This window comes from Halorubrum trueperi, from assembly GCF_042662525.1.
Taxonomy (GTDB): Archaea; Halobacteriota; Halobacteria; order Halobacteriales; family Haloferacaceae; genus Halorubrum; species Halorubrum trueperi.
The window spans coordinates 51,447-107,413 of the sequence record NZ_JBHSXI010000006.1 but is presented as its reverse complement, the minus strand read 5'-3'; the positions used below and the strand labels follow the sequence as shown (position 1 = coordinate 107,413).

49 protein-coding genes and 1 tRNA gene (1 of these 50 only partly in view) are annotated in these 55,967 nt (G+C 68.4%); 27 read left to right on the top strand and 23 right to left on the bottom strand.

Translation table 11 applies throughout. From position 1 onward, the window contains the following. From lysX to argF, 6 genes are all read left to right on the top strand, one after another. Window positions 1-650: the 3' portion of a lysine biosynthesis protein LysX gene (gene lysX / locus ACFQEY_RS06410; protein ID WP_379766080.1), read on the top strand. It extends 253 nt beyond the left edge of the window; only the last 650 of its 903 coding nucleotides appear in the window; the start codon falls outside the window, past its left edge; it ends in the stop codon at window positions 648-650. After that, complete coding sequence (argC, locus tag ACFQEY_RS06405; protein ID WP_379766042.1) at window positions 647-1,747, top strand: N-acetyl-gamma-glutamyl-phosphate reductase; 1,101 nt, start codon at window positions 647-649, stop codon at window positions 1,745-1,747. The genes lysX and argC overlap by 4 nt, the downstream gene beginning before the upstream one ends. Beyond that, entirely contained in the window at window positions 1,744-2,682 is a 939-nt protein-coding gene (locus tag ACFQEY_RS06400) for an acetylglutamate/acetylaminoadipate kinase (protein WP_379766039.1), read from the top strand. Before argC ends, ACFQEY_RS06400 begins: the two co-directional genes overlap by 4 nt. Then, window positions 2,679-3,806: an aspartate aminotransferase family protein gene (locus ACFQEY_RS06395; RefSeq protein ID WP_379766036.1), complete on the top strand. Its 1,128-nt coding sequence runs from the start codon at window positions 2,679-2,681 to the stop codon at window positions 3,804-3,806. The genes ACFQEY_RS06400 and ACFQEY_RS06395 overlap by 4 nt, the downstream gene beginning before the upstream one ends. After that, the gene (locus tag ACFQEY_RS06390) at window positions 3,806-5,008 is read left to right on the top strand and encodes a [LysW]-lysine hydrolase (protein WP_379766033.1); all 1,203 of its coding nucleotides are present in this window, start codon (window positions 3,806-3,808) and stop codon (window positions 5,006-5,008) included. The genes ACFQEY_RS06395 and ACFQEY_RS06390 overlap by 1 nt, the downstream gene beginning before the upstream one ends. 68 nt (window positions 5,009-5,076) lie before the next feature. Next, on the top strand, window positions 5,077-5,976 hold the full coding sequence (gene argF, locus ACFQEY_RS06385; RefSeq protein WP_379766030.1) for an ornithine carbamoyltransferase: 900 nt from the start codon (window positions 5,077-5,079) through the stop codon (window positions 5,974-5,976). Window positions 5,977-6,528: 552 nt separating this feature from the next. Here the strand turns inward: argF and ACFQEY_RS06380 are convergent. Further along, complete coding sequence (locus ACFQEY_RS06380) at window positions 6,529-7,314, bottom strand: hypothetical protein (RefSeq protein ID WP_379766028.1); 786 nt, start codon at window positions 7,312-7,314, stop codon at window positions 6,529-6,531. Window positions 7,315-7,755: 441 nt separating this feature from the next. On the opposite strand from ACFQEY_RS06380, the gene ACFQEY_RS06375 reads away from it, so the two are divergent. Beyond that, window positions 7,756-8,109, top strand: a complete 354-nt coding sequence (locus ACFQEY_RS06375; RefSeq protein WP_379766025.1) for a response regulator — start codon at window positions 7,756-7,758, stop codon at window positions 8,107-8,109. A 270-nt stretch (window positions 8,110-8,379) separates the two neighbouring features. Here ACFQEY_RS06375 and tatC read toward each other — a convergent pair whose 3' ends face one another. Further along, the gene (gene tatC, locus ACFQEY_RS06370) at window positions 8,380-9,690 is read right to left on the bottom strand and encodes a twin-arginine translocase subunit TatC (protein ID WP_379766022.1); all 1,311 of its coding nucleotides are present in this window, start codon (window positions 9,688-9,690) and stop codon (window positions 8,380-8,382) included. A gap of 122 nt (window positions 9,691-9,812) precedes the next feature. Between tatC and ACFQEY_RS06365 the strand changes: the two genes are divergently transcribed. From ACFQEY_RS06365 to ACFQEY_RS06355, 3 genes are all read left to right on the top strand, one after another. Beyond that, the gene (locus ACFQEY_RS06365) at window positions 9,813-12,074 is read left to right on the top strand and encodes a twin-arginine translocase subunit TatC (RefSeq protein ID WP_379766019.1); all 2,262 of its coding nucleotides are present in this window, start codon (window positions 9,813-9,815) and stop codon (window positions 12,072-12,074) included. 162 nt (window positions 12,075-12,236) lie between these two features. Then, window positions 12,237-15,188, top strand: coding sequence for an excinuclease ABC subunit UvrA (uvrA, locus tag ACFQEY_RS06360; protein WP_379766016.1), 2,952 nt, complete (start codon window positions 12,237-12,239; stop codon window positions 15,186-15,188). An 89-nt stretch (window positions 15,189-15,277) separates the two neighbouring features. After that, entirely contained in the window at window positions 15,278-15,658 is a 381-nt protein-coding gene (locus ACFQEY_RS06355; protein ID WP_379766013.1) for a RidA family protein, read from the top strand. Window positions 15,659-15,696: 38 nt separating this feature from the next. Here the strand turns inward: ACFQEY_RS06355 and ACFQEY_RS06350 are convergent, their stop codons facing one another. Then, a complete protein-coding gene (locus tag ACFQEY_RS06350) occupies window positions 15,697-17,712 on the bottom strand; it encodes a MutS-related protein (RefSeq protein WP_379766010.1) in 2,016 nt (671 codons plus the stop codon). Window positions 17,713-17,820: 108 nt separating this feature from the next. On the opposite strand from ACFQEY_RS06350, the gene larE reads away from it, so the two are divergent. Next, window positions 17,821-18,720 carry an ATP-dependent sacrificial sulfur transferase LarE gene (gene larE / locus ACFQEY_RS06345; protein ID WP_379766007.1) on the top strand — a complete coding sequence of 300 codons (900 nt, stop codon included), beginning with the start codon at window positions 17,821-17,823 and terminating at the stop codon, window positions 18,718-18,720. Window positions 18,721-18,784: 64 nt separating this feature from the next. Continuing rightward, window positions 18,785-18,988: a hypothetical protein gene (locus ACFQEY_RS06340; RefSeq protein WP_379766004.1), complete on the top strand. Its 204-nt coding sequence runs from the start codon at window positions 18,785-18,787 to the stop codon at window positions 18,986-18,988. A 737-nt stretch (window positions 18,989-19,725) separates the two neighbouring features. Here ACFQEY_RS06340 and hisB read toward each other — a convergent pair. From hisB to ACFQEY_RS06325, 3 genes are all read right to left on the bottom strand, one after another. Continuing rightward, a complete protein-coding gene (hisB, locus tag ACFQEY_RS06335) occupies window positions 19,726-20,322 on the bottom strand; it encodes an imidazoleglycerol-phosphate dehydratase HisB (protein WP_379766001.1) in 597 nt (198 codons plus the stop codon). A 111-nt stretch (window positions 20,323-20,433) separates the two neighbouring features. After that, complete coding sequence (gene hisA, locus ACFQEY_RS06330) at window positions 20,434-21,183, bottom strand: 1-(5-phosphoribosyl)-5-[(5-phosphoribosylamino)methylideneamino]imidazole-4-carboxamide isomerase (protein WP_379765998.1); 750 nt, start codon at window positions 21,181-21,183, stop codon at window positions 20,434-20,436. Window positions 21,184-21,293: 110 nt separating this feature from the next. Beyond that, the gene (locus ACFQEY_RS06325; protein WP_379765995.1) at window positions 21,294-22,187 is read right to left on the bottom strand and encodes a DUF6517 family protein; all 894 of its coding nucleotides are present in this window, start codon (window positions 22,185-22,187) and stop codon (window positions 21,294-21,296) included. A 188-nt stretch (window positions 22,188-22,375) separates the two neighbouring features. Here ACFQEY_RS06325 and ACFQEY_RS06320 point away from each other — a divergent pair, with 188 nt between their 5' ends. The 3 genes from ACFQEY_RS06320 to ACFQEY_RS06310 are packed head-to-tail and all read left to right on the top strand — an operon-like array spanning window position 22,376 to window position 26,685. Next, window positions 22,376-23,683 (top strand): thiamine ABC transporter substrate-binding protein, encoded by a 1,308-nt coding sequence (locus ACFQEY_RS06320; protein WP_379765993.1) that lies wholly within the window; start codon window positions 22,376-22,378, stop codon window positions 23,681-23,683. A gap of 10 nt (window positions 23,684-23,693) precedes the next feature. Continuing rightward, window positions 23,694-25,517, top strand: a complete 1,824-nt coding sequence (locus tag ACFQEY_RS06315) for an ABC transporter permease (RefSeq protein ID WP_379766077.1) — start codon at window positions 23,694-23,696, stop codon at window positions 25,515-25,517. Further along, window positions 25,507-26,685 (top strand): ABC transporter ATP-binding protein, encoded by a 1,179-nt coding sequence (locus tag ACFQEY_RS06310; protein ID WP_379765990.1) that lies wholly within the window; start codon window positions 25,507-25,509, stop codon window positions 26,683-26,685. Before ACFQEY_RS06315 ends, ACFQEY_RS06310 begins: the two co-directional genes overlap by 11 nt. A gap of 516 nt (window positions 26,686-27,201) precedes the next feature. Here ACFQEY_RS06310 and ACFQEY_RS06305 read toward each other — a convergent pair. Beyond that, window positions 27,202-27,459 carry a DUF7561 family protein gene (locus ACFQEY_RS06305; RefSeq protein WP_379765987.1) on the bottom strand — a complete coding sequence of 86 codons (258 nt, stop codon included), beginning with the start codon at window positions 27,457-27,459 and terminating at the stop codon, window positions 27,202-27,204. Between the two features lie 705 nt (window positions 27,460-28,164). On the opposite strand from ACFQEY_RS06305, the gene ACFQEY_RS06300 reads away from it, so the two are divergent. After that, window positions 28,165-29,277, top strand: a complete 1,113-nt coding sequence (locus ACFQEY_RS06300; RefSeq protein ID WP_379765985.1) for a pyridoxal-phosphate-dependent aminotransferase family protein — start codon at window positions 28,165-28,167, stop codon at window positions 29,275-29,277. A gap of 30 nt (window positions 29,278-29,307) precedes the next feature. Here the strand turns inward: ACFQEY_RS06300 and ACFQEY_RS06295 are convergent, their stop codons facing one another. Genes ACFQEY_RS06295 through ACFQEY_RS06285 form a run of 3 tightly spaced genes read right to left on the bottom strand, consistent with a single transcriptional unit; the run spans window position 29,308 to window position 30,865 of the window. Beyond that, window positions 29,308-29,634, bottom strand: coding sequence for a hypothetical protein (locus ACFQEY_RS06295; protein WP_379765982.1), 327 nt, complete (start codon window positions 29,632-29,634; stop codon window positions 29,308-29,310). A gap of 10 nt (window positions 29,635-29,644) precedes the next feature. Further along, entirely contained in the window at window positions 29,645-29,944 is a 300-nt protein-coding gene (locus tag ACFQEY_RS06290; protein WP_379765979.1) for a DUF424 domain-containing protein, read from the bottom strand. Further along, a complete protein-coding gene (locus ACFQEY_RS06285) occupies window positions 29,945-30,865 on the bottom strand; it encodes a tetratricopeptide repeat protein (RefSeq protein WP_379765976.1) in 921 nt (306 codons plus the stop codon). 122 nt (window positions 30,866-30,987) lie between these two features. On the opposite strand from ACFQEY_RS06285, the gene ACFQEY_RS06280 reads away from it, so the two are divergent. After that, window positions 30,988-31,653, top strand: coding sequence for an SdpI family protein (locus tag ACFQEY_RS06280; protein WP_379765973.1), 666 nt, complete (start codon window positions 30,988-30,990; stop codon window positions 31,651-31,653). A 161-nt stretch (window positions 31,654-31,814) separates the two neighbouring features. After that, window positions 31,815-32,495, top strand: a complete 681-nt coding sequence (locus tag ACFQEY_RS06275; protein ID WP_379765971.1) for a DUF7119 family protein — start codon at window positions 31,815-31,817, stop codon at window positions 32,493-32,495. Here the strand turns inward: ACFQEY_RS06275 and ACFQEY_RS06270 are convergent. Continuing rightward, window positions 32,456-33,859 (bottom strand): M20/M25/M40 family metallo-hydrolase, encoded by a 1,404-nt coding sequence (locus ACFQEY_RS06270; RefSeq protein ID WP_379765968.1) that lies wholly within the window; start codon window positions 33,857-33,859, stop codon window positions 32,456-32,458. The two genes, ACFQEY_RS06275 and ACFQEY_RS06270, sit on opposite strands and share 40 nt — an antisense overlap. A 120-nt stretch (window positions 33,860-33,979) precedes the next feature. Here ACFQEY_RS06270 and ACFQEY_RS06265 point away from each other — a divergent pair. Then, window positions 33,980-34,053: transfer RNA gene (locus ACFQEY_RS06265), tRNA-Lys, on the top strand. A gap of 390 nt (window positions 34,054-34,443) precedes the next feature. Here the strand turns inward: ACFQEY_RS06265 and ACFQEY_RS06260 are convergent. The 7 genes from ACFQEY_RS06260 to ACFQEY_RS06230 all read right to left on the bottom strand — a co-directional run bounded on the left by ACFQEY_RS06260 (window position 34,444) and on the right by ACFQEY_RS06230 (window position 41,370). Continuing rightward, window positions 34,444-35,262: an alpha/beta fold hydrolase gene (locus ACFQEY_RS06260; RefSeq protein WP_379765965.1), complete on the bottom strand. Its 819-nt coding sequence runs from the start codon at window positions 35,260-35,262 to the stop codon at window positions 34,444-34,446. 140 nt (window positions 35,263-35,402) lie between these two features. Beyond that, complete coding sequence (locus ACFQEY_RS06255) at window positions 35,403-36,059, bottom strand: lactate utilization protein (protein ID WP_379765962.1); 657 nt, start codon at window positions 36,057-36,059, stop codon at window positions 35,403-35,405. Between the two features lie 314 nt (window positions 36,060-36,373). Then, entirely contained in the window at window positions 36,374-38,023 is a 1,650-nt protein-coding gene (gene thsA / locus ACFQEY_RS06250) for a thermosome subunit alpha (RefSeq protein ID WP_379766074.1), read from the bottom strand. Between the two features lie 456 nt (window positions 38,024-38,479). Next, on the bottom strand, window positions 38,480-39,022 hold the full coding sequence (locus ACFQEY_RS06245) for a KH domain-containing protein (RefSeq protein WP_379765959.1): 543 nt from the start codon (window positions 39,020-39,022) through the stop codon (window positions 38,480-38,482). Between the two features lie 104 nt (window positions 39,023-39,126). Beyond that, window positions 39,127-40,071 carry a serine/threonine-protein kinase Rio1 gene (gene rio1, locus ACFQEY_RS06240; protein WP_379765956.1) on the bottom strand — a complete coding sequence of 315 codons (945 nt, stop codon included), beginning with the start codon at window positions 40,069-40,071 and terminating at the stop codon, window positions 39,127-39,129. Window positions 40,072-40,165: 94 nt separating this feature from the next. Next, complete coding sequence (hjc, locus tag ACFQEY_RS06235) at window positions 40,166-40,723, bottom strand: Holliday junction resolvase Hjc (protein ID WP_379765953.1); 558 nt, start codon at window positions 40,721-40,723, stop codon at window positions 40,166-40,168. A gap of 107 nt (window positions 40,724-40,830) precedes the next feature. Further along, on the bottom strand, window positions 40,831-41,370 hold the full coding sequence (locus ACFQEY_RS06230) for an NADPH-dependent FMN reductase (protein WP_379765951.1): 540 nt from the start codon (window positions 41,368-41,370) through the stop codon (window positions 40,831-40,833). Between the two features lie 84 nt (window positions 41,371-41,454). Here ACFQEY_RS06230 and ACFQEY_RS06225 point away from each other — a divergent pair, with 84 nt between their 5' ends. From ACFQEY_RS06225 to ACFQEY_RS06215, 3 genes are all read left to right on the top strand, one after another. After that, a complete protein-coding gene (locus ACFQEY_RS06225) occupies window positions 41,455-42,855 on the top strand; it encodes a phosphoglucomutase/phosphomannomutase family protein (protein ID WP_379765948.1) in 1,401 nt (466 codons plus the stop codon). Between the two features lie 110 nt (window positions 42,856-42,965). Then, window positions 42,966-43,235: a hypothetical protein gene (locus ACFQEY_RS06220; protein ID WP_379765945.1), complete on the top strand. Its 270-nt coding sequence runs from the start codon at window positions 42,966-42,968 to the stop codon at window positions 43,233-43,235. 61 nt (window positions 43,236-43,296) lie between these two features. Then, window positions 43,297-44,040, top strand: a complete 744-nt coding sequence (locus ACFQEY_RS06215; protein WP_379765942.1) for a DNA polymerase sliding clamp — start codon at window positions 43,297-43,299, stop codon at window positions 44,038-44,040. Between the two features lie 54 nt (window positions 44,041-44,094). On the opposite strand, the gene ACFQEY_RS06210 is transcribed toward ACFQEY_RS06215, so the two are convergent. From ACFQEY_RS06210 to ACFQEY_RS06200, 3 genes are all read right to left on the bottom strand, one after another. Beyond that, window positions 44,095-45,987: a histidine kinase N-terminal 7TM domain-containing protein gene (locus ACFQEY_RS06210; protein ID WP_379765939.1), complete on the bottom strand. Its 1,893-nt coding sequence runs from the start codon at window positions 45,985-45,987 to the stop codon at window positions 44,095-44,097. A 41-nt stretch (window positions 45,988-46,028) separates the two neighbouring features. Beyond that, window positions 46,029-47,441, bottom strand: coding sequence for an MFS transporter (locus tag ACFQEY_RS06205; protein ID WP_379765936.1), 1,413 nt, complete (start codon window positions 47,439-47,441; stop codon window positions 46,029-46,031). A gap of 110 nt (window positions 47,442-47,551) precedes the next feature. After that, window positions 47,552-48,145, bottom strand: a complete 594-nt coding sequence (locus ACFQEY_RS06200) for a DUF7474 family protein (RefSeq protein ID WP_379765933.1) — start codon at window positions 48,143-48,145, stop codon at window positions 47,552-47,554. 147 nt (window positions 48,146-48,292) lie between these two features. On the opposite strand from ACFQEY_RS06200, the gene mdh reads away from it, so the two are divergent. Both mdh and ACFQEY_RS06190 read left to right on the top strand, forming a co-directional pair. Further along, window positions 48,293-49,207, top strand: coding sequence for a malate dehydrogenase (mdh, locus tag ACFQEY_RS06195; RefSeq protein WP_379765930.1), 915 nt, complete (start codon window positions 48,293-48,295; stop codon window positions 49,205-49,207). A gap of 149 nt (window positions 49,208-49,356) precedes the next feature. Then, entirely contained in the window at window positions 49,357-50,388 is a 1,032-nt protein-coding gene (locus tag ACFQEY_RS06190; protein ID WP_379765927.1) for a YkgJ family cysteine cluster protein, read from the top strand. A gap of 135 nt (window positions 50,389-50,523) precedes the next feature. Here the strand turns inward: ACFQEY_RS06190 and serB are convergent, their stop codons facing one another. Next, window positions 50,524-51,171 carry a phosphoserine phosphatase SerB gene (gene serB / locus ACFQEY_RS06185; protein ID WP_379765924.1) on the bottom strand — a complete coding sequence of 216 codons (648 nt, stop codon included), beginning with the start codon at window positions 51,169-51,171 and terminating at the stop codon, window positions 50,524-50,526. 125 nt (window positions 51,172-51,296) lie between these two features. On the opposite strand from serB, the gene ACFQEY_RS06180 reads away from it, so the two are divergent. Next, entirely contained in the window at window positions 51,297-51,500 is a 204-nt protein-coding gene (locus tag ACFQEY_RS06180) for a DUF7554 family protein (protein ID WP_379765921.1), read from the top strand. A gap of 3 nt (window positions 51,501-51,503) precedes the next feature. Continuing rightward, window positions 51,504-52,091, top strand: a complete 588-nt coding sequence (locus tag ACFQEY_RS06175; RefSeq protein WP_379765918.1) for a 2'-5' RNA ligase family protein — start codon at window positions 51,504-51,506, stop codon at window positions 52,089-52,091. A gap of 102 nt (window positions 52,092-52,193) precedes the next feature. Here ACFQEY_RS06175 and ACFQEY_RS06170 read toward each other — a convergent pair whose 3' ends face one another. Continuing rightward, window positions 52,194-53,864 (bottom strand): methyl-accepting chemotaxis protein, encoded by a 1,671-nt coding sequence (locus tag ACFQEY_RS06170; RefSeq protein WP_379765915.1) that lies wholly within the window; start codon window positions 53,862-53,864, stop codon window positions 52,194-52,196. A gap of 138 nt (window positions 53,865-54,002) precedes the next feature. Here ACFQEY_RS06170 and ACFQEY_RS06165 point away from each other — a divergent pair, with 138 nt between their 5' ends. Beyond that, complete coding sequence (locus ACFQEY_RS06165) at window positions 54,003-55,844, top strand: excinuclease ABC subunit C (protein WP_379765912.1); 1,842 nt, start codon at window positions 54,003-54,005, stop codon at window positions 55,842-55,844. Window positions 55,845-55,967 lie beyond the last annotated feature (123 nt).

Genomic DNA, 55,967 nt, shown 5'->3' with positions numbered 1-55,967 from the left:
ACATCTGCGCCGATAAAGCGAAGAACTCGCTCGCGCTCGCCGAGGCGGACATTCCGACGCCCGCGACCGAGGTCGCGTTCACGAAGGAGTCCGCGATGGAGGCCATCGAGTCGTTCGGCTACCCCTGCGTGCTCAAGCCCGTCGTCGGGTCGTGGGGGCGGCTGATGGCGAAGATCGACTCGCGGAACGCCGCTGAGGCAATCTTAGAGCACAAGGAGACGCTCGGCCACTACGAGCACAAGGTGTTCTACGTCCAGGAGTTCGTCGACAAGCCCGGCCGCGACATCCGCGCGCTGGCCGTCGACGGCGAGCCCGTGGCCGCGATGACGCGCACGTCCGACCACTGGCTCACGAACGCCGCCAGGGGCGGCGAGACGAAGTCGTTCGACCTGGACGTGGAAGCGCTCGACCTCGTCGAGCGCGCGAGCGACGCGGTCGGCGGCGGGCTGCTCGGCGTCGACCTGATGGAGGTTGGCGGCGAGGGCTCCGGCGAGTACACCGTCCACGAGGTGAACCACACGGTCGAGTTCAAGGCGCTCGACTCGACGACCGAAGTGGACGTGCCCGCGAAGGTCGTCGACTGGCTGGAGGCGAAGGCCGCGAGCGCCAGTAACGCCGCGGACGACGACGCCGCGGAGGCACGCACATGAGTGCCGACGACGCGGCCGACGAGGCGGCTGACGACACCAGCATTGTGACCGGCGACGAAACCTACACCGCGAGCGTCGTCGGTGGCACCGGCTTCACCGGAGGCGAACTGTTGCGGATCCTCTCGGGACATCCCGACTTCGAGGTCGTCCAGGCCACGTCGCGGTCGGCGGACAACATGACTGTCGGTCGGTCGCACCCGAACCTGCGCGGGCTCGACCTGCGCTTCTCGGACCCCGACGACCTCGAATCGGTCGACGTGCTCTTCTCGGCGACGCCGCACGGCGTCTCGATGGGGCAGGTCGACGAGTACTTTGAGGCGGCGGACGCGGTCGTCGACCTCTCGGCGGACTTCCGCCTTCCCGCGGCCGAACTGTACGACGAGTGGTACGACGGGCACACGTCGCCCGAGTACCTGGAGCGCGCGGAGTACGCGCTTCCCGAGATCAACCGCGAGAACCTCCCCGGCGCGGATCTGATCGCCGGCGGCGGCTGTAACGCGACCGCGACGATGCTCGGATTGAAGCCGCTCGTCGACGCGGGCGCGCTCGGTCCCGACAGCGGCGAGGTCGTGGTCGACGTGAAGGTCGGCTCCTCGGAGGGCGGTGCCGGCGGCGGCGCGGCCTCCTCGCACCCGGAGCGCTCGGGCGTCGTCCGCCCGTACGCCCCGACCGGCCACCGCCACGAGGCGGAGATCGAGGCGTACCTCGGGCTCGACGTCTCCTTCACCGTCCATGCGGTCGAGATGGTCCGCGGCGCGAGCGCGACCTGTCACGTCTTCCCCGACGAGCCCGTCTCGAAGGCGGATCTGTGGCAGGCGTACCGCGGTGCGTACGCAGACGAGCCGTTCATGCGGATCGTCTCCGGCGGGGGCGGCGTCTACCGCTACCCCGAGCCGAAGGCGGTCGCCGGGACGAACTACGGCGAGGTCGGCTTCGAGCTCGATCCCGGCAACCGCCGCATCGTCGTCTTCTCGGCGATCGACAACATGATGAAAGGATCCGCCGGGCAGGCCGTCCACGCGGCGAACGTCGCGCTCGGGCTGCCCGAGACCGCGGGTCTCGAGTTCCAGGGGCTCCACCCCGTGGGATCGCCATGAGCGGGGAGCGGACCGACGCCGGCGACGAACCCGCAGACGAGTCACTCGCCGACGACCCACCTGCCGACGAGCCGCCCGTCGTCGTCAAGATCGGCGGCGCGAAGGCGGTCGATCCGGCCGGCGCGGTCGGCGACGCCGCACACCTCACCGCCAACGGGCGGCGAGTCGTCGTCGTCCACGGCGGCTCGACGGTCGTCGACGAGACGATCGAGCGGCTCGGCATGGAGCCCGAGTACGTCGAGTCCGCCTCCGGCGTCACGGGTCGGTTCACCGACGCGGCGACGATGGAAGCGTTCACGATGGCGATGGCCGGCACGCTCAACACCGAGTTGACGGCGCTGTTCCGCGAGGCCGGCGTCGACGCGGTCGGCCTCTCCGGCGTCGACGGCGGGCTCCTCTCGGGGCCCCGTAAGTCCGCGATCCGCGTGGTCGAGGACGGCAAGAAGAAGATCCGCCGCGGCGAGCACTCCGGGCGGATCGAGTCGGTGAACGCCGACCTCCTCTCTGGCCTCCTCGCCGACGGGTACACCCCCGTCGTCTCGCCCCCGATGGAGGGAAAAGAGAGCGACGGCGGCGTCACGCCCGTCAACACGGACGCGGATCGGGCGGCCGCCGCGGTCGCCGGCGCGCTGGGTGCCGACCTCGTCCTGCTGACGGACGTGGCCGGCGTCTACGCGGACCCCGACGACCCCGACACGCTCATCGCGTCGGCGGCGACGCCCGACGAACTCGCGGCGGTCGAGGACGCCGCCGAGGGGTTCATGGGCAAGAAGGTGATGGCCGCGAAGGAGGCGCTGTCGGGCGGCTCCGGGCGCGTGATCGTCGCGGACGCCAACGTCAATGACCCCATCATCGCCGCGCTCGGCGGCGAGGGGACGACGATCGAGCGCGCTGCGATCGCAGAACAGACCGAAACCGAGGGTGAGACCGCATGAGCGGCTTCGTCTTCTCGGAGAAGCCGATCGAGATCGCCTCGGGCGACGGCGTCCACCTCACCGACACGAACGGGACCGAGTACCTCGACTTCGGTGCGAGCTACGCGTGTACCCCGGTCGGGCACTGTCACCCCGAGGTCGTCGACGCCGCGACGAGCCAGCTGAAGGAGCTCATGTACGTACAGGCGTCGTATCCGCACGCGGCGCGGACGGCGCTGTACGAGAAACTTTCAGAGGCGGGACCGAGCGACGTCGACAACGTCTGGCTCTGTAACTCCGGGACGGAGGCCAACGAGGCCGCGCTGAAGTTCGCCCGGCACGCGACGGGCCGCGAGAAGATCGTCGCGACGACGCAGGGCTTTCATGGCCGGACGATGGGCGCGCTCGCGACCACCTGGAAAGAGAAGTACAAACAGGGGTTCGAACCGCTCGCCGGCGGCGTGGAGTTCGTCGAGTACGGCGACGGCGAAGCGATGCGCGAGGCGGTCGACGAAGAGACCGCCGCGGTCATCCTCGAACCCCTGCAGGGCGAGGGCGGGATTAATCCGGCCTCCACCGAGTACCTGCAGGCGGTCCGGGACGCGACGGCGGAGGCGGGGGCCGCGATGGTCCTCGACGAAATCCAGACCGGCCTCGGCCGCACCGGCTCACTGTGGGCCGCGGAGCGTCACGGCGTGGTGCCCGACGTGCTCACGACCGCGAAGGGGCTCGCCAGCGGGCTCCCGATGGGCGCGACGCTGTGTCGCGACTGGATCGCCGAGGACGCCGGAAACCACGGTTCGACGTTCTCCGGCGGCCCGGTCGTGTCGGCCGCGGCGGGAGCGACGCTCGACGTGATCGAGCGCGAGGACCTCCCGGCACACGCCGACGAGATGGGGTCGTACCTCCGCGGCGAGATCCGCGACCGCCTCGGCGACGACGTCCGCGACGTCCGCGGCGACGGACTGTTGATCGGCATTGAGGTGAAACGCGGCTCGAACCGCCTCCTGCGCGATCTGGCGATCGATCACCAGGTGCTCGCGCTGCCGGCGGGTCGTACCGTGTTACGCCTGCTCCCGCCGCTTTCGATCGAGCGCGAGCACGCCGATGCGGTCGTCGACGCGCTCGAAGAGGTGATCGGGTGATGTCGACGGGGAAGGGGCGCGACGCGGACGAGGCGTCAGCGAGCGATGCGGAGGGGACGGTAGAGAGCGAATCGGCCGAGGCCGGGACCGACGTCGTCGCCGGCGGGGGCTACCCCGAGGCCTGCGACACCCCGGCCCGGAAGCTGCTGTACGACATGGTCTCCATCCCCTCCCCCTCCGGCGAGGAGGAGCAGGCCGCGAAGCGACTCGTCGACTTCTTCGAGGCCAACGGCCGCGAAGCGTGGATCGACGAGGCCGGGAACGTCCGCGCGCCCGCAAGCGACGCGGTCCTCCTGACCTCGCACATCGACACGGTCCCGGGCGACATCCCGGTCGAGGTGCGGGCGGCACCGCCGGAAGGAGAGCTGCCGGACCCGTCCGAGATCCGCGTCGGCGAGCCCGGCGAACCCGTGTTGTGGGGCCGCGGGACGGTCGACGCGACGGGACCCCTCGTCGCGATGGCGGTCGCGGCGGTGAAGACGGGCGTCTCCTTCGCGGGCGTCGTCCGCGAGGAGGTCGACTCCGGCGGCGCGCGCCACCTCATCGACGACCGCGACGCGCCGGAGGCGGTGATCAACGGCGAACCCTCCGGCTGGACGGGGATCACGCTGGGGTACCGCGGACTGCTGGAGGGGACGTACGTGAACACGAGCGAGTCGGGCCACTCCTCGCGGCCGGAATCGAACGCGATCCAGCACGCGATCAACTGGTGGCACGGGGTCGAGGAAACGTTCACCCCCGAGGACCCGGAGACCGCGGTGTTCGACCAAGTGACGACCAAGCCCATCTCAATCGACGGCGGGCTGAGCGACGACGGGCTCGCCGTGGAGACGACGATGGAAGTCCAGCTGCGGATCCCACCCTCCCGTCCGGTCGACGAGATCCACGAGCTCGCGGAGACGGAGCTCTCGACCGGGTCGGTCCACTGGGGCGACCCGATGCCGCCCGTGATGGAGAGCCCCCGGACGGAGCTGGCACGGGCGTTCCGCGTCGCGATCCGCGGCGCGGGCGGCGACGTGCGCCTGCTTCGGAAGACCGGCACGAGCGACATGAATCTCTTCGCGGCCGCGTGGGACTGCCCGATGGTCACCTATGGCCCCGGAAACTCCGACTTGGACCACGCGCCGGACGAGCGACTCCCGCTCTCCGAACTGGACCGCGCCGTGACCGTCCTGACCGACGTCTGTCGGAAGCGACTGTAACGCCACGTTACCCGAACACGCGACCGTTTTCGAACGATATCACACGACTCACCTTCACACCACACACAATGCCACTCGCCACCGACGACTTCCTCGACATCGATGACGTGACGCCAGCCGAACTGGACGCCCTGCTCGACCGCGCCGCCGTGATGAAGGCGGGCGAGACGGATCCCCGACTGGAGGACGCGACGCTCGGGATGATCTTCGAGAAGCCCTCGACGCGTACCCGCGTCTCCTTCGAGACGGGGATGACTCGCCTCGGGGGTCACGCGATGTTCCTCGGCCCGGACGACATTCAGCTCGGTCACGGCGAGCCGCTGCGCGACACCGCACGCGTGCTCGGCCGGTACGTCGACGGGGTGATGGCGCGACTGTTCGACCACGGAGACGTCGAGGTGCTCGCCGAGTACGCCGACTGCCCCGTGATCAACGGACTCACCGACGAGGCGCACCCCTGCCAGACGCTCGCCGACCTCCTCACGATCCGCGAGACGGTCGGCGAAGACGCAACGGTCGCGTGGGTCGGCGACGGCAACAACGTCGGGCAGTCGTTCGTCGTCGGCGCGGCGATGGCCGGGATCGACGTCGCGGTCGCGACCCCCGCCGACTACGGGATGGACCCAGCCGTCTTCGACCGCGCGGCCGCGTTCGGCGCGGACGTCGAGTCGACGACGGACCCTGCGGCCGCGATCGACGGCGCGGACGTCGTTTACACCGACGTCTGGATCTCGATGGGGCAGGAAGACGAGCGGCACGAGAAGCTCGCCGCCTTCGACGGCTTCCAGGTGAATCAGGAGCTCCTGGCCGGCACCGACGCGAAGGTGATGCACTGTCTGCCCGCGCACCGCGGCGAGGAGATCACCGACGACGTTCTCGAATCCGACCGCGCCCTCGTCTGGGACCAGGCGGAAAACCGGATGCACGCGCAGAACGCACTGCTCGTCGAACTGCTCGGTGGGGAGTGAGAGCGGATCGGGATTCGTGAGGTTGCGGGACTATTTATAAACAGATATGCGGTGGCGCGCCTCCGAGCGCTCGCTTATAAGCGAGCACGAGTAGGGAGTGACCTTCGGTCCCTCTGACAGCCGGCGGCAAAGCCGCCGGCGAGAGCCCGCGAGGTCGCCGGCGCTGTGCGCCGGCTGTCACCGGACGAAGCCCGGTTGCCCGAGGGACTGTGTCCCTCGCTGCCAGAGAATCTTCGATTCTCGCTGGAGCCGGACCGGCGCTTATAAGCGCCGATCCGCGAGGCTGGGGAGGTGTGAGGCTGCGGTGTGGTGCTGTGCAGGTGGGACTCAAAGGGGCAGTCGGCTCCGGGAAGACGGGAGATGCAAGCACCACAAGGAGCGAGTGGAACGAGCGGCTGAGGAGCGCAGCGAGCCCTTCGACTGGAGCCGATTGGGGCTTTAGCCTGCCATCATCAATATATAAATAACCGGTCTGTTGAAATCCTCATATTGTGATACGTTCTCCTCTACTTCCGCTTAGTAAAGGGAATATAGCGTCACTTCGTCTCGCGATCAAGAGATATATCGATTACTCGCATTATAACTATGGACGGTATAGCCACAGTCTGCACATTTCCAAACGTTCGCTCCCATTTTTGTATACCCCTGTCCAAGCTGGTTGCCGTGATCAACGCTCCAAGTAAGGGAACAATTCGGACATTGGTCCGGGAGGAACTTCGATCTAGCAGGAGATTCTTTGTCGTTCGATGGGCTATTCAGGAACTCTTTGTGTAAACTGAGACTTTTGAGTAACTCTTGAGTATCCTCGTGGTTAATTGTTGACCCGATATGCTGGATGGGGATCTCCACTTTCTGGATGCGAGCTTGGATTGTTTTCTTGAGCTCGTCATCACCATCGTCTGAATCACCTCGTTCAAGCGTAAGCAATCGGGAATTCAACGCGTAGAACTCCTCGATAAGCGCGCTATAAATCCCGTATCGCAGGCGTTTTTCAATCAACGTTGTAAATTCTTGTTTAGAAATGGGTTGTGTGATTGTCGCATCATACTCTTCTTCATAGAACGCCTCGTCTAGTGCTGACGAAGTGATTAACACCATCTGACAGGAAGGGTTCCGTGACAAAATATACCTCTGAATTTCGGACTCCTCGTCGTTAAGCGCCGTTTGGGAGAGGATGACTAAGGCTACGCTTGAATCGAATTCGTGGAAAACATCCTCTGATTCTGCGACTATCTTCGTCGAGACAGTTGGTATCCACTGTGAAAACAAATCTCGTTGGACGTCATCTTCTTCGAGAATGAGAACGCTGACTTTAGAAAGCAGATCCGAGTATTTCATCGTTTGTTCGTTTCCTTTTATCTTCTAAACCAAGTGCGGCGGGGGAGGCATATCCCGACTGTATCCCAATGTGTGTGGCGGCAGAATTCCGGGCGGACAAATGAGTCCCGAATAGTCTGGCGGTGCCCGCTGAGAGTATCGTCTTTGACACACGTTACTCTCTCAAATGAACAGAAATGACTTCCGCTCAAAATATCAACATTGAGTTTTACCAGCAGCCAAGGCGAATACGCCAGGGCGGCTCTGTTGAAATACTCTGTAGGCGACACTTTTCCACAGTGCGGTCAGCACGGTGAGCGGCTTAGTGGAGTCAGAGATACTCCAATCGAAGCGAATGAGTTCTCCAAAGTCAAAGGGAAACAGCTGTATTCCAACATTTTTAATGTATGATATTGAGACACGGTGTCTGAACACCAAGACCATTTGATGGTAATATTCACTATGCCCGAAGAGATAACTCACATCCTCCACGTTGACGATGAGCCTGATTTGAGCGGGCTCGTCAAGGAAGTTCTTGAACGCGAAGATGAGACGTTCGAGATTGTTACAGAGACATCTGTTGAAGACGGACTCAACCAACTACAGAAGAACGGCATCGATTGCGTCGTTAGCGATTACGATATGCCGAAAGCGGACGGATTAGAGTTCTTGGAAGTGGTTCAAGAATCACACTCGGAGACTCCGTTCATCCTCTTCACCGGCAAGGGAAGTGAAGAGGTCGCAAGCACAGCGATCAGTCGCGGCGTCACCGATTACTACGAAAAGATCCCTTCAAGGAGTCGCCAAGGCCGCTGAACCGTCGTTCGGTATAAAGACATACTGTATTGACCGCGACCGGAGCAATATGTATCAGCTACCGAGAGTTTCAATTCAGAGCCAAATAACCGTATTAATTGTTGGATAGATCACAGAAAAGAGATTTCAGATTACTCTGTGGATAATGTTTGATGATCTGACCATATCTAAAACTATTTGTTTTCTATAATGACGGATGTCTCAGTAGCTAACCAGTCGTTGACAGGAATTCTCTTTAACTGATATGGATCTCAAAAACGTCGTATCGATCTAGTTCCCGGTCCAGCGCAGGATCGCCAGCGTCCCCTCGTACAGCACGATCATGGTGAGCGTCACGATGATCGGTGCCATCCCGGTCGGGTCGGGACTGAAGAGGAAGGCGATCCCGAGGAATCCTCCCCAGAAGAGCAGCCGCTTCGCCTCCAGCCACTGGCGGGTGACGATGTTCATCATGATCGCGAGCATGATGAAAAGCGGGATCTGGAAGACGATCGCCATGAACGCGAGCATGATGACGATCAGGTTGAACGTCTCCGCGAGGCCGAACGCGATCGTCGCCGCGTCGGAGGTGTAGGTGGTGAAATACGAGAAGATCGCGGGCAACACGAGGAAGTGTGCGAACGCGATGCCGATCCCGCCGAGCACGAGGCTCGTCGGCACCGCCGCGAGGTAGTACCGCCGCTCGTTGGCGTAGAGCCCCGGTTTCATGAACCGGTACGTCTGGTAGACGAACGCGGGGAGCCCGACGACGACGCCCGCGAGCCCGGCGACCTTCAGCCGCGTGAGGGGGAGTTCGAGGGGGCCGTACAGTCGCGGTCGGTTCTCCATCGGCGCGGGGATGTGGTAGCTCCAGAAGTAGTTGATGAGCTCCGTCGACTCCGTCACGACGACGAGCGTCGCCAGCCCACCGAAGACGAACACGACGGCGAGCCGTCGCATCATCTCCTCGATGTGATCCGCCAGCGGCATCTCCTCGTCCGTCTCCGGCCCGTCGACGCCGGCGAACGGTTCGTCGTCACCGATGTCGGCGTCGCCCTCGGCTACCGGTTTGTCGGCATCGTCATCCTCGTCGGCCTCATCGCTCTCGCCGTCGTCCGCCTCGCCGTCGGCGTCGCCCTGTCCGTCCTCGCCGTCGTCCGCCTCGGTCTGGCCGTCGTCGTCGTCACCATCGCCGTCCTCACCGTCTTCTGACTCGTCGGCCCCGTCGCTCTTGTCGCTCTCGCCGTCGTCCGTGTCAACCTCGCTTTCGATGTGGCTCTCGGTGTACCACGTCGCCGAGGATTCGGTCGAATCGTCCTCGTCACCGCCGTCGTCCCCCTTCGATCCGCTCTTCCCGTGCTCGTCCGCGTCCGAACCGCCGGCCCCGGAGTCAGCGTCGGCCTCGAAGTCAGCGTTGGCCTCGGAGTCAGCGTCGGCCTGGACGTTCCGCGAGCAGTCGTCGTCCCCGGCGCTGTTCTCGGCGTCGGCGCTGTCACCCGCCGCGTCGTCCGCGGCGATGTCGTCGCTGTCGACCGTCCCGTCGTCGACCGAGTCGTCCGCAGGGGCCAAGGGTTCGTCGCGCGACCGGTCCGAGTCGTCCATTCACTTCTTCTAGGAAACCGGGCGACTATAGGCCTTTTCGGATGGCGGCGAGCGTCGCCCGAGCACACGGGACGCGAACTCGGTAGAAAAGGTTGATAACGGGGACGGACCTCGACTCGCGTATGGCGAGTGCCCTCGACGAGGATACCCAGCAGTCGCTCGCGGAGGGGCGCGAGTCGGCGAAGGCGTTCCTTCGGTCGATACAGAAGGACCTCCAGAAGGTGTTCATCGTCTTCCTGTTGGGCTTCCTCGCGACGTTCTGGGCGCTCCGCGTGTACGTCTGGGACTTCCTCTACGGTATCACGAAAGCGAACATGTCGCCCGCGGTCGCCGCGGAGGCCGACGTCATCGCGACGACCCCGTTCGAGGTCATCCTCCTCCAGGCCAAGATCGGACTGATCGTCGGCGCGATCACCGCGATCCCGCCGTTGATCTACGTCTCCCGGGGCGAGCTGCGCGCTCGCGGTATGTGGCCGCAGTCGCCGATCCCGCGGTGGAAGCTCGCCGGGATACTCCTGCTCGGCGGCGGGCTGTTCGGCGTCGGTGTCGCGTACGGCGTCTACGCGTTCTTCCCGATCATGTTCTCCTTTTTGGCCGGATTCGGGCTTGAGGCCGGTATTCAGCCCACCTACTCCATCGTAATGTGGACGGAGTTCATCGTCTTCCTCTCGCTGTCGTTCGGGCTCGCCGGGCAGATGCCGCTTTTGATCACCGGGCTGTCGTACTCCGGAATCGTCCAGTACGAGACGTTCCGCGACAAGTGGCGCTACGCGGTCGTCGCCATCTTCGTCTTCGGGGCGGTGTTCTCGCCGCCGGACCCCTTCACCCAACTGATGTGGGCGTTCCCGCTGATCGCCTTGTACGGCTTCAGCCTCTACCTCGCGAAGCTCGTCGTCACGGCCCAGCGGAGTTCCGACCGCATCGACGTGCTCGGTGCCGCGCGAAACCACTGGAACGTCGTCGGCGGCGCGGCGGTCCTCGGCGGCGGGCTCGTCTACGGCTTCTACGAGTACGGCGGCCGAACCGCCGTCAACAGCCTTCTCCGCCTGGTCAACAGCGACTGGCGGTTCCTCGAACCCGGCGCGGGTCTCGGCGTCGACCCGACCGCCGGTGCCGGGGTCTACGCCGCCGTTTGGGCGCTCGTGTTCGTCGCCGTCGCAACGCTGTGGGCCGTTTACGCCGACCTCGACACGACGAGTGCGGGATATCAGTACGGCGATCCGACCGCGGTCGACGTGAGCGAACTCGACGCCGCCGGCGTCCGGGCGGCCCCGGACGACGCCTTCGCTGAGATGGACGAAGGGGAGTCGCTCGCGCTCGCGCAAGCCGCGATCGACGACGACGACCCCGAGAAGGCGCAGGCGATCCTCGACCGGCACGACGAGGTGAGCGAGGGCGAGGACGGAGCGGACGGGAGCCCCGACGAAGACGCGAACGCGGCCGATTCCGGCGGCCAGGGCGGCGACAGCGGCCAGGGCGGCGACGGCCAAGGTGGCCAGGGCGGCGACGGCGGCCTCATGGGATCGATGCAGAACCGCACGTCGCGAGCGAGTTCGACGTTCCTCTCCGAACTCACCGACGGCAACGAAGACGAGGCCGAAGACGATATCGGCGGGTACTACAGAGACCTCAAGTTCATCTTCGACTCGCTGCGGTCGCGGTCGTTCCGGCTCGTCGCCGTCTTCGGCGGCGTGATGGCGGCCGCGTTCACGTGGCTGTACCTCGGCGGGCTCGCGGCTGTGCGCAACGACCTCGAATCGCGCGTCCCCGCGGAGGTCGGCGGCGGGATCAACATCATCACGCTTCACCCCGTCGAGGCGCTTATCTTCATGGTGAAGTTCTCCGTGTTGCTCGGAATCGTCGCCGTGTTCCCCGTCCTCCTCTATTACGCCTGGCCCGCCCTGCGCGAGCGCGGGTTCGTCGCCGGCCGGATCTACCAGGTGTACCTCTGGACGGGCGCGCTGTTCGCCGGCCTGATCGGCGGCTTCGCGCTCGGCTACGCGTACATCGCGCCCGGACTCATCGGGTGGCTCGTCACCGACGCCGAACTGGCGAACATGATCATCACCTATCAGGTGAGCGACTTCCTCTGGCTCGTCATCTACACGACGATCGGGATCGGCTTCCTCGCCGACATCCCGATCGCGATGCTGCTGTTGAACAACGCCGGCGTCCCGTACCGCGTCTTCCGCGGTCGCTGGCGCGAGGTCACCGTCGGAGTCATGCTGTTCGCGGCGGTGTTCACCCCCGCGGACGTGATCACGATGTTCCTCGCGACGATTCCCCTGATGGCGGCGTACGGCGTGGGCGTCGGCGTCCTCTTCGTCGTCACGTTCGGCGGTCGGCGGAACCTCTCGCCGCCCTCCGAGATAGTCGGGCGCTGAAGGCCGGCGGGCGGTGAAGGCCACCGAGCGCTGAGAGGAGCTTCGGTGTCCGTCCGCGCGCACGACGGCTCCGGTCGACAGCCAAATCCTGGGTACCGAGAACGACGAGAGACCGCCGAGACCGACGAGTATTCCCGCGCGCGCCCGCTACGGACTGACGAGATGAGCAAGGACTACATCGAGGTCCGCGGAGCCGAGGAACACAACCTCAAGGACCTCGACGTCCGGATCCCCCGGGAGGAGTTCACCGTCGTCACCGGGCTCTCCGGGTCGGGGAAGTCGTCGCTCGCGTTCGACACCGTCTACGCCGAGGGACAGCGGCGGTACATCGAGTCGCTGTCGGCGTACGCCCGCAACTTCCTCGGACAGATGGACAAACCGCAGGTGGAGGCCGTCGAGGGGCTCTCGCCCGCGATATCCATCGACCAGAAGAACGCCGCGAACAACCCCCGCTCGACCGTGGGGACCGTCACCGAACTGCACGACTACCTCCGGCTGCTGTACGCCCGGATCGGCACCCAGTACGATCCCGTCACCGGCGAAGAGGTGGGCGAGCAGTCCGCCCAGGACATGGTCGCACAGATCCTCGAACTGCCCGAGGGGACGCGCTCGAAGATCGCCGCGCCGGTCGTCCGCGATCAGAAGGGCGCGTTCGAGGAGCTGTTCGAGGAACTCGTCGGCGACGGGTATGCCCGCGTCGAGGTCGACGGCGAGCCCGTCGACCTGACCTTGGACGACCCCAATCTCGACCAGAATTACGACCACACGATCGACGTGATCGTCGACCGGGTTCGGGTGGCCCCCGACGCCAGATCGCGGATCACCGACTCCGTCGAGACCGCCCTAGAGGAGGCCGGCGGCGCGCTCAAACTGATCGTCCCGGACCCGCCGGACGACGTGCCCTTCGCCTCCAACACGCGATCGACCGGGTCGCTGTCGGCTGACGCGGAGGGCGACGACCGGCTCGTCGTGGAGTTTTCCGAGGAGCTCGGCAACCCTAACTCCGACTTCCAGTTCTCCGAGATCGAGACCCGCTCGTTCTCCTTTAACAGCCCGTACGGTGCCTGTCCCGAGTGCGAGGGGATCGGCTCGACGAAGGAGGTCGACGAGGATCTCGTGATCGAAGACCCCTCGAAACCCCTCAAGGACGTCTTCGAGCCGTGGAGCTACGACCGAACCTACTACTCCCGCCAGCTCGACAACGTCGCCGACCACTTCGGCGTCTCGCTGTCGACCCCCTTCGAGGAGCTGGATGAGACGATTCGGCGACAGTTCCTCTACGGCACCGACGAGCTCGTCCACTTCGAGTGGACGACGAAGAACGGCACCCGCGAGAAGACCGAGCGGTTCGAGGGCGTCATTCCGAACCTGGAGCGCCGGCACGTCGAGACCGACTCCGAGCGCGCGCGCGACCACATCGAGGAGTTCATGGCCGTGACGACCTGTCCGGACTGTGAAGGGACCCGCCTGAAAACGCAGTCGAGGCATGTCCTCGTCGACGGGACGCCAATCACCGAGGTGAACCGGCTGTCGATCGCCGACGCTCGCGCACACTTCGAGGGGATGGAGGAGTCGCTCTCGGAGCGTGAGACGACTATCGCGACGGAGATATTGAAGGAGATCCGCGCGCGGCTCGGCTTCATGGAGGAGGTCGGCTTGGAGTACCTCACGCTCGATCGGGAGGCGTCGACGCTCTCCGGCGGCGAGAGCCAGCGCATCCGGCTCGCGACGCAGGTCGGGTCGGGACTCGTCGGCGTCCTCTACGTCCTCGACGAGCCGTCGATCGGGCTCCACCAGCGCGACAACGACCGCCTGCTCGACACGCTCACCGGGCTGCGCGACCTGGGTAACACCCTCGTGGTCGTCGAGCACGACGAGGAGACGATGCGTCGGGCCGACCACGTGATCGACATGGGCCCCGGCCCGGGCAAGCGCGGCGGCGAGGTCGTCGCGCAGGGCGACTTCGACGACATCGTCGCGGCCGACGACTCGGTCACCGCCGACTACCTCGCAGGGCGGGAGTCGATTCCGGTCCCGGAGGAGCGCCGCGAATCCGACGGGGAGCTCGTTGTTCGGGGCGCTCGGCAGCACAACTTGACTGACCTGGACGTGCCGATCCCGCTCGGCACGCTGACCGCCGTCACCGGCGTCTCCGGGTCCGGGAAGTCGACGCTGGTCCACGACGTGATTTATAAGGGACTCGTCCGCGAGATGAACGACAACACCTCGGTCGATCCGGGGGAGCACGACTCGATCGAAGAGATGGGACAGATCGAGACCGTGCGGCTCATCGACCAGTCGCCGATCGGTCGGACGCCGCGCTCGAACCCCGCGACGTACACCGACGTGTTCGATTACGTCCGCGAGCTGTTCGCGGAGACCAAGCTCTCGAAGCGGCGCGGCTACGAGAAGGGCCGGTTCTCCTTCAACGTGAAGGGCGGCCGCTGCGAGGAGTGCGGCGGCCAGGGGACCGTCAAGATCGAGATGAACTTCCTGTCCGACGTGTACGTCCCCTGCGAGCAGTGCGGCGGCGCGCGCTACAACGACGAGACGCTCGACGTGGAGTACAAGGGCGCGACCATCTCGGACGTGCTCGACATGAGCGTCGAGGAGGCGTACGACTTCTTCGAGAGCCACCAGGGCCTCCAGCGCCGCCTGAAGCTCCTCAAGGACGTCGGGCTCGGCTACATGGAGCTGGGTCAGCCCTCCACCACCCTCTCCGGCGGGGAGGCCCAGCGCGTGAAGCTCGCCGAGGAGCTCGGCAAGAAGGCGACCGGCGGCACCCTCTACCTGCTCGACGAGCCGACGACGGGGTTACACAAGGAGGACGAGCGCAAGCTGATCGACGTGCTCCACCGGCTCGTCGACGGCGGCAACACGGCGGTCGTGATCGAACACGAACTCGACCTCGTGAAGAACGCCGACCGCGTCATCGACCTCGGTCCCGAGGGCGGTGAGGGCGGCGGGCAGTTGGTCGCGAGCGGGACCCCCGAGGAGGTGGCCCGCGACGACGGGTCACACACGGGACGGTACCTGCGCGACCTGCTCCCGGATGTCGATATCGCCGGACCGCGCGACGAACGACGGAAGCCGGCGATCGCGAACGACGACTGAGGGGCGTCCCGTCGCCACGGAGCATCCCGATCGCGCGTCCGTCCACGCGACCCGCACCTTGATGCCGTGGCACGCCATCGTTCCGACCGATGCAAGCGATCACGACCGACGACGTGCCGGAGGCTCTCGGGCCGTACTCGCAGGGGATCGTCTCCGGCGACACGGTCCACGTGTCGGGAAAGACGGGCGTGGATCCCGACACCGGCGAGGCCCCCGAGTCGGTGGCCGAACAGACGACGCAGACGCTCGCGAACGTCGCCGCGATACTGGAGGCGGCCGGCACGACCGCGGACGCGATCGTGACGGCGACTGTCTACCTCACGGACATGGACGACTACGACGCGGTGAACGAGGCGTACCGGTCGTTCCTCTCGGAGCCGTACCCGGCCAGGACCTGCGTCGAGGTGTCTCGGCTTCCCGCGCCGCTCGACGTCGAGATCGCGGTCGCGGCAGAGCTCCGCGACGACTGAGGTCGAGCGACGTCCCCGGCCGGAGACCGCTCCTCCACTCAGAACTTCTCCAGTAGATCCCCGTAGAACTCGGTGTCGCGGTCGCCGGCGAGCTTCTCGACGATGAGCTCCGGCGTCGACCGCGCGAGGTGCCCCTTCCGGGGCGATCGATTCACCCGCAGTTCGCCGTCGACGAGCCCGGCCGCCTCGATCCCGTCGACGGCGACGTCGAAGTCGGCGGCGTCGCGGATCTCGCGGGCCAGGTGGGAGACGAAGACCGCGGTGGCGTCCTGGCCGTCGAGCGCCTCCAGGATGCCCGCGATGATCTTCGCGGACGCGCCCGGCTCCGTGATCGATTCCAGTTCGTCGACGAGGACGAGCCGACCGTCCGCGCCCTCGACGAGATCGCCGAAGTCCCGGAGCGTCGCCTCGAACGCGCCGGCGTCGAGGGTTCCCTGCGATTTCGCGTAGTAGTGGATCTCCTCGAAGCGCTCGACGGTGGCCGACTCGGCGGGGACGGGCATCCCCATCTGCGCGAGCACGACGATCAGGGCGACCAGGTCCAAGGTGGAGGTCTTCCCGCCGGAGTTGACCCCCGAGAGGAGCGTCGCCCCCGAGACGGCGTAGTCGATCGGCTCCACGTCGTCGAAGTCGACGTCGAGGAGCGGGGAGCGACCGCCTTCGATACGGAAGCCGGGCGCGTGAGTTGCGGATTCGCCGTCCGCGTTCGCGTCTGCGTCTGGTTCGACCACCTCGGGTAACACGCAGTCGAAGTCGCGCGCGAACCGCGCGATCGCGAGTTCGACGTCGAGTTCGAGCGCGTCGCGTACCAAGTCCTCGACCGGCTCCCGGAGCTCGCCGAGGTCCGTCGCCAGCTCCGACTTCAGCCGGGCCGCCCGCCGGTCGCGCGCGGCTGTCAGCTCGGTGCTGAGCCGAGAGACGGCGGTCTCGTCGTGATCGACCGGGAACGAGGGGTCGTCGCCGAAGATCCGGTCGGCGAGCTCCGCCTCCTCGGGCTCCAGCCGCAGCGCGTCGGCGACGTGCTCGCGGGCGCGCGCCATCGCCTCGTCGTACTCGTCGGCGAGTTCGCGGTCCAATAGCGAATCGACGCGCGCGCCCTGCTCGACGAGCGAGAGGAAGTCGGTCCCCTCGATTGTCACGTCGCGCTCGCGGATCGCCTCCCGCAGGCGGTCGTCGGCGACGGACTCCGCGGTCGACACCGCGGCGTCGAGGTCGTCGACCGCGGCGGTGAGGCGCTCCAGTTCGTCGTCGCCGACGATCGTGCCGTCGTCGTCGAGCCGCGCGAGGGCGTCCCGCAGCGCTCCGAGGTCGGCGGCGGGAGCGAGATCCGCCGCCTCGTGGACCGCCGCGGCCGCCTCCAATCGCTCGCGGTTCGCGGCGAAAAAGGAGAGCAGTCGTTCCGGCACCGTCTCCGCAGGCGTTTCGAGGGCGTCGGGGCGGACGTGGACGTCACCCTCAACGTCGAGCCCGGCGAACTCCTCGTCGAGAACGACCACGGTCGCGTACGACCGCGCGAGCTCGGAGATATCGCGGGTGTCTTCGACAGTCTCGACCGACAGCTCGGGAACGGCCGACTCGGCGCGGGCGAGCGTCTCGGCGTCGCCGCTGGCGAGACACCGGTCGCGCACCCGAACCGCGGGCGGGTCGGTCAGGGGGTCGACGCCCGCGAGCGCCTCGCGGACCGCGGGGTCGGGGTCGCGCTCGACCGCGGCCGCGACGAACGACTGCGCCTCCGCGATCCGCGAGGCCGACGCGCTCGGGTAGAACGTCTCTAGGCGCTTCGCGGCGTAGTCGGTGACGGTGCGCTCGCGCAGCAGGTCGATCGCGTCGCGGTACACCTCGCGAGCGCGGTCGGTCGCCAGCACGCGCCCCGCGTCGTCGTGTTGACGGCGGATCGCGCCGCGGGCGATTCTGGCCGCGCGGGCCTCGTTAACGCCCGGAGCGCGCGCGATCGCGGCGACGTCACCGGACTCGACGGTCGCGACAGGATCGTCGAGCTCGCGCAGCGCCGCGGCCGTCTTCGCGCCGACGCCGGGGATCGCCTCCAGATCCATCTACCCGCGGGTATTTCGGCGACGCGCAAAAGGATAGGGGGTCGGCGGGCGGCCGCGACCGCGACCGCGGCCGACGCGCTTTTTCCCGCCGACCGCGAACGCGGGGCCATGAGCCAGGACACGCTCGCCGTCGACGGAGTCGAACTCTCCCCCGAGACGGCGGCGAAGGCGCGATCCGCCCGCGACGCCCTCGGCGAGCGCGACGGGGTCCTCGTCGCCTTCTCCGGCGGGGTCGATTCCTCGGTCGTCGCGGCGCTCGCGCGCGACGCGCTCGGCGACGACGCGGTCGCGTGCACCGCCCGCAGCGAGACGCTCCCGGCCGCGGAGCTCGACGACGCGACCCGGGTGGCCGAGGAGATCGGGATCCGCCACGAGACGGTCACCTTCTCGGAGCTCGACGATCCGAACTTCGTCGCCAACGACGGCGACCGCTGTTACCACTGCCGGACGATGCGGCTCGGTCGGATGTACGAGGCGGCCAAGGACCTCGGGATCGACACGGTCTGCGACGGCACGAACGCGGACGACCCCGGCGAGGGGCACCGGCCCGGGCTGCGCGCGGTCGAGGAGCTAGACGTGTTCTCGCCGCTGTTGGACGCCGACATCGCGAAGGACGAGGTCCGCGAGATCGCCGACGCGTACGACCTGTCCGTCGCCGACAAGCCGTCGATGGCGTGTCTCTCCTCGCGGATCCCGACCGGGCTGGAAGTGACCGAAGCGCGACTGACCCGCGTCGAGAAGGCCGAGCGGGTGCTCCGCGAGTGGGGATTCGAGGGGTTCCGCGTCCGCGACCACGACGGGCTCGCGCGCGTCGAGATCGCGCCGGACGAACTGGAGCGCGCGCTCGATCCGGCGTTCGCCGACGCCGTCCACGAGCATCTCACGGATCTCGGCTTCGAGTACGTCACCCTCGACATGGCCGGCTACCGAACCGGAAGCGTGAGTCCGGGCGGAGAGGAGTCGGCCGACGGCGACGGGCTCGATCTCGAGCAGCGATACCCGCAGTGAGCCGGTTCTCTCGGGTGATAACCCGACGCGAACGCTTAAGAACCGTGTTGGTGAATCGACACCAATGAGCGAGGCGAAGACGCTCGCGATCATCGCCGGCGGGGTGGGCGGCTCGGTCGGCGCTTTCGTGGGTGCCAGCATCGGCGGGAGCGCGCTCGCGGTGGCGCTGACGACGCTCGTCGTCGCGCTAGTGGTCGGCGCGGCCGTCATCGCGAGCGCCGTCATCGCCGGCGACATCGAGTTTCTCGCAAGCGCCGACGGCGAGTGAGCCGGCACTAAGTCACTCGTCGCCGAACGATACTTGTGATTGATACCGAGAGTGGGTATAGTAGAGCCCGATAGCGACGTGGTATTTAAAAGAGGTGAGCGTGGAAGCGACGGCTGGTTATAAATGAACGAGCGGTGCGGTGGCGTGCCTCCGAGCGCTCGCTTTGAAGCGAGCGCGAGGAGCCCGCGAGGGAGCCCGCGGCCGCTTATAAGCGGCCGCGGCGAGGTTGGGGAGGTGTGAGGTGCAGTGCTGTGCGGGGTGGGGCTCAAAGGGGCAGCCGCGAGGCGGACGCAGGCGTTCACGAGAGCGGCGCTCTCGTGAGCCAATCAGAACGCTTCGCGTTCTGATGACGACGTAAGCAGGGAGGGACCGAAGGTCCCTCTTGAAGCCGGCGCGGAGCGCCGGCGACACCGCAGGAACGAGCGAAGCGAGTGACGAGGAGCACAGCGAGCGTGCGCCCGCCTCGTGGCTGGGGCTTTGGAGGTGTTCGCCGCGTTATCAACAATCACTTATAAACACTCTACGCCAGAAACACAACGATTCACCGCGTCAGCAACGATATATAAACAGCCGCCAGCGACACCACTCGTTCACTTATAAACAGCCACTCCTCCGAATAGACACACGTACTCCCGGAATGGCTCATCGCAGCTCCTGTATTGACCGCGATCGGAGTGAATGAGCCGAGCGGGAAGAGGCGATCTACGCGCCCGCCTTCGACGCCGCCGCTGCGGCCGTCACAGTTCGCCCTTGGTGCTCGGCGTGTCGCTCCGACGGTCGTCGAGGCGCGTGGCGTCGTCGAGCGCTCGCGCGAGCGCCTTGAACAACGCCTCGACCTCGTGGTGGGCGTTGTCGCCGCTCTCGATTCCGGCGTGGAGCGTGAGCCCGGCGTTGTGAGCCAGCGACATGGCGAAGTGGTCGGCCATGACGCTCGTGAACGCGCCGACCGACTCCTGTGAGAACTCGCCGGAGAACTCGTAGTAGGGGCGGCCCGCCACGTCGACGACGACGCTCGCGACCGCCTCGTCGAGGGGCACCCGCCGGTCTGCGTACCGCCGGATTCCGCGCTTGTCGCCGAGCGCCTCGTCGAACGCCTCGCCCAGACAGATCGCCACGTCCTCGACGGTGTGGTGGTCGTCGATGTCGAGGTCGCCGTCGCACGCGACCGTCAGATCGAACAGCCCGTGCGTGGCGAACGATCCGAGCATGTGATCGAAAAAGCCGATTCCGGTGTCCACCTCGCTCTCGCCGTCGCCGTCGATCGCGAGGGTGAGGTCGATCGTCGTCTCGCTCGTCTCGCGGGATACCGCCGCGACGCGGTCGTGCTCGCTCATACCAGACTCTCGGCGGGGGCTCTTAAGGGAATTGCGGGTGGAACGGCGTCATCGCCGTTCCGCTGCCTCCCTCACGTCGCGTCCGCCTCCCTCACGCCGCGTCCGCCTCCCTCACACCGCGTCCGCCGCCGCCTGCGCCTCTCGCAGCGTGAACGCGCCCTCGTAGAGGGCGGTTCCGACCACGACCGCGGCCGCGCCTGACTCCTTCAGGGCGACCACGTCGGAGACGCTCGCGACGCCGCCGGAGGCGATGACCGGGATCTCGACCGCGTCGACCACGGCCGCGACCGCCTCGCGGTCGATCCCCTCCAATTGTCCCTCGACGTCGACGTTCGTGAAGAGGACCGCGCCCGCGCCCAACTGCTCGTACCGGCTCGCGGCCTCGGCCGGGTCGAGCCCGGTCCCCTCGGTCCAGCCGCTGACGACAACCTCGCCGTCCTTCGCGTCGAGGCTGACGACGACGCTGCCCGGATGCGTCTCGTCGATCGCCGCGACGATCTCGGGCGTCTCGACCGCCGCCGTCCCGAGGATCACCCGATCGAGACCCAGATCGAGGAGGTCGCGCGCGCCCTGGGCGGTGCGGATGCCGCCGCCGAGCTGGAGGCCGATTTCGTCGTCGACGCGGTCGACGCGGTCGACCACCGCCTCGATCGCGGCGGCGTTGACGCGCTCGCCCTCGAACGCGCCGTCGAGGTCGACGAGGTGGAGCGTCTCGGCACCCTCGTCGATCCAGCGCGCCGCCGCCTCGACCGGGTCACCGTACCGCTTGCCGGTGCCGCGCTCGCCGCCGACCAGCTGGACGACCTCGCCGTCCTGCACGTCGACGGCCGGGATCACCTCGAACTCCGGGAAGTGGTTCATACGAGGTCACAATCGGGGCCGCCGATTAAACGGGTCGGTCCCGGAGCCCCCGGCGCGTTGCCGGCGCGTCGCCGGCGCACCGCCGACCCGCTACCGACCCACCGCCGCCCTCACTCCACCGAGACGAGCAGCGCGGAGATCTCCTCGTCGAAGGTCGCCGGCTCGGTCGCGAGCGCCTCCCTCGTCTCCTCGTCGGTCGTCTCGTCGAGGAACGTTTCGACGTCGATCGCGCTCGGAAGGGCCTCCTCGATCACCTGCGAGAGCGGCTCGGTCGGGTGTGCGCCGCCGGCGACGAGCACGTCGGTGCCGTCGTGCCAGACGCCCAGCCGCGCCTCGATCTCCACGGTCTCGTCGATCGACGTTGTCGACCCCTCCGGGAGCGGGAGCGAGCCGTCGAAGGCGAACTCGCCCCGGAACAGCCACGTCGACGCGGTGTGGCCGGTCTCCACCGTGGTCGTTCCCTCCTCGACGACCTCGACGTTCTCGATACCGCTCCGGCTCAGCTGCGCGCGGAACGCCTCGGTGGCGGCCGACTCCACCTCCGTCATCAGCCGATCTCGGCCGACGCCCGCCGGCAGGTTGTCGAGCGCCGGTCTGAGGTCGATCCGCGTCGCGAAGAAGATCACCGGCGACCCGCTGGCGTCGAACGTCTCGGCCAGCGCCTCGGCGACGGAGACGTACTCGTAGATCCGCGTGTGTTCGAGCGCCCGCACCGTCACCGGGCCGTACGACTGCTCGAAGACCGTGCTCTCCGACTCGTCGAGCAGTCGCCAGCCGTCGTCGATCCGGTCGCTCGTCACCGTCGGCCCCGGGACCGGTCCGTCGCGGGTGCCCAGACAGCCCGCGAGTCCGATCGCCGCGGCGCTCGCGCCCCCGGCGAGCAGTCGGCGGCGTGCGATTCCGGTCACATCTCCCGGTGAGTTCTCCGTCGTGTCCCCTGTCGCGTCCTCCGGCGACTTCTCCGTCGAATCCCCCGTCGCGTCCCCTGTCGACTCTTCGGTCATGCGAGGCTAGATGCGACCACGGGGTAAATTGGTATCGGCGTCGCTATCGACTCCGAGACCTGCCACGGTGGGTGGTCGGTCGCGTTCGCGAGCGCGGTCGCGGACGCGATTGCCGTCGCTCAGACGGTGGGCTCCCGCTGTCGGCGACACGGATCCCTTATGTAACTACCCGGTGTAACAACTCGGTAATGGACGACGAATTGGACGCGGTCGATCAGAAGGGCGACGCCCGACCACACACCCGGCGGCGGTTCCTCGCGCTCGGCGGCGCGGCCGGGGCCGTGGCGCTCGCGGGCTGTAGCGCCGAACGAACTGACGACGGAGCCGGCGACGACGGGGAGGGGAACGGCGACGGCTCCGATGGGAATGGGAGCGACGGAGACGGAGGCGACGGTGACGGGAACGACGGATCGGACGACGAGAGCGAGGGCGAGACACCGACCCTCACCGTCGCGACCTACACCAGCTTCATCGACGCGCCGTCGGTGAGTCCGGGGGAGTGGCTCAAGGAGGCGTTCGAATCGCGCGTCGACGCCGAGCTGGAGTGGGCGACCCCCGACAACGAGGTGAACCACTACGTCGAGCGGGCCAGCTCTGGAGCGCCGATCGACGCCGACCTCTACGTCGGGCTCACCACCGAGGACCTGGTCCGCGTCGACGACGAGCTCGACGAGGACCTGTTCGCCGCGGCGGGCGAGATCGGCGGAATCGACGACGTCCGCGAGGGGCTGCTGTTCGACCCGCACGACCGCGCCGTCCCCTTCGACACGGGCTACGTGAGCCTCGTCTACGACGGCACGGCGACGGAGGCTCCCGAGACGTTCGAGGGGTTACTCGACGAGGAGCACGCCGGGGCGCTCATCGCGCAGAATCCCGGTGCCTCGACGACGGGCCGATCGTTCCTGTTGCACACGATCCACCGCTTCGGCGACGGCGGCGTCGCGGGGGGCGGCGGTGACGGCGACGGGGGTGACGGAGGTGACGGCGACGACGCGGAGACGGTGGAGGGCGGCGACGGCGACCCCGACTACGACTACCTCGACTACTGGGCGGAGCTGCAGGACAACGACGTGCGGGTGCTCGGCTCGTGGGACGACGCGTACACCGCGTGGAGCGAGGGCGAGGCCCCCATGGTCGTCTCCTACTCGACCGACCAGGTGTTCGCGGACATGGAGGGGCAGGATCTCGACCGGCACCAGATCCGCTTTCTGAACGATCAGGCGTACGCGAACCCCGAGGGAATGGCCGTCTTCGCGGACGCCGACGAGCCGGAGCTGGCCCGCGAGTTCATGTCGTTCATGCTGGAGTCGGACGTGCAAGGGGAAATCGCCCAGCGAAACGTCGCGTTCCCCGCGACCGACTCGGCCGAGCTCCCGGCGGATTACGCGGATCTCGCACAGGAGCCGTCGGAACCGGTGACGTTCACGTACGACGAGCTCCAAGGGTCCGTCAGTGAGTGGGTCGAAGCCTGGGAGCGGCAGTACGCCGGGAACTGAGGTCGACGGCGTGAGCGCCGCCCGCCGAAGTGACGAGGACGCCGGGAGCCGCGCCCGGCTCAGCTCTCTCCGCGACCGCGTCGAGGGTCGCCTGCTGACTGCGCTCGCGGTCGTCACGAGCGCCGTGCTCGTCGCCGCGTTCTACTACCCGGTCGGTACCGTGCTCGTCGAGTCGGTCGTCGTCGACGGCGTCGCCACGCTCTCCGTCTTCGCCGAGCTGCTTCGCGACCCCTTCTACTTCGGCGAGCTCGCGCGGCTGTTCGCGGGCGAGTCGCCCCTCGCCGTCGCCCGCGACCTCCTCGGACCGGACCGGCGGCTCGGGATCGTCGGCTTCACCGCGTACCAGGCCGCGCTGTCGACGCTCGCGAGCGTCGCACTCGGGCTTCCGGCCGCCTACCTGCTCGCGCGCTTCGAGTTCCCGGGCCGGCGCACCCTGCGGTCGCTGACGATCGTCCCGTTCGTGCTCCCGTCGATCATGGTCGCGGTCGGCTTCGTCGCGACGTTCGGAAGCAACGGGACGTTGAATGCCGCCTTGCAGGCGGTCGGGCTCCCGCCCGTCGACCTCATGTTCACGCTGGAGGCGATCGTGATCGCCCACGCCTTCTACAACGCGCCGCTCGTCGCCCGGGTGACGACCGCGGCGTGGGAGTCGGTCGACGCCCGCGCGGTCGAGACCGCCCGGAGCCTCGGCGCGGGACCGATCCGGGCGTTCTACGACGTGGTCGCGCCGCAGGTGTACCCGGCCGTCTTGACGGGCGCGGCGCTGACGTTCGTGTTTACGTTCGGGACGTTCCCCATCGTGCTCGCGCTCGGCGGGTTCCAACTGGCGACCGTCGAGGTGTTCGTCTATCGACTCGTTCGGGATCTGAGCTACGCCGAGGCCGCCGCGCTGGCGATCGTCGAGCTGGTGATCTCTCTCGGCGTCCTGCTCGCGTACCTGCGGTACGAGGCGCGCAACACGGTGCGGTCGCGGGGCGCTCGGCCGCTCCCCCGCAAGCCCCTGCTGCCCACGGCACCGACGGCAGGGTCGGTCCTGTCCCGATTTGGGCTGGTGACGTACGTCGCCGTCGCGGGGCTGATCTTCCTCGCGCCGATCGCCTCGATGGTCCTCGCCAGCGTCACGGGTGGGGAGGGCGCGCTCACCTTGGAGCACTACCGGTTCCTCCTCGACCGTCAACGGACCGGGGCGGCGTTTCAAGTGCGGCCGTGGCCCGCGATCCGCAACTCGCTGACCTTCGCGGCGGCGGCGACGCTGATCGCGCTTCCGATGGGCGTCGTCGTCGCGGTGCTGACGACCCGGCGGTATCGGGGGCGGAAGCTGATCGACGCGGCAGCGATGGCCCCCCTCGCAGTGTCGGGGATCATCGTCGGGCTCGGGCTGCTCCGCGGGCTCGTCTTCGGCGTGGAGGTCGCGGGCTGGCGGATCGCGGCGACCGGCGCGGTCGCCATCGTCGTCGCGCACGCGGTCGCGGGCTACCCGTTCGTCGTCCGAACAGTCGCCCCCGGGCTGGACGGGCTCGACCGCTCGCTGATCGAGTCAGCGCGGGCGCTCGGCGCGTCGCGGGCGCGGGTAATCCGCGACGTGGAGCTGCCGCTGGTATGGCCCGGCGTCGTCGCCGGCGCGGCGTTCGCGTTCGCCATCTCGATCGGCGAGTTCACGGCGACGGTGGTGCTCGCGACCGGTGCCGACGCGTACACGATGCCGGTCGCCATCGAACGCTTCATCGGGCGTCGGCTCGGACCGGCGACCGCAATGGGCGTCGTCCTCCTCGTCGTCACCGGGCTCAGCTTCGTCGTCATCGAGCGGCTCGGAGGTGAACACCGTGGGTTCTGAGCGCGCCGGCAACTCAACGGATGGCCCCCCTGCCGCCGTCGAGGCGGACGACACCCCCGCCGTCGAACTCGACGGCGTGACGAAGCGGTACGGCGACGCGGTCGCCGTCGACGACGTGACCCTCGGGGTGCGCGAGGGCGAGTTCTTCACGCTCGTCGGCCCCTCCGGCTGCGGGAAGACGACGACGCTCCGGCTGATCGCGGGGTTCGAGGAACCCACCGCCGGGACCGTCCGATTCGGCGGCGAGTCGGTCGCCGGGGTGCCGCCGGAGGACCGCGACGTGGGCGTCGTCTTCCAGAACTACGCGCTGTTCCCGCACATGAGCGTCGGCGAGAACGTCGCCTACGGGCTCAACTTCGCGGACCCGCCCGGAGGCGTCACCCGCGACGAGCGCGTCGCGGAGCTGCTCGACCTCGTCGACCTGCCGGACGCCGCCGACCGCGACCCGGAGAGCCTCTCCGGCGGGCAGCAACAGCGCGTCGCGATGGCGCGCGCGCTCGCTCCGGGTCCCGATGTGCTCCTCCTGGACGAGCCGATGAGCGCGCTCGACGCGCGGCTCCGCGAACGACTGCGGGTGCAGGTGCGCCGGATCCAGTCCGAACTGGGGATCACGACCGTCTACGTCACCCACGATCAGGAGGAGGCGCTGGCGATCTCAGACCGCGTCGCCGTCATGTCGGACGGAGCCCCCGAGCAAGTCGCTCCCCCGCGGACGGTGTACCGGGAGCCCGCGACCCGGTTCGTCGCCGAGTTCGTGGGCGACAACAACGTGTTCGCGGGGCGGGTGGCCGACGTCGAGGAGGGCGACAGGGACGGCGGCGGTGAGGGCGGTGATGGCGGCGACAGAGACGGCGGCGACCCCCGCACCGTCGGCGTCGACGTCGACGGCGAGACGCTTCGGGTCGCCGTCGCCACCGATCGCGACACCCCCGCCGTCGGCGACGGGCTCACCTTCTGCGTCCGGCCCGAGTACCTGCGGATCGGAGGCGGCGAGAGCCGGGTTCGGGCGACCGTCGAGAGCGCGGAGTTCCTCGGTGAGACGACACGCGTGACCCTCGCCTGGGGCGGTCGGGACCTCCTCGTTCGGACGCGCGACCCCCTCTCCGGCGAGGTCGTCGTCGGCTTCGAACCCGAGGACGCGCACGTGATCGACGTCGACCGGGCGTGACGGACGATTGCTTATCAATGAACGTGGCGGTGCGGTGGCGCGCCTCTGCGCGCTCGGTTAAAAGCGAGCGCGCAGAGCCCGCGAGGGAGGCCGGACCGTCCGCCCGACCGCTAGGCGGACGGTCCGGACGAGGCTGGGGAGGGGTGAGGCTGCGGTCCCGCGAGCGAAGCGAGCGGGAGTACGGAAGTCGCAGCGCCGAGCGAAGCGAGGCGGCCGTCTTCCGGTGGTGCGGCGCGGTGCGGGGTGGGACCAAAGGGGCAGTCGCGAGGACGGCGCAGGCGACACAAGCACCGCAGCGAAGGAGCGAACGAAGTGAGCGACGGAGTGAGGAGCGCAGCGAGCGTGCGCCGTCCTCGCGGCTGGGGCTTTGTGAGTGTTCTCCGCACCAGCAATGATTTATAAGCGAGCGACTGGGGCTTTGTGAGCGGTCGCCGCGCCAGCACCGATCACGTATCAATCACTTATAAATGAGCAACTGCGTCCTTGGCGGTGTTCTCGACAGCAACGCCAGTAACGTCACTTCCAGTGCCAGAAGTGGTTCCCGTCCTCCTCGACGGGATCGGTCCGCTCTCGGAGGTCGGCGACGTCCTCCGCGGCGGGTTCGTGATCGTCCGGCAGCGCGTCCATGCACTCGAAACAGAGGAAGAATTCGGAGCCGTCGGTCAACTCCAGGGTCAGCCCCTGCGTCGATTCGAACGCGAAGTTCCACAGGTCGCCGATACCGCCGGCGATCCTGACGGACCGCTCGCAGACGTCACACGACTCCGAGGCCATACACGCGGTTTCGGCTCCGTGCGGTAATGCGTATCGGGACGTGATAATGACACGTCGGTGTCGGCGTGACGACCACCGCCAACGTTCCAGCCGTTTACTTATAAATCGTTGACAGTGCGGTGAACTCTGACAACGCCCCAGTCGCTCGCTTATAAATGATCGTAGCTGGTGCGGAGAACACTCACAAAGCCCCAGTCGCGAGGACGGCGCAGACGACGTAAGCACTACAGGGAGCGAGCACCGCGAGCGACCGAAGCGCGTGGTTCGAGAGAGCAAAGCTCTCTCGTCATCCCGAAAATCGGAGATTTTCGGGCGACAACGAGTCTGCGCCGTCCTCGCGGCTGCCCCTTTGAGTCCCACCCCGCACAGCGCCGCACCACCGGAAGACGGCCGCCTCGCTTCGCTCGGCGCTGCGACTTCCGTACTCCCGCTCGCTTCGCTCGCGGGACCGCAGCCTCACCCCTCCCCAGCCTTGCGGCTCCCTTCGGTCGCCGCGCCCTCGCGGACTCCTCGCGCCCTGCCGGGCGCTCGGAGGCACGCCACCGCAATCGACGCAATCTGCACAACCCCCCAATCCCCGTGATCACTTCGACCGCTTCCGTGGCCGCTTATAAATGCCGCCGCTCCGCTCGCATCGTCGTTTTTCGGGCGTATCACAAGGACCATACCGTCGCGCGTCCCGCTATCAACCGACAGGTGGACCCAGTGACAGAGAAACGCGAATACCGAGACGACTACGCGGACAAGACGCTGTACATCCCCGGGCCGACGGAGGTCCGCGAGGACGTCATCGAGGCCATGACGGAGTCCACGTTCGGCCACCGGATGGACCGGATGACGGATCTGTACACGACCATCGTCGAGGACACGAAGGAGTTCCTCGGCACCGACAACGACGTGGTCATCCTCACCGCGTCCGGAACGGAGTTCTGGGAGGCGTCGACGCTCAACCTCGTCGACGAGAACATCCTCGTGCCGACCTGCGGGAGCTTTAGCGAGCGCCACGCCAACGTCGCCGAGCGCCTCGGCAAGGACGTCGACCGACTGGAGTACGAGTGGGGCGAGGCGGTCAAACCCGAGGACATCCGCGAGCACCTCGGATCGACGGACAAACACTACGACGTGGTCGCGACGGTGATGAACGAGTCCTCGACCGGGGTCCGGAACCCCATCGAGGAAATCGGCGACGTGATCGCCGACTATCCGGACACGTACTTCGTCGTCGACGCCGTGTCGGCGCTCGGAGGCGATCTCGTCGACATCGACGAACACGACATCGACGTCATCTTCGCGTCCACGCAGAAGGCGTTCGCGATGCCGCCGGGGCTCGCGGTCTGCGTCGTCAGCGACGACGCCTACGAGCGCGAGGTCGAGAAAGGAACGTCGTCGTGGTACGGCGGTTTCCGCCGCACGATCGACTACTACGACCGGAAGGGCCAGACCCACTCGACGCCCGCAATTCCCATCATGCTGGCGTACCGCAAGCAGATGAAACACATGCTCGAAGAGGGCCACGCCGCCCGCGACGAGCGCCACCGCGAAATGATGCAGTACGTTCACGACTGGGCCGACGAGCACTTCGCGATGTTCCCCGAACCGGGCTACGAGTCCCAGACGGTCGCCTGCATCGAGAACACGCAGGGGATCGACGTCGCCGCGACCATTGACGAGGTGAGCGAGGAGTACGACATGGCCTTCTCGAACGGCTACGGCTCGCAGCTCGGCGAGAAGACGTTCCGCATCGGCCACATGGGCGAGCACACCGTCGAGAGCGTGAAGGAACTCACCGACGCGATCGAGGACGTCGCCGGCCTGTAATTCGGTCGAAAAACGCCCGTCTCACCGCGCTCAGCTCTCTCTTCGCGGTTCGACCAAATCGATCCGGTACCGTCGCCCGCCGGCCGCCGTCTCCTCGACCGCGACGACGACGAACGCGTGCTCGCCGACGTCGACGATGTCGCCCGGCGAGAGCGGTCCGTCGGCTCCCGGCTCGCCGCGTCGACGTCGGTTCCGTCGCGCTCGCGCCCCGTCCTCGCCCGGAGTCTCCTCGGCGACGACGCCCGGTGCGACGCCGATGACGGCTCGCTCGGCGTCGACCGCGCGGCTCCAGAACGCGTCCGCCGGCGGGTGCGGGCCCAACAGTCCGGCCAACTCCTCCCTCCTGAGTCGCTTCATGCGTCCGCGCTCACAGCCAGAGCAGTTGTGCGTGTCGGGTTTCCTCGAACTCCAGAACGGTCTCCTCGTCGACGAGACCGGCCTCGACCGCGACGCCGACGGCCTCGGTGCCGACGATGTTCGCGACCTGTGCGCGGTGGAGTCCGGCGACGACCTCCTCGGCGGTTGCCTCGACCGCGTCGTCGCCGCCGTAGAACTCCTCGCTCACGGTGAGCGTCACGGGACCGTCCTCGTACGTCTCGCCGAGACAGTCGGCGTCACAGACGGAGACGAGCGTCCCCTCCGCGGTCTCGCGTTCGCGGAGGAGCATCTAGAACCCCTCGGGACCCTCGCCCTGGAGCTCGCGCTCCGGCGTCTCGTCGTCGCCGCGACCGCCAGCGTCCGACTGTCCGCCCATCTCGTCGCGACCGCCAGTTCCCGGGTGGCCGCCCGTCCCGCCGCGACCGCCCGGGCCCATCGCGCCCTGTCCGGCCTGTCCGCCCTGTCCGGTCTGTTCTTCGACCATCTGTCCCTCCGCCTCCCGGCGGATCTCATCGGCGCGGTCGGCGACCTCCTCGGCCTGCTCGTGCTCGCCCGCCTCTTCGAGCGCGCGCGCCTTCTCTTCGAGGACGCCGGCGCTGCGGTAGCCGAGTCGGATCGCATTGTCGAAGCAGGTGACGGCGTCCTCGGCGAGCCCGCGCTCGACGAGCAGGAACCCGCGGTTGTACCACGCTTCGGCGAAGCGCGGGTCGGTCTCGACGGCGCGCTCCGCGTGTTCGAGCGCCTGCTCGTGGCGGCCGAATTCCCAGAGCGCGTACGCGAGGTTGGTCTCGGCGGTCGCGGCGTGCTCGGAGTCGTCGTCGATCCGGAGCGCTTCCTGGTACGCGCCGATCGCCTCGTCGAACTCCTCCAACTCCGCGTGGGCCGCGCCCTTGTTCACCCACGCCTCCTGGGCGTCGAGCGAGTCCTCCTCCGCGAACTGGGCGGCGCGCTCGAACGTCTCGGTCGCTTCCTCGAAGCGGTTGATCCCCATGTACGAGAGCCCGACGTCGACCAGTCGATCGACGTCGACGGCGTCGCTCCCGACGTTGCGTCGGTCGAGGATGTCGGTGAGCACGCGGGAGTCGACGGGGTCGACCGTGTTGGGGTCCGCGTCCAGCTCCTCGGGGTCGAGGGTGAACTCCTCGTAGTCGGCGTCGACGCCCTGCCCGGCGGAGAACTCGTGGCGGTCGTCGTCGCGTTCGTCGGTCATATGCCCGTGTTTGGCGGTCACGACGCGTAAGGGTTGCGTCGGCGACCGACCGAAAGGAACGTCGGCGAGAGCGAACGCGCTCAGGGCCGATCTTTATCGGCCTCGGCGACGACGCTGCCGACATGAACACGCGACGGTACTTCGGTCTCGCCGCCCTCCTCGTCGTCCTCTCGGCCGCCGTCGGCATCGCCGCGCTCCCCGCGCTCCCCGAGCGGATCGTGACCCACTGGGACGCCGCCGGCGATCCGAACGGGACCGCGTCCGCGGCCGTCGGGATCTGGCTGCTTCCGGGGCTCTCCGCGGCGCTGCTCGCGCTCTTCGCCGTCCTCCCGCGGATCGACCCGCTCGGGGAGAACGTGGCCGCCTTCCGGGAACACTACGACCGGCTCGTCGTCGTCCTCGCGGCGTACCTCACCGCCCTCCACGTCGGTATGATCGCGTTCAACCTCGGCGTCGAGTTCGATTTCGTCGCGTTCGTCCTCCTCGGCGTGGCCGGGTTGTTCTACTACATCGGAACGATCCTGCCGCACGTCGAACCCAACTGGTTCGTCGGGATCCGAACGCCCTGGACCCTCAGCAGCGACGCGGTGTGGGACCGGACCCACGCGCTCGGCGCGAAACTGTTCAAGCTCGCCGGCGTGCTCGCCGCGGTCGGGGTCGCGTTCGGCGAGTACGCGGTGTTCTTCGTGCTCGTCCCCGCGGTCGCGACCGCGGTCGTGACCGCCGCCTACTCGTACGTCCTGTACCGGCGAGTCGATGCCGACGGAACGCTCCCGTCAGACGAGTGAGCGACCGCGAACGGCCGGCGGTGGCCGTTTACGGCTGCTAACGACCGCGAACGACCAGGGACGGCCGCGGATGGCCACCGCCACCGTCCGTGCCGTCACGGTCGGCAGCGAAACCTGCCCCGGTGCCGGTCGCTTATGTACGCGGCCCCGAAGGGTACGGTATGAACGAGGACTCACGAGCCGACCGACGCTCCCCCGTCGGCGAGCCCGTCGTCCGATCCGACCCGGCGGTCACCGGCGAGCGGGCCGCCGAGGCGGTCGGGTTCGATCCCGACGACCCCGAGAGCGTCGCCGAGGCGGCCGAGACGGTGGCCCGCTTCGCGGCCGGCGACGTCGGCGACGAAGACCACGTGCTGATGCTCCGGGGCGCGGCCGCGTGCGCGGCGCTCGTCCGCGGCGTTGGTTCGTACAAGGACGCGGCCGAACGCGCCGGCGACGGCGTTTCGGTGGCGTTCATCCGCAAGTGGGCCCGGGTCCACGACCTCCCGCAGGCGATCCGCCGTCAGGTCGCGAGCGGGCGTATCGTGCCGAGCGCGGCGAAGCACATCGCCCGCCTCGGCGGCCCCGACCGCTACCTCGTCGCCTGGGCGGCCATCGACGGCGACCTCACGGTCCGAGAGGTACGCTCCATCGCCTCGGCCGTCAACGACGGGAGCGACGTCGAGGCCGCGGTCCGCGAGGCGGGCGTCGATCTCGGCCACGTCGGCCTCGACCTCCCCCTCGACACCTACGTCGAACTCAGGCGACGCGCCTCGAACCGAAACGCCGAGCCCGGCGACCTCGTCGCCGAGGCGCTCAACGGCTACTTCGCCGACTCGCCGGGCGACGGCGAGTCGAAATAGCGCCGCGCGAACCGCACCGTCGCGCCCGCGATCGCCTTCCGTCCGCTCACAACCTCGTCCCACGCGATCGTCTCGTCGGGATAGTGCGCCTCCGTGATGCTCCCCGGCCCCAACAGCACCGTCGGGATCCCCGCCGCGACGTAGTGTCTGGAGTCCGCGCCGTAGGTCGCGCCCGTCGGCTCGCCGTCCGGGATCCCGGCGTCGGCGAGCCCCGCCCGGGCCGCCTCGACGATCGGCTCGTCGACGGCGACCTCGGCGGGCTCGAACTGCACCGAGAAGCGCTCGAACGTCGGTGGGTGCTCTCGGAGCCACGGGTCGGCCGCGACGACCTCGTCCAGCCGCGCGCGAAACGTCTCCTCCACCTCGTCGACGGTCTCGCCGGGCGCGACTCCGATCCGGAACTCGGCAGAGAGCGACGCCGGCACCGTCGACGCCCACGAGCCGGCCTCGACCCGCCCGCAGACGACCGGCCACGGCACCGGGAACTCCGTATATAAGGGGTGCGTCACCGCCTCGCCCCGCTCCGCCTCCAGTTTCGTGAACGCCTCCCGGATCGCCTCGAACCGCGGGAGGACGTCCTCGCCGCGCCAGCGAGTGGCGGCGTGGGCGCTGCGCCCGGTCAGCTCCAACCGCGCCATCAGCGAGCCCTCGCAGGCGACGACGGGGCGAAGCTCGGTCGGCTCCGCGACGATCGCCGCGTCGCGCTCGAAGGGGTACGGGTTCGCGAGCGCCGCGGTCGCCGCGCCGTAGCCGCCGTCCTCCTCGCCAGCGACCGCCTCGACGACGACCCGGAGCCCCGAATCGGGGAGGTCGAGCGAGCCCGATTCGACCCCCTCTCGCACGTCGAGCGCCGCCCCGACGCACGCCGCGAGCCCCGATTTCATGTCCGCCGCGCCGCGAGCGGTGAGGGTCTCGCCGTCACCGTCTGCAGAAGTATCGCTGTCGCGGTCTGCGTCGCCACGGCAGCCCGCGTCGCTGGCGGCGGTCCACGTCGGGTCGAAGGGGTCGCTCAACCACTCCGCGGGGTCGGCCGGCACGACGTCGAGGTGGCCGTTCAGGATGATGGTGGGGGCATCGGCGGTCGCGTCTTGGGGTGTCGTGTCCCCGGTGAGTTCGTCCGGTTCCGCGCCGCCGAGTTCGAGCACGCCGGCAACGCTTCGGCGGCCGGCGACGTCGTCCTCGTCGAGGTCGTCCGGGAAGGAAGGGTGATCGGCGAGGAGGTCCGGATCCGCGTCCCACGCGTAGGTCTCGAAGCCGAGATGGGCGAGTCGGCCCTCGACGAAGTCGGCCGCGGCCGCCTCTTCGCCGGCGGTCGACGCGAAGCCGCAGAGGTCCGCGGCGAACGCGCGCATGTCGAAGTCCATGCTCGCGGCGACGGCGGCGGTTCGGAAACCGTTTCGGATCGACAGAATAGCGCACCGCGGCCGCTGCCGCACGCGTTTTCTAAACGTTTATCCGTGGTCTGGTCGTATCGATTCGTGTCTGGGCCGGTAGCTCAGTTAGGGAGAGCGTCCGGCTTTTAACCGGACGGTCGGGGGTTCGAATCCCTCCCGGCCCGCTGTACCGCCGCGAGCAATAACGCGAGCGGCGGTACTGTGACGAAGGGAGGGTTCGAACCCTGCCAGAGGCAGCCCGCGCAGCGAAGCGAGCAGGAACCTCTGGCTCTGGTTCGAATCCCTCCCGGCCCGTGTCCTGCCGCGAGCACTTCGCGAGCGGCAGGTCACGGAGAGAGATTCGAAGAGACCAGTCGCGCGCAGCGAACGAAGTGAGAGAGCACGTCTGGGCGTGGTTCGAATCGCGTCGCATCCGGAGGATGCGACTGACCCACGCTCGCTTCGCTCGCGTGGATCCCTCCCGGCCCGCTGTCCCGCCGCGAGCAATAACGCAAGCGGCGGTGCTGTGACGAAGGGAGGGTTCGAATCAGAGAGCGACTGGGGTTCCCGAGTCACTAGCTTCCCCCGGTCCACTCCAGCGCGTCCCGCTGTCCGTCGAGAAGCGTTCCGAGGTGGTCGGTCTCGACAGTCGTTAACGTCGCCGCAGATTCTCGAACGAGGGTCCGGACGGGTGGGAGAGGAGTGTTCTCGTCTCGTGTCCCGTGCCAAAACCGGACCGGCACGTCCGGCAGCGCCGGATCGAACGACGCGCTTGCGAACGCTCGGTTCTCCCGTTCGACCGCTCTCGCGTCTCGTCTGAGAGCTTCGTGAAAGTCGGCGTCTACCGCCTCAGCGACTGAATCCGAGACGGACCGGTCCGTGTACTGTGACACCACTGGGGCCGGTCCGACGACCGACGCGAGCGCCTTCGAGAGCCGAAACACGGCGCGCAGGGCGAACGGGACCGATCCGAGCGCGGAGAGGGCGTTCTCGGTCGGGGGGACCACGGTACTGATCAGTCCGACTCGTGTCGCCCGGCCGCCATTCGCGACCGCGAGCGCGAAGGGACCGCCACCGGAGAATCCCACGACCCCAGCCCGATCGATCGACTCCGCGTCGAGAAGTTCTGCCAGGTCGTTCGGCCAGTCTCGCCACGTCCATCCCGCCGGTGGCGGCGACGAGCGCCCGTATCCCGGGCGGTCGGGCACGAGGATCCGGACTCCCGCTTCGGTCGCAGACTCAGCCAGCAGCGCTCCGAACAGCCGTGATCCCGGTGTACCGTGATGAACGACGACCGGGCGGCCGTTTGGGTCCCCACCGGTGGCGAACGAGAGCGTTCGTCCGTCGGAGAGGGTGTGCGTGTCGGTCTGGAGACCAGAACCTGGAGATGTCATGATGGGACCTACTCACGCTTCTCGAAGAGACGATAAGGAAATTGTGGTCGAACGACATCAGCGGAGACGCGTCGAGGGAGCTCACTGGTCTCGAAACGGGGGAAAAACGCGCGGCGCGTCGTCGAAACGGCGAGGCGTATTCAGTATCCGAGCTGCTCGCGCACGAGCACGACCGTCGTCCGGCCCTCCTCGGTCTCGCGTCGGTAGATGAGCTGCTTGGCGATAGCGGATTCGACGCCGTACGCCTCCTGTGCGCGCTCGTTTTCGAGCGGGTACGCAACCGACTCCAGTCGGTCGAGCGCGTCGTCGAGCGTCGGGACGATCTTGTTCACGCCGCTGACGATGACGACGTTGCCGGCGGCGAACGGGTACGCGCCGATCCGGCTGCCGGAGAGGTCGGCGGCGACGAGCTCGCCCGTCTGCGCGACCGCGTTGATGCCGCCGAGGAAGTAGTCGGCCGTCTGTGACTCGCGCCGGGCGGTCTGCCGCTCGGCGTCGTCGTCGATGCTCCAGATCTCGTCCGGGAGATTCTCCCACTCGTGGTCGCCCTCACTGAGGAGCTCGTCGAACCCGATCTCTTCGAGCGTCGTCGAGTGGCCGTTCATCACGGACGCGCCCCCGGGGATCTGCGACTGGACCGCGTCGAGCGCCTCGTCGGCGTCGTCGACGACGATTACGTCGAAGCCGCGCTCTTCGAGGTTCGCGACCGTCTCTTCAACGGTCGCGTCGTCGGGAAGCTCATCTAATTCCGCGTCGATCTCCGTGTCGTCTGCGTAGTCGGCTTTCTGCTGTGGCATGGTGAACGTGAGAACCTCGTCGACAGATCGGAGGGTCGGGAGTCACTTAACCGCTCGCGGACACCGCCGTCCCGTGGTTACGCCGGTGTTACCCTCCTGTCGCGCGAGCCGAATGTGGGGAGTAGTGGCGCGGCACGTGGTCGGAGGCGAACGGGACACTCGATCGGACGACGAGCGGGACGCTCTCTGCGGTCGAGTCGTCGATAAAAGTCGTGTGTCGTCGAGGCCCGGAGGGGCGCGCGACGGTCGGTCGAAAGGCGGTTCGGTGAAGCGTCAGGTCGGAATCGGGGGGCTGTGTGAGTTCTCGCCGAGCTTCACATCGCGCCGCCCATGCCGCCCATGCCGCCCATGCCGCCCATTCCGCCGGGCGCGCCGCCGGGGCCGCCCTCGTCGCCGCCGTCGTCGGAGCCGCCGCCCTTGAGGTCACCGGCCGCGATGACGTCGTCGATGCGGAGGATCATGACGGCCGCCTCGGTGGCGGACTCGATGGCCTGGGTCTTGACGCGGAGCGGCTCCACGACGCCCTCGGCCTCCATGTCGATCACGTCGCCCGTGTAGGCGTCGAGACCGGCACCGAACTCGCCGCCGTCGTGGCGGGAGCGGAGGTCGACCAGCGAGTCGATGGGGTCGAGACCAGCGTTCTCGGCGAGCGTGCGCGGAACGACTTCCAGCGCGTCGGCGAACGCCTCGACGGCGAGCTGCTCGCGGCCGCCGACGGAGTCGGCGAAGTCACGGAGCTGCAGCGCGAGTTCGGCCTCGGGCGCGCCGCCGCCGGGCAGCACCTGCCCGTCGAGCAGCGTCGTGCGGACGACGCCGAGCGAGTCGTCGATTGCGCGCTCGACCTCGTCGACGACGTGCTCGGTGCCGCCGCGGAGGATGAGCGTGACGGACTTGGCTTCCTCGACGTCCTCGACGAAGATGCGCTCGTCGCCGCCGATGTCCTTCTGAGCGACGGAGCCGGCGAAGCCGAGATCGTCGGATTCGATGTCTTCGAGGTTGGAGACGACGCGGCCGCCGGTCGCGCGGGCGAGGCGTTTGAGGTCGCCGGACTTCGCGCGGCGGACCGCCAGGATGCCCTCCTGGGCGAGGTAGTGCTGGGCCATGTCGTCGATGCCGTCGCCGACGAAGACGACGTCGGCGTCGATGTCGACGAGGTGGTCGACCATCTCGCGGAGCTGCTGTTCCTCCTGGTCGAGGAACTGCTGGAGCTGGTCGGGGTCAGTGACGTTGACCTCGGCGTCGATCTCCGTCTCCTTCACTTCGATTGCGCCGTCGAACAGCGCGACGTTGGCGTCCTCGACCGCGAAGGGCATGTTCTCGTCGACGCGCTCCTTGTCGACGATGACGCCCTCGACGAGCTCGGACTGGTCGATCGAGCTGCCGACGACCTTCTCGACGGAGACGTTCTCCGTGTCGATGCCGTCGTCGTCCTTGACCGCGAGGACGGCGTCGACGACGAGCTCGGCGAGCAGGTCCTTCGCGTTCTCCGCGCCCTTGCCCGTCATCGCCGTCTGGGCGATCTCGACGAGCGTGTCGTAGTCGTCCTCGGAGACGTCGATGGCCTCCTCGTCGAGGATTTCCTTGGCCTTCTCCGCGGCCTGGCGGTACCCCTGCGCGAGCGTGGTCGCGTGGATGTCCTGATCGAGGAGCTCCTCGGCCTGATCGAGGAGTTCGCCGGCGACGACGACGGCGGAGGTGGTGCCGTCACCGACTTCCTCCTCCTGTGTCTCGCTGACCTCGACGATCATGTTGGCCGCCGGGTGGTCGATGTCCATCTCTTTGAGGATGGTGACGCCGTCGTTCGTGACGACGACGGACCCGCCGGAGTCGACGAGCATCTTGTCCATTCCTTTCGGGCCGAGCGTGGTGCGGACGGACTCCGCGACCGCCTTGCCGGCCGTGATGTTCATGTTCTGGGCGTCTTTTCCGGAGGTGCGCTGCGACTCCTCGGAAAGTACGATCATCGGCTGGTTACCCATCCGCTGTCGCTGAGACATAATCACCCATTGATTGTTTGTGATTCTATATAAACCCTTCGCTCACGCCGTGCGAAAACGCAACACGGTGGGGAGGATACGGTCGGTGTGCGGTACGTTCACACGGGTCTTTTTATAGAACGGTAGATTCAGGTCAGGACACGGGTTGCTTATAAATGATCGAGGCGGTTGGCGGCGGCGGCGGCTTAGCCGCCGGCTGTCACCGGGCTTCGCCCGGTTGCCCGAGGGACACAGTCCCTCGCTGCCAGAGGTGATCCGCGCCTCGCGGCTGGGGCTTAGTGGGTGTTCTCCGTCTCGCCGCAGACAACGAGGGATAAACAAGCCCGCAAATCCGGCAGAGTTCTGCTCGATCTTCGGAATAGCTTATAAACGAACGACGGCACCGCCACCCGCGACGGCGACGAGACCGACACCAAACCCCGTCTACTGCGGCGCGTTGAAGCTCACGTCGTCGTCGAGCTCGTTCGACATCCGCTCGAGGTACGAGTACACCGCGCCGTGGGGGGCTCCGTCCAACAGCATCCCGACCGCCCGACGAACGACCTCCAGTTCCTCGGGTCGCCCGACAGCGCCGACGGTGGAGCCGTAGACGACGACGTTCGCGCCCGAGAGCTCCTCCAACAGCTCCCGCGTCCGACCGTTCTCGCCAATGATTCGCCCCTTTTTGCGCTGGAGGTCGTTGTCGTTGCGCGTGTGCTCGGACAGGTCGATCAGGTCGAGCGTCCGGAGATCGTGATCGAGGATCGATAGCGCGGTCTCCGGCTTGAAACCCCGACCGATGGCCTTGATCACGTCCGGGACGATCATCTCGGCGACCGGATCGCCGGCCTCCTCGATCGCCACGCTACCCGAGTCCGAATCGACGTCGAGCCGCACCTCCGCGCGTTCCTCGATCTCCCGCATGGTCTCGCCACCAGCGCCGATGACGACGCCGATCCGGTCCTGCGGAACCGTCACGTGTTGCATACGAAAGAATATCCGGCGGAGCCTTTTAAACGTGTTCCGCCGTGGTCGGGTCTGTGGGCGCGTGACGCGGCTCTCCGGCGGGTTTCGACCACAAACGCGGAGCGCTAGTCGTCCTGCTCCTGGTCCGGCTCCCCGCTCGGGTCGGGCTCCGGTTCCGTCACGTACGCCCGGAGGTCGTCGGGGTCGACGTCGACCCCCTGCCGGGTGAAAAACGACGCCACGTTCTCGCAGTCGCGGTCGAGGAACTCCCCGGCGTTCGGGTGATGGACGGTCACCGCCTGCCCCATGTCGATGATCACCAACTCGCCGTCGTGGATGATCATGTTGTACTCGGAGAGGTCGCCGTGGATCAGCCCGGCCCGGTAGAGCCGCCGCATGTACTCGCGAACGACCTCGTAGGCGGTCTCGGGGTTCTCGACGTCGACCTCGCTCAGCCGCCGAGCGCGGTCCTCGGCGTGTCCCACGAGTTCCATCACGAGGACGTTCCGCTGGACCGCGATGGGCTCGGGGACGCGAACGCCGGCCGTGCGCGCACGCCTGAGGTTCGCGAACTCCTTGCGCGTCCACGCCAGCACGACGGCCTTCTTGTCGCTCGCGATCCCCTCGAACCGCGGGTCTCCCTCTAGGTACTCGCGCATGTGCCGGAAGTTCGAGGAGTTGATCCGGTACACCTTCACGGCGACTTCGCGCTCCGGGTGGACGCCCTCCGGCCCGCCCCCGGCCGCGGCCGAACCGGGCTCCGGTCGCTCGCCCGCCTGCCCGCCGAGCGCCTCGAAGACGCTCGCCTCCTTCCCGGTCGAGACCGGCCCGCCGAAGGCGTCGACGTAGCCGTCCTGCACGAGCTTGTAGACGGCCGCAAGCGTCGCGTCGTCGAACACCGACTCCTGGAGTTTGAACTGCTCGGTGTCCTTGATCCGCTTGCGGAACTCGTCGAACTCCCGGTCCTGTCGGCGGGCGATCCGGTCCGCCTCCGTGTCGGAGACGTCCAGCTGTTCCCACTCGTCGCCGGGATCGTCGTCGGGTTCGAGCAGGACGAACTCCTCGCTCATTCGTTCCGGACTTCGGCGCGGCGAGGGATAAGCGGGCGGGTCGCGCGACGCGGATTCGCCGAGTGACGACAGGGAACCGCCGCTTCCGGCCCGCTCACAACACGTCGAGGGCGTCCTCGACCGGCATGTGACCGTCTCGGACCGCCTCCAATATCTCACGGCGCTCCTCCGCTTCGGGGTCGATTTCGCCCTCACTGCCGTCACCGCCGCCACCGCCGCCGACCTCGTCGAGCGTCACCTTCTCCGTCTCGCCGACGAATTCGTGGAAATCCGTCCCGTGGGCGAGCGCAGTCTCCTTTTTCACCCGGTACGACCCGGCGTCCGTGGTGTACAGGTCGCCGGGGTGGAAGAAGAACCAGTCCTCGCGGTCGAACCGGACCGCGATCCGCGCCTTCGCGCCGAAGTTCCGGGAGAAAAAGAGCAGCGCCTCCACCTCCTCGCCGTCGAGGTAGATCGGGTCGCCGGCGCTCGATTTCGCCTCGATCGCGTAGAACGTCTCGCCGTCCCCCGCGAGCACGTCCGGGAGCTCGCGCTCCGTCGACGACCCGCTGGCCGGCGCGCGCATCACGGCGAAGCCAGCCCCGTCCAGGGCGTTCACCAGTTCACGCTCGCGACGGTCGCCCTTCCGGTTAGCGGACACGGACGTCGTCACCCGAATCAATCATGTGAACGTCGTACGCGGGAGCCAGTCAAAAGAGCGACGGGTCGAGACGACGGGTCGGAGCGGCTGATCGAGACGGTGTTCTCCCGGAGTGCCGTTCAGTCCCGCAGCCGCGCCGCGTGCTCGGCGACGACGCGCCCCAGTCGCTCCGTGCGCCGCCGGATGTCGTCATCGGTGACCCGCGGGCTCTCGCCCGCCTCGACGACCGACGAGGCGCTCCGGATCCCGACTTCGTGAGGGACCGTCCACGCGTGGACGTTGCGGAACGTCGACCGCAGGTGTTCGAGCGTTCCGCCGTACGACCCCCCGCCGGCGGTCGCGAGCAGCCCGACCGCGGTGTTCTCGTACTCGTCGGAGCCGCAGAAGTCGTGGAAGTTCTTGAACGTCGAGGAGTACGAGCCGCGGTAGACGGGCGTGCCGGCGAGCACGCCGTCGGCCTCGCGGACGCGTCGAGTCAGCGCCTCGCTGTCGCCCTGTACGTCCTCGTCCGGATGGTACAGCGGGAGGTCGACCGTGCCCAGATCGATCAGATCGGTCTCCGCGCCCGCGTCCGCTGCCGCTGCGAGCGCGACCGAGAGCGCGGCCCGCGTGGTGCTCGCCGATCGACGACTTCCGGATATCGCGACGATTCGGGTCATACGTCTGGTTCGGGGGCCGGGCGCAAAAACACGACGAGTCGAGTGACACCGGACCTTATTGCGCTCGCCATCGACGTAGCGCGCATGGATCAGATCTCGTTCGGAACCGACGGCTGGCGCGCGACGCTCGACACCTTCACCGACGAGCGCGTGCGGATCGTGGGGCAGGCGGTCGCCGATCACCTCTCGGCGGCGGGACGCGAGGAGCCGGTCGCGGTCGGCTACGACGCCCGCGAGACCTCCGAGGGGTTCGCCGAAAGCCTCGCCGAGGTGCTCGCCGGGAACGGCTTCGACGTGCTCCTTCCCGAGCGCGACACGCCGACACCCGTCATCGCGCACGCTATCGTCGACCGCGGGCTCGCCGGGGCTTGCATGGTCACCGCCTCGCACAATCCGCCCGAGTACAACGGTGTGAAGTTCATCCCGAGCGACGGAGCGCCCGCGCTCCCCGAGGTCACGGAGGACGTCGTCGCCCGTCTCGCCGAGCCCGACCTCCTCCCCGAGACCGAGCGCGGAGAGGTCTCGCGGGTCGACCTCGTGAGCGCTCACGCCGACGCCGCTCGCGGGGTCGTCGGCGACGCGACCGGGGGAGACGGAGTCGACCTCGACGGCCTCACGGTCGCGTACGACGCGATGCACGGGAGCGGCCGCGGCGTCACCGACGCCCTCCTGGAATCCGCCGGCGCAGCGGTCCGTCACCTGCGCTGTGACCGCGACGTGACGTTCGGCGGCGACTCCCCCGAGCCGAGCGCCGAGCATCTCGGTGCACTGGCCGACCGCGTCACCGACCCCGATAGCGACGTCGATCTGGGGATCGCCAACGACGGCGACGCCGACCGGATCGCGGTCGTCACCCCCGAGCGCGGCGTCCTCGACGCCAACCTGTTTTACGCCGCCTGCTACGATCGACTGCTGGAGGACGACTCGGGCCCGGCGGTCCGCACCGTCTCGACGACGTTCCTCGTCGATCGGATCGCGGAGGCGCACGGCGAGGAGGTGTACGAGACGCCGGTCGGCTTCAAGTGGGTCGCCGAGGCGATGGGCGAGCACGACGCGCTGTTCGGCGGGGAGGAGTCGGGCGGGTTCACCCTCCGCGGGCACGTCCGCGAGAAGGACGGCGTGTTGATGGCGCTACTCGCCGCGAGCACCCACGCCGCGGAGTCGTTCGACGACCGAGTCGATCGCCTGCTCGACGAACACGGTTCGATCGCGTCCGGAAAGGTGTCGCTCGACTGTCCCGACGACCGCAAGAATGGCGTCCTCGACGCGCTGGAAGACCACATTCCCGAGTCGGTCCGCGGCCACGCGGTCGCGAAGGTGGTCACCCTCGACGGGTTCAAGCTCCTCTTAGAGAACGGCTCGTGGCTGCTCGTCCGTCCGTCCGGCACGGAGCCGAAGCTCCGGGTGTACGCCGAAGCCGAGAGCGGCGGGGCCGTCGACGATCTCCTCGCCGAGGGGCGGGAGATCGTCGAACCGCTGATCTAGCAAGCGGAGCGCCGCGACGACTTTCAGTTCCGGCTTGCATTCGGCTCGACTACTTATGAATTAACCTCGAATCGTCGTGTGCGGCCCGCGAGTCGGCCGCAGTCGATCCCATGCACGACGAGCTATCCGCGTCCGCGACGACCGCCGAATCGACCGGCGAGCACCGAGCGAACAGCGCGACGGAGTCAGAAAAGGGGAACGAATCCCAGGACCGGGGTGACGGGGTAGACCCGCCAGACTGCGACGCCGAGAATGACCCACCCGAGGGAACGGAGGACCGCGAGTCGGACCGATTCGCCTACCGGCTCGAGCGGGTCCGGCTGTGGCGAACCGTAGTCACGCTCGCGGTCGTCGTCGCCCGTCTCATCCGGTCGCTTTGAGCGTTTCCGTGCCGGCCCGATCGGGTGCCTTTTTAGGTGATACCGCCCTAGCCGAACGTATATGTTCAAGGCCATCGTGGGCGCGTCGACGTTTCAGGACGCGCTCGATTCGGTGAGCGTGCTGGTCGACGAGTGTAAGATCCGCCTGAACGAGGAGGAACTCTCCATCCGGGCCGTCGATCCGGCCAACGTCGGCATGGTCGATCTCACCCTCGAAGCCGCGGCGTTCGAGTCCTACGAGGCCGACGGCGGCGTCATCGGCGTCAATCTCGCCCGCCTGGAGGACATCGCCGGGATGGCCAACACGGGCGATCTGATCCACCTCGAACTCGACGAGGAGACCCGCAAGCTCCACATCGAGATCGACGGGCTCTCGTACACCCTCGCGCTCATCGATCCCGACTCCATTCGCCAAGAACCGGACATCCCGGACCTCGATCTCGCCGCAGAGATCGTCGTCGAGGGGGCTCAGATCGACCGCGGGATCACGGCAGCCGACATGGTTTCCGACCACATCCGCCTCCGCGTCGACGAGACCGACGAGGCGTTTTACATCGAGGCCGAGGGCGACACCGACGACGTCGACCTCGAACTCATCCGGGAGGACCTCATCGCGCTCACCGCTGGTCCCGCCGACTCGCTGTTCAGCCTCGACTACCTGAAGGACATGAACAAGGCGATCCCGTCCGACGCCGAGGTCACCATCGAACTCGGCGAGGAGTTCCCCGTCAAGCTCCACTACGGATTCGCGGAAGGGCTGGGGAACGTTACGTTCATGCTCGCACCGAGGATTCAGAGCGACTGAGGCGGCCACCGACGGCGTTTTTCGGATGCTGGATTCGCCTACCACCACGTCCGCTCACCGTCCTTCGACAACCGGAATCGTCACCGTCACCCGCGTTCCTCGCGGGTCGCGATCGGCGTAGTCGACCTCCGCGCCGAGCGCCGTGGCCGCCCACTCGACGACCCACAGCCCCAGCCCCGAGCCGTGTTCGAGCGCCGTCTCGCGACCGGACTCGACCGCCTCCACCTCGTGATCGGGGATACCGGGGCCGTCGTCGTCGACGGTGAGCACGAATCGGGCGGGACGGCCCTCGGCGTCGGTGTCGTCTCCCGCGTCACTTTCATCGTCTTCCGCGTCGCCGTCTGTGCCGCCCCCCGCGTCGCGGGCGACCACCTTCTCCCTGCGGAGCGACACCCGCGCCCACGGACCCCCGTCCTCCCGCTCGATGCCCTCGCCGTCGTGGTGGTCGATCGCGTTCTCGACGGTGTTCTCGGCGATCGCTCGGAGCGCGTCGGTTCTGAGCCGGACCGTCCAGTCGGTGGCTTCCTCTTCCGTACCGTCCCGCGCAGCCTCGCCGGCCCCGAACTCGACGGTCGCCTCGGGGTCGCGCTCGCGCGCGCTGGCGACGACGGACGCAACGAGCTCGTCGACCGCGACGGCGGTCGCGTCGCCGGGAGAGAGCAGTCGCTCGACGGTGCCGGCCTTCTCGCCGAGCGCGGCCAGCGCGCCCGATCGCCGCTCGATCGCGTCCGCCATCCGAACCAGCTTCGGGTCGTCGAGCCGGTCCGCGAGGAGTTCGCCGTAGCCGCGGACGACGCCGGCGTCGTTCCGGAGGTTGTGGCGCAGGATGCGGTTGAGCACCTCCAGCTGCTGGCGGCGGCGCTCGCGTTCGGTGACGTCCGAGAAGACGACCGTGTACCCGACCCGAGTCCCGTTGGGATCTGTCAGCGGCGAGGTCGACACCGCGTACGTGCGGCGGTCAGCGCCCGTTCCGAGCGCGACCGTCTCACGGGCCGATCCGTCATCGCTCTCGCGCCCGTCTCCAGCCTCGCGCCCGTCTCCAGCCTCGCGCCCGTCTCCAGCCTCGCACCCGCCGTCGACGTCGATCGGCGCGTCGAGGAACGCGCCGAGCGGGCGATCGCGAGCGGTCTCGGCGTCGACGCCCAGCAGAGACTCGGCGGCGGGGTTGAGCCGGACGACGCGGCGGTCGAGCGCGAGCGCGACGATCGGGTCGGCGAGGTCGTCGATCGCAGTGCGATCGGCGGCGCGGCTGGTCGTCGGATTTCGGTCGAACATCTCCGCCCGGTCGAACGCGTACGCGTCGAGCAACACGTGCGGAACGAACATGAGCGGGGCGAGTTGAAGCTGCGGAACCGGTCCGAGTTCGAGGATCCAGGCGACGAGCGCGAACCCCGGCGGGAGCGAGCTCAGCGCGACCGCCGCGCTCTCCCGGCGGTACAGCGGACCGTAGCTCAACAGGGTGTCGACGAGCAGGAAGACGGCGCTGGCGACGAGCACGGTCTCCACGGCGACGACGACGTACGCCCACGGCCCGAACGCGTACGAGACCGTCTCGACGCCGAAGGCTGGGGCAAACCGGAACTCGATCCAGAACGCGCCGTGGAACGAGTTCGTGGCGAGGAGGGCCGTCGAGAGGAGGCCGAACCCGACGACGACGCCGAACAGCCGGCTGCGGACCACGTCGCCGCGCCCGGTGTACTCCAGCGCGAATCCGAGGAACGTGATCCCCGTCCAGACGATGCCGAGCCACGCGGTCGCCTCCAGCGCGGCGCGGAGGGAGGGATCGGCGACGAGCAGCCCGACGGCATACGAGAGGCACCACGTCGCCTGGGCGGCGAAGACGCCGAGAAACCAGTCGACACCGGGACGTCCCCGGTGTTCTCGAACCGCCCACGCGAGCCAGAGCGCCCCGACGCCGCCGGCCACCGAACCGACGACGGGAACCATTGTCGGTCACGACGGCGACCGACGGCGTAAACCTGTCGCGGTCAGGCGGTCGAATCGGCCGCGACCCCGCGCCCGAACACGACGGCGACGGGAACGAGGAGGACCGCGCCGATAAGGAACGGCGACGCGACGGCGACGGTGTAGAGGACGGCCATCAGGGGCGGACCGACGGTCCGGCCGAGGCTCGACGCGCCCTGCGTCACCCCGAACGCGGCCCCCTGTTCCGCGTCGCCGGCCGACGCGGAGACGAGGGTCGCCAGCGACACGTTCACGAGGGCGTTTCCGAGCGAGAGCGCCGCGAGCGCGACGAGCAGCGCCACCAACGGGAGCGTGAGCCACGCCGGTCCACCGACGGCGACGTCGCCGGCCGCCAGTTCGACGAGCCCGGTTGCGGGGATCGCGACGAGCGCGCCCGCGAGGACGACCGACCCGGCTGCGACGAGCGTTCGCGAGGGAACGATCCGCGAGAGCCGCCCGACGAGCACGCCCTGATTCACCGCGCCGAGGACGCCGACGTAGGTGAGCAGGAACGCGGCGGCCGTCGCGTCGTAGCCGAACGCGTCCGCGACGTACGGAATGAACATCACCTGCACGCCCGCGAACGCGACGGCGACGACGAAGTACGCGACCGTCAGCGGCCGGAGCGCCACGGAGTCGAGCGCGTCGCGGAACTGACCGATCGCGGTCGTGCGCGCGCTCCCAAGTTCATCCGGCGGGCGCGTCCGGTTCGGCTCCTCGAGGAAGACGAATCCGACGCCGACCGCGAGGAAGCTCATCCCCGCCGCCGCGAAGCTCGGCAGCGAGTACGCCGTCGCCGGGACGACCGCCGGGAGGAGGGCGTCGGCGCGGGCCACCACGGGATCGGCCGCGAGTAGGCCACCGATCGCCGGGCCGAAGACGAAGCCGAGCGCGAACGACGCGCCGACGAGCCCGAGCGCGCCCGCCCGCCGGTCTCGCGGCGTGATGTCGGCGACGTACGCCTGCGCGGCCGCGATGTTTCCGCCCATCGCCCCGGCGAGCGTCCGGGAGGCGAACAGGGTCGCCAGCGCCGCGACGGTTCCGAAGCGCGCGCCCGCCTCGCCGGCGTAGCCGAACGTCACCCACGCGAGTCCGGCGGCCGCGAGCGACGCGAGCAGGACGGGTCGACGCCCGATCCGGTCCGAGAGCCGTCCGAGCGTGGGCGCGGCGAGGAACTGTGCGAGCGAGTACGACGCCGCGAGCAGCCCGATGAAGGCGTCGCTGACGCCGAACGACCGCACGTAGAACGGGAGAATCGGGATCACAATCCCGAAACCGACCAGATCGATGAACACGACGCCGATGACCACTGCGAGCGCGCGCCGCGGGTTGGCGACGGCTGGGGGTCGTCCGGCGTCGTCGTCTCCGTCGGGGCGGACGACGGCATCCTCAACGTCGTCCGCGATCGATGCCGTGCCGGCCTCCGGATGTGCCACGGTGGTGAGACGCTCCGCACGGACTTAAAAAAACACACGGACGGAGAAGGTGAACGGATGGAGAAGGTGAACGGACAGGGACCGGAGGCTGCCGCGAGGGCGGGTCCGCGTTACAGGTGCCGCTCGATGACGCGCTTCGCCGACTGTCCCTTCTCCTTCCAGCCGTACCCCTCGTCGTACACGTGCCGCTTGGCGTCGACGAGCTCGCCGGGCGTGGCCTCCTCGAAGCCGCCGCGGTCCCACGCGCCGGACTCGTGGAGCCACTCGACGACGTTCTCGCGAGTCTCGGGCCACGAGAGCCCGACCATCTCGTACCACGCCACCATCGCGAAGACGGCGTTGTCGTGACAGCCCGGGACGGAGCCGTGCTCGTAGACGGTTCGCATCGGGTCTCGGGTCGGCTCGGAGACGAGCTCCTTGAACTCAGCGGCGGTGAGCAGCCGGAGCCGGTCGCCGTCCTCGACGACGCGCTGCTCGCGTTCGAGCGTACCCAGCGCGGCCTTGTGGAGACCGCCCCACTCTCCGTGAACGGCCTCGCGGAGCGTGGACTCGGCCATGCCGTCGGGTTCGGCGGTGAGGACGGTCAAGAGATCCGTGTACGCCTTCTCGACGGTCGGCCAGCTCACGCCCTCAAAGTCGCAGTCGACGTCGTGAAGGCTGTTGGTCGTCCGGCAGCCGGGGCACGGGTAGCGGAACGTCGGCACTATCGGTACTGGGACGCCGCCGGAGTTAGGGTTTTCGCGACGCCCCGAGGGAGACATAACAGTCGATGGCGAGACCGATTTCGACCGAGACATCGATTTCGATCCTTCCGAAACGTTTACTCACCGTCCGACACGACCTCACACGGTATGACAAAAGTGAGCGTCATCGGTGCGGCGGGGACCGTCGGGGCCGCGGCCGGCTACAACCTCGCGTTGCGCGACGTGGTCGACGAGCTGGTTTTCGTCGACATCCCGGACCAGCGAGAGACGACGATCGGGCAGGCCGCCGACGCGAACCACGGGATCGCCTACGACTCGAACACGACCGTTCGGCAGGGCGAGTACGCGGACACCGGCGGCTCGGACGTCGTCGTGATCACCGCCGGAATCCCGCGCAAGGAGGGGCAGACCCGGATCGATCTGGCCGGCGACAACGCCCCCATCATGGAGGACATCGGCTCGTCGCTGACCGAGCACAACGACGACTTCGTCACGGTCACCACCTCGAACCCGGTCGACCTGCTCAACCGCCACCTCTACGAGGCGGGCGACCGCGACCGCCATCGGGTGGTCGGATTTGGCGGGCGGCTCGACTCCGCGCGCTTCCGCTACGTCCTGTCCGAACGCTTCGACGCGCCCGTGAGGAACGTCGAGGCGACGATCCTCGGTGAGCACGGCGACGCGCAGGCACCCGTCTTTTCGAAGGTCCGCGTGAACGGGAGTGACCCCGACTTCGACGCCGACGAGAGAGAGCAGATCCTCGCCGACCTCCAGGAGTCGGCGATGGACGTGATCAGCCGGAAGGGCGCGACGCAGTGGGGGCCCGCCACCGGCGTCGCTCACACGGTCGAGGCGATCCTGAACGACACCGGCGAGGTGCTCCCCTGCTCGGTCGTGCTCGACGGCGAGTTCGGCTACGAGGACACCGCGCTCGGCGTCCCCGCGAAGCTCGGCTCGAACGGCGTCGAGGAGATTATCGAGTGGGAGCTCGACGAGTACGAGTCGGAACTGCTCGACGAGGCCGCCGAGAAGCTCTCCGAGCAATACGAGACGATCGCGTGAGCGCTCGCGCCGGGGGACATCCCGGCGGGACGCGGCGCGGCGGGACGCGTCCTGACGAGTCGCAGCCCGGCGGGACGCGTCTTGGCGAGTCGCGGCGGTAGCCCCGAATCCCTTTTATCCGTGGCAATCGTTCGCACACACGATCTCGCATGGACCTCCGCTGTGAGGGCTGTGCCGGCTGCTGTGTTGACTGGCGGCCGCTCGCACCCGAGGCCGCCGGGTCCGATCGCGCCGGCCGCCGCCCGCCGCTCGACGACACCTACGGCCTCGCTCCGCTCACCCGCGACGAGGTCGCCGCGTTCGTCGACGACGGCCTCGGTGACGCGATGACGCCGCGCCTGTTCGAGCCCGACGAGCGCGACGAGAGCGTCGCCGTCGACGGCGTCGATCTCGCGGCCGTCGGCGATCGGCCCGTTTTCGTGATCGGCCTCCGAAAACCCCCCAAGCCGGTCGCGCCGATCGGCACCGACGAACCGCGCTGGCTCGGCGGCTGCGTCTTCCTCGACCCGGCCACGCTCCAGTGCCGGATCCACGGGGACGATCGCTACCCCGAGACCTGCGCGTCCTACCCCGGCCACAACCTCGAACTCGGAGTCGAGACCGAGTGCGAGCGCGTCGAGACGGCCGAGAAGCTGAACGCCGGCGGCGGCGGCGGCGGTGGCGGTGGCGGTGGCGGCGGCGGCGGCGGTGGCGGTGGCGGTGGCGGCGGCGGTGGCGGTGGCGGCGGCGGTGGCGGCGGTGGCGGTGGTGGTGGCGGTGATGACCGCGATTGCGCCCAGCCGCGGCTCCTCGACGACGACCCTCCGGACGACCTTCCCGCGCCCGCGTTCGGGCCGCAGGCGCTTGGCACGACGGTCTTCGCGTACCCCGATCCCGTCGACCTCGACGACGTCGTGCATCGGCTTCGCGACGAGTCTGCAGACGCCGACGATCGCGCTCGGTTCGTCGGTGCCGCCGTCGGCTCCCGACCCGGATCGCTCTCGGTCGACCGCGACCGGATGGCCGAGGCCCGGCTCCGTGCCCGCGAAGCCGACTCGTGGGCCGGAAGCGCGATCCGGGAGTGGGAGCGCCGAGCCGGCGACGACGGCGCTCGCGTCGCCCTCGACGCGAACGCGCGCGATCGGCTGGTTCGACGGGTCGAAGACGACGCCGGCGCGCCCGGAACGGCGGGGTGGGAGTGAGGTCGAGAGCGAGGGAAGTGAAACGGATCAGCCACACGGATCGCCGGAGCTGCAGCAAGGCTCCGCCGCGCTATGCTACCGCGGTGTGCCGCCGCGCTCACGCCTTCGGATCCGTCGCGAGGGTCCGCGAGTCGCTCACGCCTCGGGAGAGAGGACGCCGTGACTCTCCAGTACCTTCCCGAGCCGGAACATCGAGGCGACGACGGCGTCACAGACCGGGCGCACCGCGTCCTTCGGAACGAATCCGACGGAGAGCCCGGCGACCTCCAGCATGGGGAGGTCGTTCGCGCCGTCGCCGATCGCGACCGTCGACGACATCGGCACGCCCAGATCGTCCGCGAGCGCCGCCAGCGCGTCGTCCTTCGTGCCCTCGATCAGGGGGCCCTCCGCGTCGCCCGTGAGCGCCCCGCCCGCCATCGGCAGGCGATTGGCGAGTATCGTGTCGGCCTCGACTCCCTCCTTTTCGAGGGCGCGCGCGACGCCGCGCTCGAACCCGCCGGTGAGCACGGCGACGTGGTGACCGTCGGCCTGCAGGCGCTCGATGAGCTCCCCGGCACCGGCTCGGAGCGTCACCTCGTCGAACGCGGCCGCGACTTCGTCCTCGGAGAGCCCGCGGAGCAGGTCCGCGCGTCGGTACAGGCTCTCCGCGTAGCTCAGTTCGTCGTTCATCGCCCGCTCGGTGATCGCCGCCACCTCGTCGGCGACGCCCGCCCGCTCGGCGAGGAGAACCGTCATCTCTGAATCGGACAGCGTGCCGTCGAAGTCGAACGCGATCAGGCTCATGGGTCCCGTTCGGCGCGGAGGGGTTTTTAACGGCGTGATTCGCGCAACGAGGCGTTCGCCGAGCGGCCGCGCTCCGAGCCCCGCTCCCGGTGGCCTTTTTGCCGCCGCGGACCGTCACCTCCGGCATGGACCGAACAGACGCGGACCGCGCGAACGTCGACGTCGACGACCTCCTGAAGGTGATCCTCGGGCTCGCGATCGTTTGGCTTCTCGTGGAGATCCTCGGGACGGTACTTGATCTCACGTTCGCGCTGCTGGACGCCCTCCCGAAACTCATCGCCGTCGCGATCGTCGTGCTGATCGCCTTACGGCTCGCCGACCGTCTCTGAGACGTGTTCAGCCTGAACGTTCCGCTCCCGCCCGCGGTGGGCCATTTCGCTGACGATCTCCACCCGAAACTAACGGGGTTCGATTCGGTCCGAGATCGGCACACGCTCGTCTGCAAGCGGTTCGGAGTCGAGGACGTGCCGGATCACGCCTTCGTCGGCGATCGCGACGGCGGGGGAACCGCCGACTTGCCCGGTTCAGACGCCCGACCGTCCAAATCCGACGCGCTCGCCGCGCTCCGCGAGAACCTTCGCTCGTCGCTTTCCGGGATAGGCCCGTTCGACGTCGCGGTGACCGGAGCGGAGACGTTCGACGCGCCCGCCTCGGGCTCTCGACCGGTGGTGTACCTCGCCGTCGAGAGCGACGACCTAGGTCGGGTCCACCGCCGTCTGTGCGCCGTCTACGGCGCGATCGAGGGGATCGAGGGCGACGCGTACGTGCCCCACGTCACGCTGGCGCGCGGCGGGAACCCCGAGCCGGGCGTCGTCGCCGACCTCGTCGCCGCCGAGTTCGAGCCGATCCGGTGGCGGGTCCACGCGCTCGACCTGTACGACCCCGAGTTCCGCGAGGTTGCGGCGACGATCGCGCTGTGAATCGCGCTCCGCTGGCGACGGCTGTTCGTTTCGTTCGCAGGCGGCTCGCGGGGGAACTGAGGCGACCTACTCGTTCGCGTCGACCTACTCGTTCGCGTCGACCTACTCGTTCGCGTCGAGTCGCTCGACGCGGGCGATGAGCTCGTCGACCGCGGCCTCCTGGTCGTCGGTGGCGGTCACGATGCGATCGGTCGCCACCTCGGTGCGGTCGGAGCGCTCGCGAACCGCCTCCAGCGAGGAGGTGAGCTCCTCGACGGTCGCGGCCTGATCGTCGGTCGTGCGGGCGACCTCGGCGATGCCGGCCGCTGCCTCGTCGACCGCCCCGGCGATTTCGTCGAGGGAGTCGAGGACCGACTCGATCTCCGCGCCGGCGTCCTCGATTCGGTCGTGCGAGCGCTCGACGGCGGTCGACGTCTCGTCGGACTGCGCCTGCAGTTCGTCGAGGCTCCCCGTGATGTCCTCCGTGTAGCCGCGGGTCTCGTCGGCGAGCTTCTTCACCTCCTCCGCGACGACCGCGAAGCCGTCCCCGCCCTCGCCGGCTCGGGCGGCCTCGATGTTGGCGTTCAACGCGAGCAGGTTCGTCTGCTCGGCCACGTCGGAGATCACCTCGATCACCTCCTCGATGTCGTCCATCCGCTCGGAGAGCGCGCCGACGCTGTCGACGAGCTCGTCGCCGATCTCGACGACGTCCTCGGTCGCCTCGCGGGCGTCCTCGCTGGCGTCGAGCCCCTCGTCGGCTGCCTCGCTGGCGGCGACCGCCGCGGAGTCGACCTGGTCGGCCGTCGCGGCGACCTCCTCCATGCCGGCCGAGAAGGACTGCATCTCGGAGACACTCTCCTCCAACAGCTCGTTCTGCTCGTCGACGTTCTCGGCGATTTCGTCGGCGGCGTCGCTCGCCTCCCGTACGGTCCCGTCGATCTCGCGGGCCTGCTCGTGGACGCTCTCGGAAAGGTCCTCCAAGTTCTCGGCCATCTCGTTGACGACGTCGACGACGCGGAGCAGATCGTCGTCGAGCGATTCGAACGACTCCGACCGAGTCGCGCGGGCGTCGAGGTTTCCGTCGCCGAGCGCCTCGGCAGTGCCGCGGATCTCCGCCAGCAGGTCGGCGGTCGCCTCCCGCTGAGCGATGTTCTCGGTGCGGTCGACGACGACCTCCGTCACGCCGACGAGCTCGTCGTCGTCGTACAGCGGCGTCGCCGTGAACTCGATGTGCTTTTCGTCGCCGTGGCGGTCGACCATCGTGCTCGCGTCGTGGTACTTGGTCCGGTCCGAGTCGCAGCGCTCGACCCCGTGCACCTCGTGGGCGTCCTCGGGCGCGTCGAGCACTTTGTCCGCGAGCGTGTCGGCCCGGCGACCGTCGGGGTAGAACAGCTCGGAGACGTGGTTGTGACCGATCGCGTCGGCGCGCTCGGTCCCCGTGAGGGCCACGATCGACTCGTTCCACTCGGCGACGTTGCCGTCGTCGTCGAGGATGAACGTCGGGACGCTCGTCGCGTTGAACACCTGCTCGAATCCGGCGCTCGCGAGCGTCTCGGCGCGGTCGACGCCGTCGGCGTCGGCGACCGTGTGCGCCTCGGCCTCCCTGGCGGCAGCGCCGTCGACGTCTTCCGTTCCCGTTACGCCGTCGACCGCTCCCGTTCCGGCGGCCTGTACCTCCCCGTTCGATCCCCTCGACGCGGACGGATCGCCGACGACCGTTCCGCCGTCCGGGACCGACTGCGAGTCCCGATCCCGCCCGAGCGCGCTCCGGAGGAGCCCTCGAAGTCCCGTCATCGTTGTGAGGGTTTCGTCGAATCTCCTAAATAAACTATCGCGTCCGATACTCACATTTGATAACTTGTCCGATGAGTGGATACCGGCGGTCCGGCGACCCCGCAGCGTTCAAACGCGTCCGGCGGCTACTCGTCTCCGATGGACGCCGACGCCGTGCGCGAGCGGGCCGGGGAGCTCCCGACCGAGCCCGGCGTCTACCAGTTTCGAGCGGGCGAGACGACGCTGTACGTCGGCAAGGCGGTCGACCTCCGGGACCGAACGCGGTCGTACGCGGATCCGCGCTCCGGGCGCATCCGCGGGATGGTCGGGCGGGCCGACCGGATCGAGTTCGCCGTGACGGACACCGAGACGCAGGCCCTGCTATTGGAAGCCAACCTCATCAAGCGGCTCCAACCGCGGTACAACGTCCGGCTGAAAGACGACAAGTCGTACCCGCTGGTCGCGTTCACGGACCATCCCGTCCCGCGGATCGAGGTCACCCGCGACCCCGAGGAGGGCGCGGTCGCGTACGGCCCGTTCACGAACAAGGGGCGGGTCGAGGCCGTGGTGAAGGCGATCCGCGACGAGTACCGGCTCCGCGGCTGCTCGGATCACAAGTACGCGAACCGCGACCGCCCCTGTCTGGACCACGAGATGGGGATCTGCTCGGCCCCCTGCACGGGCGAGATCGATCCCGGGGCCTACGCCGAGGACGTGGCCGCCGCCCGGCGGTTCTTCGAGGGCGAGACCGGCGTCCTCGCCGATCCCCTGCGCCGGCGGATGGAGACCGCGGCCGAGAACGCCGAATTCGAGCGCGCGGCCAACCTCCGGGACCGATTGGAGGCCGTCGAGGCGTTCCACGGCGAGGGCGGCGAGGCCGTGAGCGACCGGACCGACGACCGCACCGTCGACGTGCTGGCGGCCGCGGTCGAAGGCGACGTCGCCCGCGTGGCGCAGCTCCACAGCGAGCGCGGTCAGCTGGTCGATCGGAGTCGGCACCGGCTGGATGCAGCGGCGGTGGGGGAGGCCGGCGACGCGGGCAGAAGCGACGATACCGGCCCCGTCCCCGCCGACTTCGACCCCGCCGACCCCGCTCCCGCCGACCCTGCCGACCCCGCCGTCCCCGACGCCAACACCCCCGCCGCGGTGCTGTCGGCGTTCCTGACTCAGTACTACGCCGAGCGGGAGTTCCCGGACGCGGTGCTGTTGGCGGAGCGGCCGTCGGACCCGGACGTGGTCGACTGGCTGGAGGCGGAGGGTGTCGCGGTGCGGGTGCCCGGCGCGGGTCGGGAGGCAAAGCTCGTCGAGCTCGCGCTGAAGAACGCCCGCAAGCGCGGCGGTCACGACGACCCGGTCGGCACGCTCGGCGAGCGGCTCGGAACCGCCCGGCCGAGCCGGATCGAGGGGTTCGACGTGAGCCACGCGCAGGGGACCGCAGTGGTCGGATCCGACGTGTGTTTCGTCGACGGAAGTGCCGAGACAGCCGACTACCGACGGAAGAAGCTCACCGACCGCAACGACGACTACGCGAACATGCGCGAGCTGATCCGGTGGCGCGCCGAGCGCGCGATCGAGGGGCGGGACGACCGACCGGATCCCGACCTCCTCCTCATCGACGGGGGCGACGGGCAGCTCGGGGCCGCTCGCGACGCGCTCGCGGAGACGGGCTGGGACGTGCCCGTCGTCGCGCTCGCGAAGGCCGAGGAGCTGGTCGTCACCCCGACCGGCACGCGTCGATGGCCCGACGACGCCCCCGAACTCCACCTCCTCCAGCGGGTGCGCGACGAGGCGCACCGCTTCGCCGTCTCCTACCACCAGACCGTCCGCGACGAGGTCAGAACCGTCCTCGACGACGTGCCCGGCGTCGGCCCCCAGACCCGCCGCCGGCTCCTCAGACGATTCGGATCGGTCGAGAGCGTGCGCGAGGCCTCCCTCGACGACCTCACCGACGTCGACGGCGTCGGCGACGCGACCGCCCAGATCCTGCGAGAGCGCTTATAAATGAACGACGTGGTCGACGGTAGTTGCTTATAAAGAAACAGTGCGGTGGCGCACGCCGTGAGCGGGCCAGAGGCCCGCGAACGATCGTGCGAGGGAGTCGGACCGGCGCAGTCGCGCCGGTCC

What these genes read in the sequence shown, in the direction of transcription:
- argC (WP_379766042.1), top strand. Translation starts at nt 647, where the DNA reads ATGAGTGCCGACGACGCGGCCGACGAGGCGGCTGACGACACCAGCATT.
- ACFQEY_RS06400 (WP_379766039.1), top strand. Translation starts at nt 1,744, where the DNA reads ATGAGCGGGGAGCGGACCGACGCCGGCGACGAACCCGCAGACGAGTCA.
- ACFQEY_RS06395 (WP_379766036.1), top strand. Translation starts at nt 2,679, where the DNA reads ATGAGCGGCTTCGTCTTCTCGGAGAAGCCGATCGAGATCGCCTCGGGC.
- ACFQEY_RS06390 (WP_379766033.1), top strand. Translation starts at nt 3,806, where the DNA reads ATGTCGACGGGGAAGGGGCGCGACGCGGACGAGGCGTCAGCGAGCGAT.
- argF (WP_379766030.1), top strand. Translation starts at nt 5,077, where the DNA reads ATGCCACTCGCCACCGACGACTTCCTCGACATCGATGACGTGACGCCA.
- ACFQEY_RS06380 (WP_379766028.1), bottom strand. Translation starts at nt 7,314, where the DNA reads ATGAAATACTCGGATCTGCTTTCTAAAGTCAGCGTTCTCATTCTCGAA.
- ACFQEY_RS06375 (WP_379766025.1), top strand. Translation starts at nt 7,756, where the DNA reads ATGCCCGAAGAGATAACTCACATCCTCCACGTTGACGATGAGCCTGAT.
- tatC (WP_379766022.1), bottom strand. Translation starts at nt 9,690, where the DNA reads ATGGACGACTCGGACCGGTCGCGCGACGAACCCTTGGCCCCTGCGGAC.
- ACFQEY_RS06365 (WP_379766019.1), top strand. Translation starts at nt 9,813, where the DNA reads ATGGCGAGTGCCCTCGACGAGGATACCCAGCAGTCGCTCGCGGAGGGG.
- uvrA (WP_379766016.1), top strand. Translation starts at nt 12,237, where the DNA reads ATGAGCAAGGACTACATCGAGGTCCGCGGAGCCGAGGAACACAACCTC.
- ACFQEY_RS06355 (WP_379766013.1), top strand. Translation starts at nt 15,278, where the DNA reads ATGCAAGCGATCACGACCGACGACGTGCCGGAGGCTCTCGGGCCGTAC.
- ACFQEY_RS06350 (WP_379766010.1), bottom strand. Translation starts at nt 17,712, where the DNA reads ATGGATCTGGAGGCGATCCCCGGCGTCGGCGCGAAGACGGCCGCGGCG.
- larE (WP_379766007.1), top strand. Translation starts at nt 17,821, where the DNA reads ATGAGCCAGGACACGCTCGCCGTCGACGGAGTCGAACTCTCCCCCGAG.
- ACFQEY_RS06340 (WP_379766004.1), top strand. Translation starts at nt 18,785, where the DNA reads ATGAGCGAGGCGAAGACGCTCGCGATCATCGCCGGCGGGGTGGGCGGC.
- hisB (WP_379766001.1), bottom strand. Translation starts at nt 20,322, where the DNA reads ATGAGCGAGCACGACCGCGTCGCGGCGGTATCCCGCGAGACGAGCGAG.
- hisA (WP_379765998.1), bottom strand. Translation starts at nt 21,183, where the DNA reads ATGAACCACTTCCCGGAGTTCGAGGTGATCCCGGCCGTCGACGTGCAG.
- ACFQEY_RS06325 (WP_379765995.1), bottom strand. Translation starts at nt 22,187, where the DNA reads ATGACCGAAGAGTCGACAGGGGACGCGACGGGGGATTCGACGGAGAAG.
- ACFQEY_RS06320 (WP_379765993.1), top strand. Translation starts at nt 22,376, where the DNA reads ATGGACGACGAATTGGACGCGGTCGATCAGAAGGGCGACGCCCGACCA.
- ACFQEY_RS06305 (WP_379765987.1), bottom strand. Translation starts at nt 27,459, where the DNA reads ATGGCCTCGGAGTCGTGTGACGTCTGCGAGCGGTCCGTCAGGATCGCC.
- ACFQEY_RS06295 (WP_379765982.1), bottom strand. Translation starts at nt 29,634, where the DNA reads ATGAAGCGACTCAGGAGGGAGGAGTTGGCCGGACTGTTGGGCCCGCAC.
- ACFQEY_RS06290 (WP_379765979.1), bottom strand. Translation starts at nt 29,944, where the DNA reads ATGCTCCTCCGCGAACGCGAGACCGCGGAGGGGACGCTCGTCTCCGTC.
- ACFQEY_RS06285 (WP_379765976.1), bottom strand. Translation starts at nt 30,865, where the DNA reads ATGACCGACGAACGCGACGACGACCGCCACGAGTTCTCCGCCGGGCAG.
- ACFQEY_RS06280 (WP_379765973.1), top strand. Translation starts at nt 30,988, where the DNA reads ATGAACACGCGACGGTACTTCGGTCTCGCCGCCCTCCTCGTCGTCCTC.
- ACFQEY_RS06275 (WP_379765971.1), top strand. Translation starts at nt 31,815, where the DNA reads ATGAACGAGGACTCACGAGCCGACCGACGCTCCCCCGTCGGCGAGCCC.
- ACFQEY_RS06270 (WP_379765968.1), bottom strand. Translation starts at nt 33,859, where the DNA reads ATGGACTTCGACATGCGCGCGTTCGCCGCGGACCTCTGCGGCTTCGCG.
- ACFQEY_RS06260 (WP_379765965.1), bottom strand. Translation starts at nt 35,262, where the DNA reads ATGACATCTCCAGGTTCTGGTCTCCAGACCGACACGCACACCCTCTCC.
- ACFQEY_RS06255 (WP_379765962.1), bottom strand. Translation starts at nt 36,059, where the DNA reads ATGCCACAGCAGAAAGCCGACTACGCAGACGACACGGAGATCGACGCG.
- thsA (WP_379766074.1), bottom strand. Translation starts at nt 38,023, where the DNA reads ATGATCGTACTTTCCGAGGAGTCGCAGCGCACCTCCGGAAAAGACGCC.
- ACFQEY_RS06245 (WP_379765959.1), bottom strand. Translation starts at nt 39,022, where the DNA reads ATGCAACACGTGACGGTTCCGCAGGACCGGATCGGCGTCGTCATCGGC.
- rio1 (WP_379765956.1), bottom strand. Translation starts at nt 40,071, where the DNA reads ATGAGCGAGGAGTTCGTCCTGCTCGAACCCGACGACGATCCCGGCGAC.
- ACFQEY_RS06230 (WP_379765951.1), bottom strand. Translation starts at nt 41,370, where the DNA reads ATGACCCGAATCGTCGCGATATCCGGAAGTCGTCGATCGGCGAGCACC.
- ACFQEY_RS06225 (WP_379765948.1), top strand. Translation starts at nt 41,455, where the DNA reads ATGGATCAGATCTCGTTCGGAACCGACGGCTGGCGCGCGACGCTCGAC.
- ACFQEY_RS06220 (WP_379765945.1), top strand. Translation starts at nt 42,966, where the DNA reads ATGCACGACGAGCTATCCGCGTCCGCGACGACCGCCGAATCGACCGGC.
- ACFQEY_RS06215 (WP_379765942.1), top strand. Translation starts at nt 43,297, where the DNA reads ATGTTCAAGGCCATCGTGGGCGCGTCGACGTTTCAGGACGCGCTCGAT.
- ACFQEY_RS06210 (WP_379765939.1), bottom strand. Translation starts at nt 45,987, where the DNA reads ATGGTTCCCGTCGTCGGTTCGGTGGCCGGCGGCGTCGGGGCGCTCTGG.
- mdh (WP_379765930.1), top strand. Translation starts at nt 48,293, where the DNA reads ATGACAAAAGTGAGCGTCATCGGTGCGGCGGGGACCGTCGGGGCCGCG.
- ACFQEY_RS06190 (WP_379765927.1), top strand. Translation starts at nt 49,357, where the DNA reads ATGGACCTCCGCTGTGAGGGCTGTGCCGGCTGCTGTGTTGACTGGCGG.
- serB (WP_379765924.1), bottom strand. Translation starts at nt 51,171, where the DNA reads ATGAGCCTGATCGCGTTCGACTTCGACGGCACGCTGTCCGATTCAGAG.
- ACFQEY_RS06180 (WP_379765921.1), top strand. Translation starts at nt 51,297, where the DNA reads ATGGACCGAACAGACGCGGACCGCGCGAACGTCGACGTCGACGACCTC.
- ACFQEY_RS06170 (WP_379765915.1), bottom strand. Translation starts at nt 53,864, where the DNA reads ATGACGGGACTTCGAGGGCTCCTCCGGAGCGCGCTCGGGCGGGATCGG.
- ACFQEY_RS06165 (WP_379765912.1), top strand. Translation starts at nt 54,003, where the DNA reads ATGGACGCCGACGCCGTGCGCGAGCGGGCCGGGGAGCTCCCGACCGAG.